Genomic DNA, 57,671 nt, shown 5'->3' on the forward strand with positions numbered 1-57,671 from the left:
ATTACATTTTTGATGTTCTAATTATAATATTTTTATTTTCACTTTTTGCAATCCCGCATTCAATTTTAGCAGCCTTTGATGTAAAGAAAAAAATTACCAAAAAAGTTGGAAACAAAATTGCTTTCTACAGATTTTTCTACAATATAACTTCTGTAATTTTTTTTGTTGCGATTTATTACATTTCACCAAAACCAAATGTTAAAATTTACGACTTACAATTTCCGTATGATCTGATTATTTTTACAATTCAATTTTTGGGAATTTTAGGATTATTTTGGACTTCATCATATTTGAACTTGAAAGAATTTTTAGGTTTTAATCAAATTAAAAGATATTTCCAAAATAATTACAGCGCAGAAAATTTGGATGAAAATCACGAACTAATTATTAAAGGTCCGTTTAAATATTCGCGTCATCCGATTTATTTTTTTACAATAATTGTGTTAGGTTTTAGATCAACAATGGATTTATTTTATCTAATATTTTTTATAAGTATGGTAATTTATTTTTACATCGGTTCTGAGTATGAAGAAAAAAATCTTATAAAACGATACGGAGATTCATACCTAAATTACAAATCAAAAGTTGCAAAAATTTTTCCAAATCCATTTTCAAAGAAATAACAAAATTTAATTATGAGAAAATTTCAATTATTAATACTTCTATTTATTTTTTCATCAAATATTTATCCACAAAAAAAAGAAGAAATTGTAGCTAAAGTTGGTGATAAAATAATTACCGCCGAGGAATTTAAATATCGTTTTGAATTAACACCGCAAATAAAAAGGAAGAATTCCGAAAAGGGAATGCAGAAAGCAAAAGAAGAATTATTATACACATTAATTGCAGAAAAACTTTTAGCAATTGAAGCAGAAAAAAATGGTTATGATTCTTCTGCATCGATGAAGATGAATTATATTCCAATGGAAAAAATGCATGTTAGAGATGCATTGTACAAAAAGGAAATTAAAAATAAAGTTTCGCTTAATAAAGAAAAAATTAAGGAAGGAATTTCTCTCGCAAATAAAAAATATTTTGTTGATTACGTTTATACGCAAAGTAAAGATGCAATTGATATTGCTTACAACGAATTAAAAAATTCTAAAAATTATGATTCGACTGCTGCACTTTTGAAGAATGTGGAATTTGTTAAAGAACCTTACGAAGTTATTTATGGCAAAATGGCAATCGAACCCGAAAGCGCAATATTTTCACTTGAACTAAATCAATTTACAACACCTCAGCAATCGCCAGAAGGATGGTATATTTTTAGATTGATAAATAAATCTTCTGCAAATTTCAAATCGTTTGAAGACAAAGTTGCACTTGTTGAAAAAACTGTAAAAAAAAGAAACGAAGATTCTCTTTATGATTCTTTCCTTTATAATTTTTTAAAAGATAAAAAAGTTACAACCGATGGAAGTTTGTTTTGGTATATTGTTGATTCGTTGCAGCCTTTGGTTGAGAAAGTAAAAGTAAGAGAGAATGTTGCAGCAAATGAAAAAATACAAATTAGCGATGAAGATTTTACAAGGTTTAGAAATTCTCTAAATCCCGATTCACTTAAAAAAGTTTTTATAAAGTTTGAAAATAATCCATTAACACTAAATGATTTTTTAAATGAATTTATGTTTGAAGGATTTTATACATATTCCTCAGATATGAATAATATTGCCGAACATTTGAATCAAAGGGTAAGACGCCAAATAGAAATGGAAATATTGACCCGCTACGGATATGAATTAGGGTTAGAAAATTTAGACGAAGTAAAATCTGATACGGAAATTTGGAAGAACAATTATTTGGCAACACTTTACAGAAAAGATTTAGTACTTGAAACAAAGAATATTTTTGAACAAGAAAATTCGATATCGCAAAATGATTCCGTATTTATTGAAACAAAATTTAAAATTGTAGAAATACTTACTGATAGTTTAGAGATTATTCAGCAAGCTTTATCAATTGCTGATGATACCGAAGAATTAAAAAAATTTGCGAAAATTCACACACAAAGAGATTTGGCAAAAATCAATGGCGGAGAGTTTGAATATTTTTCTCAATCAGAATTTGGTGAAATTGGAAAAATTACATCTACTATGGAAATTGGTGATGTTTATGGTCCACTTCAAACAGAAGGAAAATACTCACTTTTTAAATTGATTGATAAAAAAGAAATGAAGATTGAAAACTCAAATGTTGATATTTCAAAAAATAATAGTAAAAATATTTTATACAAAAAAGCTTTGGAAAATTTAGAAAATAAAACAATTGAGCTTGCTGAAAAATATGGAATTTCGATAAACGAAAAATTGTTAAATTCTATGAAATTAAATAATGTTCAAATGATGGTTGTAAGATATATGGGTTTTGGTGGATCAATATTAGCGTTTCCGTATGTTTCACCTTTTTATAATTGGAAAGAAAAATTGGAACAAAAACAGAAAGAACCATTATAAAGACGTATAAAAAAACTTGTCATTCCGATCCCGATATTTTTTCATCGGGAGAGGAATCTCTAATATTAAGAGATTTCTCAATCGCTTCGCTCTTTCGAAATGACTTTAATGATGTTTCTAAAATAAATGAATTGATTAATAAATTTGGTTTAACGGAGAAAAAATTGGAAAGAAAAATTAGATCAACAACAGTTTTAGGCGTAATTCATAATGGAGTTGCGGCACTTGGCGGAGACGGACAAGTAACGCTCGGCAATACAATTATGAAACATAATTCAATGAAAATAAGAAAATTATTAGATGGAAAAGTTTTAGTAGGATTTGCCGGATCGGCAGCAGATGCATTTACACTTCTTGGAAAATTTGAAGAAAAGTTGGATCAGTACAGGGGTAATGTAGAAAGATCAGTTGTGGAATTAGCAAAAGATTGGAGAACCGATAAATATTTACGAAAACTTGAAGCACTTTTAGCTGTTGTTTCACCAGATAAAACTTTTGTCGTTTCCGGAACCGGAGATGTAATTGAACCGGATGATAAAATAATTGCAATCGGTTCGGGCGGAATGTACGCTTTATCAGCTGCTAAAATGTTGGTTAAGTATAGTAATCTTACTGCAGATGAAATTGTTAAAGAAGCTTTAAAAGTTGCATCAGAAATTTGTATTTACACAAATGATAAAATTAATGTTGAAACAATAGGGAAATAAATAGTGAAAAAAGAAAAGTTAAAAAATTTAACACCATCACAAATAGTAAGTGAACTTAATAAATATATAATTGGTCAAGATGATGCAAAACGTGCGGTTGCAATTGCATTGAGAAATAGATGGAGACGACAGCAAGTTGGCGAAGGACTTAAAGAAGAAATTATGCCGAATAATATTATTCTTATTGGGCCAACCGGAGTTGGTAAAACTGAAATTGCAAGAAGATTAGCAAAATTAACCGGCGCACCATTTTACAAAGTTGAAGCTTCAAAATTTACTGAAGTTGGCTACGTTGGAAGAGATGTTGAATCAATGATTAGAGATTTAACAGAGCTTGCAATTAATATGGTTAAATCAGAACAGACAGAATTGGTTCAAGAAAAAGCTAATAATTTAACGGAAGAAAAAATTCTTGATTTATTAATTCCTCCGGTTAAAACTGTACCAAAGGTCAATACAGAAGGTGAAAACGGCGAGAATGATGAAGTTTTTAGAAATGAAAAAACAAGAGAATGGATGCGTGAGAAATTGAAGAAAGGTGAACTTGACGATAAACTTATTGAGTTTGATACAACAACCGCCGCAGTAGGAATGCAAGTAGTTGGTCCGTTTGGTATGGATGATATGGGAATGAATATTCAAGAAATAATTGGAAATATGCTTCCCAAAAAGAAAAAGAAAAGAAAAACTACAATTAAAGAAGCAAGAAAAGTAATGGCTCAAGAAGAAGCACAAAAATTAATTGATATGGATAATGTGCAAAAAGAAGCCGTTAGAAGAGTTGAAGAAACCGGGATAATTTTTCTAGATGAAATTGATAAAATTGCCGGAAGTAAAGGCGGACATAATGGTCCGGATGTTTCCAGAGAAGGAGTTCAGAGAGATCTTCTTCCAATAGTTGAGGGTTCAACCGTAAATACAAAATATGGTCCGGTAAAAACAGATCACATTTTATTTTTAGCATCGGGTGCTTTTCATGTTTCTAAACCATCAGATTTAATTCCAGAATTACAAGGAAGATTTCCAATTCGTGTTGAACTAAAAAGTTTAACCGAAGCTGATTTTATTAAAATACTTACAATTCCACAAAATGCTTTGTTAAAGCAGTATGCTGCACTTTTAGAAACCGAAAATGTAGAAATTGTTTTTGAAGATAGTGCAATTAAAGAAATTGCTAAAACCGCAACAATAGTTAATGAAGAAGTTGAAAATATTGGTGCGCGCAGACTTCATACAATTTTAACAACTTTGTTGGAGGATATTTTGTTTGATGTTCCCGATAAAATGCCGGAAGGAAAAGTTTCTATTTCTGGACAAATGGTTAATGAAAAACTTGATAAGATTGTTAAGAATAGAGATTTGAGTAAATATATCTTGTAAAAATAAATCAAATTTAAGATTCCGGAAATCACGAATGGATTATCCGGAATCATATTAATAAATTCTGAAACCAACAGTCCTCAAATGATTTGTAATTCAGAATTACAAGTCTTCACAATAAACCAACCTCTTAAATGCTTACCATTGCCAATATTGCCAATAATAAAAACGTAGGTAATAACGCAAAAACATAAATGCCCAGAAGTAAAATAAATTTTATAGAAGTTTTAATAATTGACTGCTGATAGAAATTCAGAAGTGATAAAAACAAATAAATTAATATTAGAAAAATTAATGCAAAGATTATGTAGGTATTTGGTATGAAAATAGAAACAATAAGAATAATAAAAATGAAAGTATGAATGTGCAGTGAAAAAACTATATGTTCAACGTAAAGAATTTTTTTTCTTAAGTAAAGTAGTTTTAAAAAAAGTGCAAACAATGGAAGTAAAATAAACATGACTTTTGGAATTTGATTTATAACTTCCTTCCAAAAAATTGTTGAGCTTTCTTCACCAAAACTTGCTAAATATTTTGATTTATTATTCAAATATTTTACAAATGCACTACTGCTGTCATATGATTTGTCCATTGAAAAGTTAAAACCGGGACCTTTAACTATTACTTCCTTTTTACTTTTAGATGAATCAATATTATATGTAACATCAGATTTTAGGTCATTAGCAATTTTTTCATCAAAAGATGTTGAAGAATCAATATCATTAACAGCAGTTTTGCTTGAATCAGCATTTACACCAGAAAATTTATCGAAATCCATTTTAGTGTTTAGACTTACTACAAAGAAAAAAACAAACGTTGTAAAAATGTAGAGGCGTAAAGGTAGAATATAGCTTACTCTTTTCCCTTTTAAATACTCGTGCGTTAAATGACCCGGTTTTATAAGTAAGGGAATAAGACTTTTAAAAAATTTCGAATCGAATGTAAAATAATCACCAAGAAAATCTTTTAACATTTCTCTCAGAGTTATTTTCTTATCAGTATTTAATTGACCGCAATAAGGGCAGTAGGTTGAATAATCAATATCGTTATGGCAGTTTAAGCAATGTTTAGATTTATTTAATTTCATTCTTAAAAATTATGCAAGAAATTATTCTAAAATTTTATTTATCGCTTCGGCAATATTATCAATACTTACCAATTTAATATTATTTTTACTTTTAAGTGATTTCATATTGTTAGCCGGCAGAACAACTGTATCAAAACCTAATTTTTCTGCTTCCTGAATCCTTTTCTCAACATGACCCACACTTCTTATTTCTCCGCCTAAACCGACTTCACCTAAAACGACATAATTACTTTTTGCGGGTTGGTTTTTTAAACTTGAAGCCACAGCTGTACAAACTGCCAAATCAATAGCGGGTTCATCAATTTTAATACCGCCAGCAATATTTAAAAATACATTATGTGAAGAAATTCTTAATCCGGCACGTTTTTCCAAAACAGCAAGAAGAATAGAAAGTCTTCTGTAATCAAAACCGGTTGTAACTCTTTGAGGATTTCCGAAATTTGTTGGGGTAACTAATGCCTGTACTTCCAATAATACCGGACGTGAACCTTCAATACTTGCTGTTACTACTGCTCCGGTTACATTTTCATTTCTTTCGCTTAAAAAAATCTGACTCGGATTTTTTACTTCGGTTAATCCATCGTCATGCATTTCAAAAATTCCAATTTCGTTTGTGTTGCCAAATCTATTTTTTTGCGCACGTAAAATTCTGTACGAATAATTTTTTTCTCCTTCAAACTGAAGAACGGTATCAACAATATGTTCTAAAACTTTTGGTCCCGCAATAAATCCTTCTTTTGTTACATGTCCGATTAATAGAACTGAAAAATTTAAAGTTTTTGCAAGTTGCATTAAAAAGTTTGTACATTCTCTAATTTGCGTAACAGTTCCGGGAGCGTTATCATATTCCGGTTTGAATGTTGTTTGAATTGAATCAATAATTACAACTTCCGGTTTTAGTTTATCAATTGCAGAAGTAATTACATCAAGATTTGTTTCAGATAGAATAAAAATATTTTCTTCGTTAACTTTTAATCTTTTTGCGCGAAGATTAATTTGCTTAACAGATTCTTCTCCGGTTACATAAAGAACTTTTGCACTTATTGATGAAGCGGCTTGCATTACTAAAGTTGATTTTCCAATTCCCGGATCTCCGCCGATTAAAACCACAGAACCAATAATTAATCCGCCGCCAAGAACTCTATCAAATTCATCTAAGTTTGTTTTTATGCGAATATCTTCTTGAGAATTTACTTCACTTAATTTGAAAATATTTTCTTCGCTAACTTTTTGTTTTGATTTTTTTGTTTTTGATTCAACAAATTCTTCAGAGAATGAATTCCACTCTTCGCAGTTTGGACATTTGCCAAGCCATCTTAATGATTCAAATCCGCAACTTGTGCAAATATATTTTATTGTTTGTTTTGACATTTAGATTTTAAAATCCGGTTCTATTAATAAAGTCCTTAATTATTTTATCATCCGAAGCAATAATTTGATTGGGTGTTCCTTTAAAATAAATTTTGCCTTCGTGAACCATAGCAATTTCATCCGCAACATTTTTTACACTGAACATATCATGAGTAACAACAATTGACGTTACGTTTAATTGGTCGGCTAAATTTTTAATAAGTTCATCAATCGAATCAGACATAATTGGATCAAGTCCGGTTGTTGGTTCATCGTACAAAATATATTCCGGCTCGGTAATTAAAGCTCTTGCAAGACCAACTCTTTTTTTCATTCCGCCGGAAAGTTCAGATGGTTTTAGATTTTGAGTTCCGGGTAAATTTACTAATTCCAACATTTTTTCAATTTTTACATCTAATTCATTTTTCGAAATATTGTAATCATTTTCAACAATCGGTAAAGCAATATTTTCGCCAACTGTCATCGAATCAAACAATGCAGCTCCTTGAAACAAATATCCAAATTTTCTTCTAATTGCGTAAAGCTCCTTTGTATTGTTGGGATCAACAATTTTACCACCAACTTTTATATAACCTTCATCCGGAAAAATTAATCCAACAATATGTTTTAGCAAAACACTTTTTCCGCTTCCGCTTTTGCCAATAATTACATTGGTTTCACCTTCTTCAATGGTTAGGTTAATTCCCTTTAATACTTCTTTGCCGTTAAAAGATTTGTGAAGATTTACAATTTCAATCATTATTGATTTTTAGAAAAGTTTGTGGTTCAAATATAAAAATAACATTACACATTTTTATATTTTGTGTTAAATAAAAAATCGGTCAGCAATTAACCGATTTTTTATTTTAGAAGGAATTTATAAATCTATACTTTTGCAAATGAATGCATTTTTTTATTTCTTATTATTTCTTTTGGTGAATCATCGGAATCATTTACTTTAAAAGTTGATACAAGATTTAATAAAATTTCAGAATTCTTAAGTAATTCGGTAATTGATTGTGAAACTTGATGAATGCCTTGTGAGTTTTCATTTGAGACTGTTGAAATTCCGTGAATGTTTCTTCCAATCTGTTCTGCAGTTGTAGAAAGTTCTTCATTCGCAGTTGCAACTTGATTTATTTGTTCTTTAACGGTTTCAACATTTCCGGTAATTTCATCTAATAATTTTTCAAGTTCAATAATATTTTGCATTCCATCATACACAACATTTTTAGAATTAACCATTTCCGAATTTGCTAATTGTGCATCATTCTGAACTTCTTTAATTGTTATTGCAATTTCTTTTGTTGCCGATGCGGTACGTTCTGCCAATTTTTTAACTTCATCGGCTACAACAGCAAAACCGCGACCTTGTTCACCAGCCCGCGCAGCTTCAATTGCAGCATTTAATGCTAATAAATTTGTTTGATCGGCGATTTCATTTATTACTTTTGCAATATTTCCAATTTGGCTTGTTCTATTTGCCAGTGTTGTAATTGTTGCAGAAGTTGTTTCGTTTGTATCTACTATTTTCTGCATTTTCATTTTTGATTGCTTAACTTTTTCTAATCCCGTTTGTACATGACTACTTGATTTAGTAGATGATTCAAAAGCTGTTGTTGAATTTACGGAAGTTTCCAAAATTGTCTTGGTCATTTCTTCTACGGCTGTTGCAATTTCTTCAGCTTGACTGCTTTGTTCTTGAGCACCAGCCGACATTTGTTCCATTGTTGCAGAAATTTCATTTGTAGAAGCAGTATTAAAATGTGCAGAATTTTTTACTTTGTTAAGAACCGAACTAATATTACTTATAACAGAATTGAATCCTTCAAAAAGTTTTCCGATATCATCATTTTTATTTTGAACAGTTAATTCAGTTGTCAAATCACCTTTTGCAGCCTTTTCCATTGCGGATAACATTTTTGCAGTACTATTTGATAAATATTCAGATTTTTCTTCCGATTCTTTTTGAGATAATTTTGCAGATTGTGCAGCTTCTTCTGCCTCTTTTGTTTTTTGATTAATTTGTTGAATTGAAGCTGCAATATTTTTGCTCATCTTATTAAAGTTTATTGCAAGTTTTCCAACTTCATCATTGGAAGAAATTTTAACTTCAACATTGGATTGACCATTTGCTAACATTTCTGCAGCATTGGCTAAAGCCTTTATTGGCTTTGTAATTTTAACACTGCTTATAATTACAATTACTGAAGATACAAAAGCAAGAATTCCAAAAATTAAAAATACTCTGCTTGTTATATCTGCAATTTTTTCATCGACGTCATCAATGTAAAGTCCGGCACCAATAATCCAATTCCAATCCTTAAAATATTTCACATAGGAAATTTTAGGAACGGGATTTTCATATCCCGGTTTTGGCCAATAATAATCGACGTATCCATCACCATTAAGTTTACAGATTTTTGCCATTTCATTAAATAGAAAAACTCCATTTGGATCTTTTAAATCTCTTAAAGATTTTCCGTTTAACACCGGCTTGAAAGGATGCATAATCATATTTGGATAATCATCATTTATCCAGAAATAATTATCTTCGCCGAATCTTATTTCTTGTATTTGATGGATTGCTTCTTTCTGAGCATCTTGAAATGTTATTTTATTATCTCTATAATCTTTTTCTAGATTGGAGATAATTCCATATGCAACTTCAACAGCTTGCTTTATATTTTCACGCTTATCATCCAGCATTGTTTGTTTGAAATTTGGTAAAATTTCCAGAAATAAAAAAAATGTAAAAGGAATGATGGCAATTAAAGAAAGTGTTAAGATTTTTGTTAAAATATTCCAATTTTTTATATTGAGTTTATTCATTTCCCCCTCGTAATATCTAATTAATAATCGGTTTTTTTTAAGTTTTATTTAGTGAACTGTATCAATTTGAGGGTGAATATTTAATAAACTGCTGAAAATTATAATTTTTCAGCAGTTATTAGGAGAATTTATTTTTGGATAATTTTTTTCTTAAATACTTTTTTATCACTGTTTTCTTTTTCCATTTTTTCTAAATATTTATCAGCTTCTTCACCAACAAAAGTTTCAACTTTTTCTTCGCCATTTTCAGTGGATTTTACAGTTACTTTTTTAACACCATTTTCAATTTCAACATTTACATTTTTCTCAATTCTATTTTTAATTTTATCACCTTTTTCTACCCAGATTGTCATCGAATCAGAATCTTCATTAATATCAATTTTCATATTTTTTTCATCTTCCATTTTTTCTAAGTATTCATCGGCTTCTTTTCCTTTATAAGTTTCAACTTTTTCTTCGCCGTTTTCTTTAGTTGTTACCGTAACATTTTTTTCACCATTTTCATCATCAACTTTAATCTTTATTGTTTTTTTGTTTTCAATAATATCCGTACCTCCGTTATCGTTTTTAAACATCATAATTTTGTGACCCTTACCTTTATGTTTAATTACTTTTTCTTCGCCGTCTTCAGATTTCCAAATTAAAATATCTTCATCATCGTTTTCCAATCCTTCAATTTCTTCAGTTAAAATTTCGTCATCTTCAGAAATTACTTGAATTCTTTTTTTCATTTCGCTTGATTTCATTCTTTTCAATAATTGGTTTGCTTCGTCACCTTCAAAAACAACATCACCCTTTTCTGTTGTTACTACAATTTTTTTTGCATCTTTAATTTCCTTCAATTTTCCTTTTAAGTCTTTTTCTTGTGCGGAAAGAAAAGTTGTAAATAAAAAAATTGTAATTATTGTTAATAATGATTTAGTTTTCATTTTTTCTCCTTTTGGTTTAGTAATTTATAATTCTTCTACAGTGAAAATAAAATATTGCTTCAATATAAATTGTTAAAACATTCTTAAAAAATGTTAAAAAATGTTAAAAATATGCATTTGTAATTTCTTAACAATAAATTTACCGCATGAAAGAAAAATCTCTTAAAATAATTATTGCATTAATAACCTTTGCTGTTGTTGGATTAATTGCAATTCAGTTTTACTGGGTTAATTTGGCGTTAAAGTTGGAAGAAGAAAAATTTAATAAAAATGTTGGTAATGCTTTGAACGACTTGGTTAGAACAATTGAAGATAGAGAAACTTCAAAAATATTAATTAAAGAATTATCACCAAAAGATTCTAACAAAGTTATATTTCTAAATAAAGGAAAGAAAAAGAATTTTGAGTATAACTCCAAGTTTAATTCTAATAAAAACCAGGTTATGATTATTGGAAATGATTCTAACAATATTAATATAGAAGTTAATACAACTTCGGATTCAGCTCTTGCATCAATGAAAGTGTTACAAAAATTTAGAACACAAAATGACAGCACAATTGAAGAAACAATAATTTGGCAAAGTGATATAGATACTTTAATTCATAGAAAAACAAAAATTATTGAAAATGTTTTTGATGAGTTAGTGTTTACAGAAAAAAATCAAAATATACTAAAAAGAATTAGTGAAGTTAAATTAGATTCTTTACTTAATGATGAATTAAACAAATATGGTATAAACAGCAATTATGGTTTTGCAATTGTAAATAATGACAGCTTAATTTTAGATAAAAATTTTGAAGATATGAAAGATATTTTACAATCAAATTATAAAGTCAAACTTTTCCCAAATGATTTTATTAAGAACCAGAATTTTCTAGTGGTTGATTTCAAAAACCGTAATGTATTTTTATTCAAATCAATTTGGTGGATTTTAGTAATCTCTATAATTCTAACTGCATTAATAATTTTGTTGTTTTATTTAACAATAAAAATGTTGATAAGACAAAAGAAAATAACGGAAGTAAAAAATGATTTATTAAATAATATCACTCACGAATTTAAAACTCCAATATCCACAATTAGCTTGGCTGCTGATGTAATAAATGAAGAACCGGATATTGATACAAAAAAATATTCTGCAATAATTAAAAATGAATCGCAGCGACTAACAAATATGGTGGAAACAATTTTATCAGCCGCAGAATTAGAAAACAGCAAATTTGAACTAAACAAAACAAATGAAGATATTCACAAAATAATTTTTGAAGTTAGTGAAAAATATGAATTACCAATTGATAAAAAATTTGGAAAAATTATTTATGATTTAAAGGCAACCGATACAAATTTATCAGTTGATATACTTCAAATCACTAACGCAATAAGCAACTTAATTGATAACGCAATAAAATATAATGTTGGAAATCCCGAAATTAAAATTTCTACAATGAATAGCAATTCAACTTTTGAAATTGTAATTGAAGATAATGGAATTGGAATTGATAAAAAATATCATAATAAAATTTTCGATACTTTTTATAGAATTCCTACTGGAAATATTCACGACGTAAAAGGTAATGGAATTGGACTAAGCACTGTAAAAAAAATAATTGAAGCTCATTTGGGAAAAATAATTCTTGAAAGTGAAAAAAATAAGGGATCAAAATTTATAATTAATTTGCCAAAAATAAATTGATGAAAAAGTATAAAATATTATTAGTTGAAGATGATATCAATTTGGGAAATATTTTGAGTGAATATTTATCACTAAAAAAATATGAAGTTGAACTTTGCAAAAATGGCGAAGAAGGTTTAGTTTCTTTTAAAAATTCTAAATTTGATTTATGCATTCTTGATGTGATGATGCCGAGGAAAGACGGATTTACATTGGCAAAAGAAATTAGAGCAATAAATAAAAATATTCCGGTAATATTTTTAACTGCAAAATCAATGCTTAAAGATAAAATTGAAGGCTTCAATATTGGCGCTGATGATTATATTACAAAGCCGTTCAATACGGAAGAATTAATTTTAAGAATTAATGCTGTAATTAGAAGATCAGCTAACTCAATAAATCAAAGTGAGGAATTAATTTTTAACATTGGCAAATTTATTTTTAATTATCAAAAAAGATTGCTGACAATTAAAAATACATCTTCGGCATTAACATCCAAAGAAAATGAATTACTAAAATTACTTTGCGAAAATATTAATCAAACTTTAGAACGCGAAAAAGCATTATCAATAATTTGGAAAAATGATAATTATTTTACTTCTCGCAGTATGGATGTTTATATTACAAAACTAAGAAATTATTTAAAGGAAGATGAATCAATAGAAATCGTAAATGTTCACAGTATTGGTTTTAAATTGGTAATTAATTCATAACTTTAAAAAGATGCGATCTTTTGAAAAGATCGTATCTTTATATTAAAATACTTACGGATTTTGATTTTTATGAATTAAACATCCATTGAAAATTTGTTAACAATATTTTTATAAAAATAATGAAGAAAAATTACCGCGCAAATTCGACCAACAATAAAAGCTATCATTGATGCTGTAATTCCGGTTAAATCAAATATTTTAATCGAAACAAAAAGTGTGACAATTATTATTGTAACTTCAATAATTGTTGCAAATGTAATAGGCGTTGTATTTTTTGATGCAACTAGAAGTGCACGCTGCAAAGTAATTAAAACAGTAAAAGCCGGCATTATTGAAATAATTATTGTGGGAATTTTTGAAAACATTGTGAGATCATTTGATAAACCAGAAATTGTGTTAAACCAAAAATATGAAATTGGAGTTAGTGCAATTATTATTAATCCTATTGCTAAAATGAATCCCAACTTTTTTGCAAAAATAATTATTGATGAATAGTGTTCACCTTTATCGCCAATTAATGCAATTACAACTTCTTGATAAGATAATCCCAAACTTCTAAAAATAAAAACTAAAGAATTTATTACGGGCAATACGGCAAGTGATTCTAACGACATTCGGCTTTGACCAATAAAAAATGTAACCATCGGATGAACGCCCAAACCAATAAAAGATGTTAACGCAAGTGGATAATAAAAATTAAATATTCCTTTGTATGATAATTTTTCTTCGGAAAGAAAATTATCATTTTTAATTTTTACTAAAATTTTATTCGACATAAATCTGCTTGCAATTGCTTCCGAGACAACTGCAACAGATAAAGAAAATGTTCCAACAATTGCACCTTCCAAATTTGTAAAATTATATAACAATATTGCCGATAAAGACATCATCATCAATCTTATAACGGTGCCGTAAGCAACTCGTTTTGTGAGATTATTTCTAATCATTATTCCTTGGTAAAATCGGCGATAACCAATTGCTCCGGGCCAAGGCAATAAAATAAAAAATGCTTTGTATGTTAATTTGGCAACTTCAGAATCAAGAGAAATTAAATCAATTGCGATAAAATTAAAAAATGAAGGAATTAAAATTATAAACATGAAAATTGTAATTATTCCGCTAACAAAGAAATTAAAATTTCTTAATTTCTTAAACGATGCAAAATTTTTAACCAATGCCGTAGAAGCGCTCATCATCATAATTACCGGAGCTTCAACAATTAATGCGAATGAAAATGCAACTCCATAAGCTGCTAAATTATATTTGGGATCAACTAATCTTGCAATTATTGCGGCTAGAAATGGTCCTTCCAACGACATCATAAGCCAAGTTGCTGCTAGAGGTAACCAAAACTTGAATATTTTTATTTGAGTGAGAATTTGCAAAGTTTTTCCAAACTAAATTATGACTCTAAAGATATTGGTAATCTTATTTAATCACAGAATATATTTTAATAAATAAGAGGATATTTAAAGGTTAGTTGAAATTTGTGGATTTGTTATAGTATTTAAAATGATTATTTGGCAAATTTTGATTTTTAACTTTTCAGTTACTTTTAATCCAATCTTTTTCTGAATCGTAGAGAACTAAAGAGCAAAATTAAAATTCCCATTAAAAATAAAATTGCAGTTTCTTGCCAAAGGTCGGCTATTCCAATTCCTTTTAAAACAACGCCGCGAAGAATTGTAATAAAATATCTTAGAGGAATTAAATAACTAATGTATTGTAAAATAATTGGCATGTTTTCAATTGGAAAAGCAAATCCGGATAAGTAAACCATCGGCATCATTATTCCGAATATTGCTATCATCATAGCTTGCTGTTGAGTTTTTGAAATTGTAGATACAAAAAGTCCCAAACCCAAAGTGGAAAGAATATAAAAGAATGATGAGAGGAGCAAAAAAGTTACACTTCCTCTAACCGGAATCCCGAACAAAATATTCATCATAGTAATAACAAGGATTACTGAAATAAATCCCATTATTGTAAACGGTACAAGTTTCCCGATAATTAATTGATAAGGTTTTATTGGAGTAACAATTATTTGTTCAAGAGTTCCAATTTCTTTTTCCTTAACAACCGCAAGCGAAGTTAAAATTAAGGTAATTATACTTAATAGTAATCCAACAATCGCCGGAACCATAAAATATCTTGTTTTCAAATATGGATTGTACCAAGTTCTAACTTCTGCGGAAATTTGTCCAACCGGCAGAATTTTCATTCCTTTTTTTCCTCTGTAATCCATTATAATATTTTGAGAATATTCGGAAATTATTTTTGTTATATATCCCGCGGCTATTGAAGCTGTGTTTCCATCAGAGCCATCAAATATTACTTGAAGTTTTACGGTTTCATTTCTATTAATGTTTTTAGAAAAATTATTTGGAATTACAAATCCCACAAGAACTTTTGCTTTGTTGATTTGTTCAGTTAGTTCCTCATAATTTTCAGCGTAATAATCGATTGAAAAAAATCTGGAACTTTCAAATCGCTCAATAAAATTACGGCTTTCTTCAGTTTTATCTTTATCTAAAAATAAAATATGAACATTATTAACATCCATAGTTGCGGCGTATCCTAAAAATATAAGCTGGATAATTGGTGCAACTAAAACAATTCCAAACATTTTTGGATCACGCTTAAATTGAGAGAATTCTTTTTTGATAATATGAATTATAGTTTTCATTTTTAGTAGAAAGTAGTTAGAAGTTAGGAGTTAGAATTCCATTTATATAACCATTCAACAATTTTCCAATTTCATCTGATAATAAAATAAGTTCATTTATTTCGCAATACCTTAAATCCTTACTTAGTATTAAATAATATTTTAATTCTTCCAAAGATCCTTGTGATATATTAAAAAATCTAATTTTATCTTTAATTCCTTTTTTAACAAAACCCTCGGCAATATTTGCCGGTATTGAAATTGCTGCTCTTCTCATTTGTGATGTTAATCCATAAATTTCTTCTTTAGGAAAATTTCTTGTTTCTTTGTAAACCTCTAATACTAATTGATGAGCTTTTTGCCAAACAATTAAATCAGTAAATTTTTGTGATTTCATTTATTCTCCCACAATTAAATTACTAACTACTAATTTCTAACTCCTTATTCCTAACTTCTTGCTTATTTTTTTAGATAAATTTTACTTGAAAGAAAAAGTAGAATTCCCGCAAAAATTAATAAATACAAAATCTGATCCCAAATTGCTTCAATGCCAACACCACGCAAAATAATTGCTCTGAGAATTTTGATGAAGAATTTTGCCGGAGTAATGTTTGTAATAATTTGAATAAAAGGCGGCATGCTTTCAATTGGAAAAATAAATCCCGATAAAATTACAGAAGGCAATAGCGAAACCATTGTAGCAATTGTAAATGCAATCTGTTGAGAATCGGAAATTGTTGAAATAAAAATTCCAATACTGGTTGATGTGAATAAAAATATAATTGTTGTAAATGCCAATAGAAAATAATCGCCTTTAATTTCTACATTAAACAACAAGTAACCAAATATTAATATAAATATTGCGTTGAACAATGCAACAATAATGTAAGGAAAAGTCTTACCTAATAGCAGCTCAATAATATTTATCGGCGAAACATTAATTTGCTCAATAGTTCCGCGTTCTTTTTCACGAACTAAAGAGAGTGAAACACTAACTACTGCAACAATTACAAGTATCATTGCAATCAATCCGGGAATTAAAAATCTAGTGGTTTGCAAATCTTTATTGAACCAAAAGATTGGATGAAAATCAAAAGGTATATAAGATTTTAATCCTTTTTGAGATAGAATATAATTTGTTTTTTGCGAATTAAAATTTGCCGTTGCGCCGTTGACATAATTTTGAATTATTTTTGCTGTGTTTCCGTCAACTCCATCAGTAAGAAATTGAACTTTTACATTTTCTTTTGAATAAAATTTTTGCGAAAAATTTTTGGGAATGATTAAAACACATTGTGCAATTTTTTTATCAAGTACATCTTTAACATCGTTATCGCTTTTTATGAAATGTGATATTTTGAAATAATTAGATGAAATTAATGAGTTATAAAATTCTCTGCTTAGTTCAGTATTATTCTGATCATAAATTGCAAGCTTAATGTTTTTCACATCAAAATTTACTGCGTAACCAAAAACCACTAATAAAAATACGGGGAAGAGGAGAAGAATTGATAACATTCGTATATCTCTGAATAGATGTTTAAATTCTTTTTTAGTGATTGCAAAAATTCTTCTTATGCTCACTTCTTATCCTTTTCCAGCAAGTGTATAAACACATCTTCTAAAGTTGGAACTATTTTCTCAACTTTCTCAATATTTATTTGAGGCAACTTTTTTAATTCGTTATAAATTTGATTTTCATTTGCAAAAATCTCATTCATTATTAAATGAATTGAATTTCCGAAAATCGAAGTTTCATCAACAAAATTAGATTTATCAAAAATCTCCATAGCATCAACAACATTATTACATTTAATTTCATAAATTGGATTTTGTAGATATTTAGTTTTCAAAACTTTGGAATTGCCTTCTGCTATTAGGTTTCCGGCGTTTATCAAAATTATGTTTCCGCAGTATTCCGCTTCTTCCAAATAATGAGTTGTTACTAAAATCGTAATTCCCTCTCCGGAAAGTTCGTTTATTAATTCCCAAAAAGATCTTCGCGAAATTGGATCAACGCCGCTTGTCGGCTCATCAAGAAAAACTATTTTTGGTTTATGAATTACTGCCGTTCCCAATGCCAATCTTTGTTTTATTCCGCCCGGAAGTGAGCCAGTTAAAATATTTTCTTTACCAATTAAGTTTGCTGTTTTTAAAATCCATTGCATTCTGTTTGTTAATTCTTTTCCTTCTAAACCATAAACTCCACCAAAGAATTTTATATTTTCTTCAATTGTTAAATCGTTGTAAAGAGAAAATCTTTGCGACATATACCCAATATTTTTCTTTACCAAATCTGCTTGAGTTTTAATACTATATCCACCGACAAGCGCATCACCGCTTGTTGGCTCTAATAATCCGCAAAGCATTTTAATTGTTGTAGATTTTCCCGCACCGTTTGCACCGAGAAATCCAAATATTTCACCTTCTTTTACTTTGAATGAAATATTATTTACAGCAACAAATTTGCCGAAAGTTTTATTTAAGTTATTTACTTCTATTGAAAACATTTTTTCTCAAGAATTCAGAATGCAGTATTCAGAATTCAGTTATTTGAATTTCGAATTACATCTGAGTATTTAGTTAATAATTTGCTTACTTCAATAAGTTGAGAATTAATTTGATCTGTATTTGCGAAATTTAAATCATTAGTTAGAATTAAATAATATCTACATTCCTCTAGCGAACCTTGCGCAATATTTAAGTAATTTAATTTATCTTTATGTCCACGTTTCTTATAACCTTCTGCAATATTAGCTGGAATTGAAATAGCAGCTCTTCTGAATTGAGAAGTTAAACCAAAAATTTCCGATTTAGGAAATTCCGAAGTTATCTTATAAACTTGAAGTACAAACTCATGTGCCTTTTGCCAAACAATTAAGTCAGTGAAAATTTTTGTTTTCTCAATCATATTTTCCTCTTACCAGCTGGTTTCTGTATTCTGAATTCTGCATACTTTTTTTTAATAGATTTTCTTCCCAACAACTTTATCTAATTTAATTTTTGCTAATTCGTAGTCGATTAAAGAATTTAACAGTTCAGTTTTTGCCGAATAAAGAGAAGTTTCTGCATCAATCAAATCCGTTGAACTAACTAACTGCACTAAATATTTATCATTTGTAATTCTATAATTTTCTTCAGTTTGTTCTAATGTTAATTTATTTAGCTCAACTTTTTTTATTGCCGATTGAAACTGCAAGAATGTGTTGTAAACTTCAATTTCAATTGCGTCTTCAATTTGTGCTTTAGTTGTTTCCAACTGAATTAAATTACTTTCCGCTTGCTGAGATTGTGATGAATTGTAACCCCAATTCCAAATGTCCCAGCTTAGTGAAATTCCCACATCCCAAGTATCATCAAACTGATCTTTCTGCGGAAAAATTCTTTGGTTTGGTCTACTGTAATAAAAATCAGAAATTAAAAATATTGAAGGATACCATCCGGATTTGCTTGCCGTTAATTGTTCTTTACCAGCGGATAACTTTTTTGATAATGATTGAATTTCAAGTCGATTTGATTTTGCTTCATTTAATAAATTATTAAAATCCAAATTTATTTCTTTAAAAATAATTTCTTCAGTTTTAATTTCTATTTTATCTGATAAATCATTTCCAATTGTTTTCTTTAATACTGCTTTTGCAATTTCAAGAGAATTCTCAGCTTCAATTTTCTTTAATTCAACGGTAGATTTTTGAACTTCTAATTTTAATAAATCATTTTTTGTGATTAAATCATTTTCTAAAAAATTACGCGAATCATTTATATGAGATTCTAAGCTCTTTAAATTTTCTTCAAGAATTTTGTTTGCATTATCAATTTTATAAACATTCCAAAATGCTGAAATCATTTTAAATGTTTCTTCGTTTATTTCTTTCGAATATTCCAATTCAGAAGCTTCTAAGTTATAATTTGCGGCAGAATTTAACGATGACAACTTAAAGCCCGTGAATATTGGCTGCTGTAATGATAGTTTGAAATTATATGAATTTAAAATTGCATCTTGAATTCTAATTGGATTTGGTAAAAACGACATAGAAATTTCAAAAGGAGGGACATCACTCAATCGCATATAGGATGCATTAAATTTTAACTGCGGAAATCTTTGCGAATTAATTTCATTAACTTTTGCTGAAGCTGAAAGTAATTTCGCATCAGAAATTTTTAATGTTTTACTGTTTTGAATTCCTAACTGAATAATTTCTTGCAGAGAATATGAATCAGTTTGAGCAAATAAATTAAATGATGAAATTAGGAATATTATAAAAATTTTATTTTTCATTTTGAACTCGATAAATTTTCATTGTTTACTAAGTGAATAAAAACATTCTCCAAAGATGGAATGTTTGTTCTGTGATCAGTTATTTTAATATTATTTTCAGTCAGCAATTTTTCTAACTTTTTAAAATCCTCATCGGCATTATTTACAATTGTGTTTATTCTATCACCAAAAAGTTGGACATCCATTCCAAAATATTCTTTGATTAATTTTGCTGCAATTCGTACATCATCGCAAACAATTTCTATCACTTTTTTATTTATTGATTCTTTAACATTTTGTGGAGAATCCAGCGCAATTATTTTGCCGTTGTTCATTAATGCAACTCTATTACAGCGTTCGGCTTCGTCTAAATATGGCGTTGACATAAAAATTGTAATTTCTTCTTTAAGTAAATTGGAAAGTATTTTCCAAAAATCTCTCCGTGAAACCGGGTCAACTCCAGTTGTTGGTTCATCTAAAAATAATATTTTAGGTTTGTGAATTAAGCTGCAAGCCAATGCCAGTTTTTGCTTCATCCCTCCGGAAAGTCTTCCAGCTTGACGATTTCGAAAATCTATCAATCGAGTAAATTCCAAAAGTTCGTTTCTTCTGTTTTTATAATTTTTAACGTTATGAATTTCTGCGAAAAATTCTATGTTTTCATCAATTGTTAAATCTTCGTACAAACTAAATTTTTGCGATAGGTAACCAATATTATTTTGAATTTCTTTTTTGTTTTTCTGAATATCTAAATTCAACAATGAAATATTTCCATTATCCGGTTTTAATAATCCGCATAATGTTCTTATTGTTGTTGTTTTTCCGGCACCATCCGGACCAACCAAACCAAACATTTCTCCTTTGTTAACAGAAAATGAAATATTGTTCACAGCGGAAATATTACCGTACATTTTTGAATAGTTTTCGATTTTGATTATTTGATCCATTTTGATTTAGATCTTTTCGCACATATCTTTTAGAGCTCTGTTCATTAGTTCAAATCCAAGTTTTGTTTCCCTTTCCAAAGACTTTGCAAACAATGGTACTAAAATTCCTTTGAATTTTTCTTTCTGAATAAATTTTGTTGTATTATCATGATTATCAATTAATTCAAATTGATGTTCACCGTCAAATAAACCAGCAACAAACAATTTTCCTAACCATCTTAATTTTCTATTATTTTCATAGTCTAAAATAGTTGGGTTAAATTTCATTGAATTTCCATTCGGTTGTTGCAAAACAATTTTTATTTTATTGTTTAATTTTACTTCATTTTCAACTTTGATGATAAATGGGTTCCAATTGGGATAATTTGCAAAATCAGAAAATACTTTCCATACTTTTTCGGGTGAAGTATTTATTATTATTTCAGTATATAATTCTTTCATTTTTATACTTTCGTTTTATTATAAAATAATTTCCGCATCTGCCGGCATTCCGCTTTTTAATTCAAAATTTGGATTATTAATTTCTACTTTAACTTTAAAAACTAACTTTGTTCGTTCATCCGGAGTTTGAATATTTTTTGGTGTAAACTCAGATTCCGGTGAAATATAAACTACTTTTCCAGAAAAAGTTTTATCGTCATAAGCATCAATAAAAACATCTACTTTTTGGTTTAGCTTAACTTTTGGTAATTCCAATTCATTTACATAAATATCCAAATTCACTTTTTCTAAATCTGCTATTTTCAAAATTGATGACATTGGTGCAACAGTTTCACCTTTCTCATAAAATTGTTCTACAACAAATCCATTTATTGGAGAAACTACATAACAATCATTTATATTCTTCTGAATTATTTTTTCATTCGCAATTGCTTGATTTAATGAAGCTTCAGTACGCTTTAATTCTTCGGGTCGAGCAATATTTTTAATTTTACTTAAATTTTCTTTTGCTGCAGAATATTGTGATTTTACAATTTCAAATTTCGTTTCAATATCTTCAAATTGTTTTTTAGTTATTGAATTTGATTCAAGTAAACTTTGCATTCTTGCTTTATCTTTTTCTGCTTGGTTCAAACTAATTTCTGCTTGATGGAACATTGACTGCGCTTGAAGAATATCTTCTTTGCGCGAACCATTTTTTAATAACTGAAATTGAGCTTCAGCACTTTGTCGTAAAGCCGAAGCTTGCAAAAGCTGAAGTTGGAGAGTTTCGTTATCTATTTTTAAAATAGTATCACCTATATTTACTTTTGTTCCCTCATCAAAATAAATTTCCAAAATTTCACCGGAAACTTTTGCACTAAGCGTTACAAATGTTGCTTCAATTGTTCCGGTAGCTTTAATTAAATTTTCATCACTGTTATCACCACAGCTTATAATTAGAATTGAAAATAGAAGAGGAATGAGTAATTCTACTTTTTTCATTATTTATTTTCCTTCTCAATTTTTTTATAAATTTTTTTCCACTTTCTGTTAAAATTCCGTTAATAAGCATTCCAAAAGTAATTTCAAATGCTTGACTAATTGATAGATTATGATTTATTAAAAAAGCCGGATTAATTATTTTTTGCATTGAGGCAAGAATTACGTGAACCATTATTTCACTTGGATAATCAACAATGTAGCCTTCTTTTTTCCCTTGTTCAAAAATATTTTTCCAGATTTTTTCAATATTACGAGTTCTAAATTCATCAATATTTTGCCACAAATCCGGACGAAAACTTTTTAAATCATCCATCATTTTATTATTAATTTTCAAAGAAAGTTCAGCAAATAAATTTGTTAATTTTTTAATTTTCAATATTGAGTTGCAATCACTTTTTATTATATCTTCTATTTTCTTTTGTACAAGTGATTGGAAAAACTTTACGGCTGCATCCACAAGAATTTCTTTTGAAGCGAAATATTTGTAAATAGTTTTTTTACTCATCCTCAATCCGCTTGCAATTTCATCCATTGTGATTTTGTAAAATCCATCAGATAGAAATTTATCTTTTGAGAATGAAACTATTTTTTCTTTTTCTTCCATAACCTATAGAAACTATTATTGTATTTTTAGTTTCCAATATAATACATGAAAACTATTTTGTCAATAGTAGTTTCCAAAGTTTTTGATTTAAATCAATTTTTTTTTCATACAGATGCTTTCTGGAATATTTTCATAAGGAGGGAAATTTGGAATTTGCTCGTATCCCATATTTTGATAGAGTTTAATTGCTTCCGGTTGATTATTTCCGGTTTCCAAAATTGCAAATTCATAATTTAATTCTTTAGCCCAATTTTCCAATTCGTTTAAAACTTTTCTTCCGTAACCTTTTGATCTATAGAATTTGTCAACAAACATTCTTTTAATTTCTACACTTCTATTTTCCGCAATCTCACGAAATGCACCGCATGCAATAGGAATATTGTCTTCATAAATCATTACAGTTTTCACATTTTTATCTAATAAATTATGTGGAGCAAATTTTGTTTCTTGGTCAAAATATCTTTCTTGAAGTTCTGTATTAAGTTGTTCAATTAATTTATTAAAATCAGAATTATCTGCTGTCGTACGAATTATATTTATCATAAAGATAGTATTTAAAAATTAATTAATAATTACGCCACTTAAATGATTTGTTATCAATTGCGCGCATTGTTGCTAAAATTCCATCAAGATGATCATATTCATGTTGTAACAATTCGGATAAATCATTTTGTAGACTAAGTTCAACAATATTCCAATTATCATCAAGAAATCTAATTTTACATTCTTTATGTCTTTTTACTTTCACTAATAAATTTGGAAAACTCATACAATCATCCCAAAGTTCAAACATTTCTTCACTTAGGTAAGTAAATTCGGGATTTATAATTACAGTCGGTTTATCAACATTCATAAATATTAATCTTTTCATTATGCCAATCTGTGGAGCGGCAATTGCTCTTCCGAAATTATATTTTGCTCGAATTTCTTCCATAACATTATGCAAATTTTCAACCCAAAATTTTACTAAATGCAATTCTGATTTTTCTATCGGCGAAGAAATTTCATATAACTTAGGATTTCCTAAAAATAATAAATCATTTAAGTGTTTCATGATTTATAAAATTATTCTAATTCCAGAATTTCAATTTTTCTGAATTCCGTTGGATGACTTTCTGCTTGAAGTGCAATATATCCTTCTTTCAATAATAGATTTTTATCTTGTGGAATAATTTTTTGCGCATCTGGATCATTCGGATCTAATTGAGGATTTTCATATTCCAGGACCAATTTACCATTTACAAAATGTTTAATATTTCCGTTTCCATGAACTTCAACTTCCATCGTTATCCATTGATCACCATGATAAGTTGCGGAATTTGAACCGGTGCAATGATTTGTGATTAAATTTTTCTTCATTACAATATTAGTTCCTGGAGTACAAACATTTCCAGTTGATCTTTCGTCAACTCCGTTTCCACCAAGCATTTGTGCTTCAATAGAAACCGGAAAATTTTGATTTTTACTCATGCTTTCCGGAGATTGGCAATGAAGCATTATTCCGTTATTTCTAATTGCCCATTCCGGTCCACCTGCAACTTGATTACCGACGAATCTATATTCAACGCGAATAATATAATTCGAGAATTTTTTGTTATAAAAAATATGACCAAATTTATTATCAAAATTTTGGTATTCATCATAAGATACTTTTAAAATTCCGTCTTTAACTTGAAAGGTATTTTTATAATTATCGTTTAACACATGTCCGGAAAATTTAATTTTCCATCCGGATAAATCTTTTCCGTTAAAAAGACTTATCCAATTATCAGAATCATTCTTACTTGAAGAGCATGAGTTTACTGTTACAAATAAAATAAGAATAAAAATTTTAAAACTATTTGTTAAAATATTTTTTGATATTGAAATCATTTTATTTCTCCAAATTTTAATGATAATTCTTTTAATTTTTGCCACTCATCTTTAAGAACGCTAAAGTAAATTGAATCGCGTCTTCTATTATTTGTCATTAACATATGACTTCTTAAAATTCCTTCTTCAACTGCGCCAATTCTTTTTAATGCAATTCTTGCATGAACATTTAAAACATCAGTTTTAAATTCAACCCGACTAAGATTTAAATCTTCAAAACAATATTTCAGCATAAGAAATTTTACTTGATCATTTATTCTTTTTCCTTGAAACTCTTTTGAAATCCACGTCCAGCCAATTTCAATTCTTAAATCTCTTTGAGAAAAGTTTCCAAAACTTGTTGAGCCAATTATTCTATTTTCTGGTTTGTAAATTATTGTAAATGGTATGCGAGTTTTGTTTTGTAAATCATTTACGGCAGTTTCGACCCAATTTTTTAATTCTTCTAAATTTGATAAATCGCTTGCAAAGTAATACCAAAGTTTTTGTTCATTCGTAATTTCTTTAAAACTGTAAAAATCAACCGATTTTATTGGTCGAAGTAAAACATTAGAATTTTCTAAAACTATATTATAATTAAGCATAATATTTTCTTATAATTTTTATCACTAAAAAATAGTTATAATTTTTGCAGATAAATAAATTATTTTTCAATTACATTTTTTGATAAAAATAAAATTTACGTCTTTAGAATATCAATGTTTGAGAATTCTCCCACAATAAAAAATATATTGCGCGCATTTAAATCAAGAAATTATAGATTATTTTTTGGCGGACAAGGAATTTCTCTAATTGGCACATGGATGCAGCAAATTGCTCTAGGTTGGCTTGTTTACAGATTAACAGATTCTCCATTTTTATTAGGATTGGTAAGTTTCTCGGCACAAGTTCCAACATTTATTTTTGCTTCGTTTGCCGGAGTTTTTGCCGATCGATATAATAAACATTCCATAATTTTATCAACACAAATTTTAGCTTTAATTCAAGCATCAATTTTGGCTTTTCTGACACTTACAAATGTTATTCAAATTTGGCACATAATTTTTCTTGCAATTTTTAACGGATTGATAAACGCATTCGATATGCCAACGCGACAATCTTTTGTAATTGATTTAGTTGAACACAGAGATGATTTACCCAACGCAATTGCACTTAATTCATCAATGTTTAATGCCTCCAGATTGATTGGACCAACTGTTGCTGGATTTATTATCTCATCTTTTGGGGAAGGGATTTGTTTTTTAATAAATGCGATAAGCTATTTTGCGGTTATAATAGCATTAATGTTGATGAAATTTGAAAATATAGAAAAACAAATTTCAGATAAGAAATTATTAAAAGGAATTAAGGAAGGATTTGTTTACGCATTCAATTTTATTCCAATTAGAACTTTGTTATTGCTGATTGCAGTTTTAAGTTTAATTGGAATGCCTTACACAGTTTTAATGCCCATTTTTGCCAAAGATATTTTACAAGGAAACGCTAGTACTTTAGGATTTTTATTTGGAGCAATCGGCATTGGAGCTTTTATTGGTGCAATTTATTTAGCTTCTCGTAAAACTGTTTTGGGTTTGGGAAAAATTATTGTAATTGCTACAACAGTTTTTTCATTAGGATTAATATTTTTTTCGCAATCGAGAGCATTATATTTTTCAATTCCATTAATGATTTTTATCGGCTGGGGAATGATGACGCAGATGGCTTCCTCAAATACATTATTGCAAACAATTGTTGATGAAGATAAACGCGGAAGAATTATGAGTTTATATGTAATGTCATTTATGGGTACTGCACCGCTTGGAAGCTTGCTTGCCGGAACTTTAGCCGGAAAAATTGGCGCATCTAATGCTGTTTTGTTAATGGGAGTTATAAGTTTAATTACGGCATTTTGGTTTTCTAAAAAATTGCCGGAAATTAGAAAACATACAAAACCAATTTATATTAAATTGGGAATTATTCCGGAAGTCTCAAAAGGTTTACAATCGGCAACGCAATTAAATATTCCGCCGAATAAATAATTGATAATCATCATTTTTTTCACTTTAAAATATTATTCTTCTTTTTGCGGAGTTTTCAAAATCTTAAGAAAAAATTTTACTGTAAAAAAAATAATTACTGCCCAAGCCGATAACATCATAATTAAAGAGGAAGTACTCATTTTTTATTCACTCCATTTTTAAGTAATTTTTTATTCTTCCAAGATTTGTGAACCATAAATGCAATTGCCGCAAATGTTAACATCAACAAAACTCTTGTAAAATCTTGTACAAAAATTCTTGTCGGTAAACCATCAATAAACCATTTTGTATTTTCTGCACCAACATGAAAAATTACACCAATCACACTATCCGGAGCAAATTGCCAGCCGTTTCCGGAAAATAAATTTGAAATTGCAATTGACCAATCCACATTTGGTTTTATTGCAGCACCAATAAAAATAATTGAAATAAAAACGGGAGTTACGAATTTAATTAGAAATTTAAAAACATTAGGAATTTCGATATCTGCGCCGCGTGTAATTTCTGCCCAACCTTTGTCAATTCCAAAAACGTAAGCAAAAACTATTGATTCTAAAAGTGCGAAAACAACAAGCGAAAATGTACCGGTCCAAAAATCGAATTCATCAAAAGAGCCACCGGGATATAGCCAAACACAAATAAATCCTAATGTGAAAATTGCCAAACCGGTTAAGATTGCTCCTTTCTCACGTGGAATTTTAAATTCATCATTGAAGAAAGCCAAAATTGGCTGACCCATTGCAAGAGAAGAAGTTATTCCGGCAAAAAATAATAATCCAAACCACATAGCTCCGGCTATTGGCGCAAACCATCCCCAATTATTAAATAAAGTTGGCAAAGTTAAAAATCCTAATGCGAAACCGCTACCTCCGGCTGTAGATGCTTGCACAACTTGAAGTCCAAGATATGCTGTTGCAATTGGAATTAATAATGATCCGCCCAAAACTACTTCTACAAATTCATTCATCCATCCGGCAGATGAAGCATTAAGTGCAATATCTTGCTTTTCTTTAACGTAAGCCGAATAGCAATGAATAGAACCCATTCCAACAGAAAGTGTAAAGAATATCTGTCCCGCTGCAGCAAGCCAAGTTGTGGGATTAAACAATCCGCTGAAATTTGGTTCCCAAACAAAATTTAATCCAACCAACGGACTTTGAACAACTCCGGGGTCGCTTGTATCTAATGTTAATCCTTTAATAACTAAAATAACTCCAAATAAAATTAATAATGGCATTCCAATTTTTGCGGCTACTTCAATTCCTTTTGCCAAACCGCGAGAAAGAATCCAAACATTTAAAAGAAGGGTAACAACAAAAAAGAAGAAAGCCTCATATGGTAATGCAAAAATACTTGATTCGTGAACACCTAAATATTGAGGAAAAAAAACTGTGGGTTTTATATCAAAAAAAGTTCCGGTAATTGAATGAAATACGTAAGCTAAAGTCCAAGATTCAATATAAGTGTAGTAAGCAGCTATTGTTAAATTTGAAAATAAACCGAACACGCCGATATATTTTAAGAATTTAGATTTTCCCATAACGTCGAACATTCCGGGAGTTGAATGATGTCCGTACTTTCCACCGTGTCTTCCTATTGACCATTCAATATAGAGTAATGGCAATCCCATAACAACAAATGAAATTAAATACGGAATAATGAATGCGCCGCCGCCGTTTTGTGAAGCTTGTGCTGGAAATCTTAAAAAATTTCCCAATCCAACTGCATTACCGGCCATTGCAAGAACTAAACCGACTCGCGATCCCCATCTTTCTTTAGTATGTGACATAATTCTCTAAATTTATTTTCGGAAAATTAAATTAAAAAGTATATTCTACTTTTTTTATAAAGTTAACCAAATATTTTTTTAAAATCGAAATTTAATTTCCCATTAGATAATTATTCAATAATTAACTCTATTTTATCAGTCTTCAATCTTGAATTAAGCCAATTTGTAATTCTTCTTTTCGAATCATTAGAAAGCTTTGATTTATTCTTTACTTTAAGGATAACAAAGTGACTATTTACAGAATCCGTTTTCTCTATTCTATGTATAGGTGTTTCAAAATATGAGCATGATATAATTTCCGGAAAAATTGAATTAATTTCTGAAAGTAAAACTTTTCCTAATTTTGATTTATTGTTTAGCGTATCTAAGAATTTTTGATTCTGAGTAATTGTATTATTTAATCTATTAATTTCTGTTTTTAATTGCTCAACTTCAGAAACGTTTTTATCAAATTGATTTATTGAAAATCCTTGTTGAAAATTAATTTCTGCATCATTTAATTTAAAGTCCTTAGCTTTTTCGGCAATTATTTTCTTAGTGTTTTCATTTAAAAGATTACCGCCATAAATTAATTTTATTGATTTTCTTTCCGGAATAATTTCATTTTTTAATAAATAACTTCCTTCAAAAACTCCAATATTTTGAATATATCTATTTGCATTATCAGTAAATCTTTCATTCTGAACTAATTTATATCCAAAATAAATACTTGGAATTATAATTAATGTAATGATTATAGAAATCCATCTGTTAACTTTCTTTTTATGAATTTCTTCAACAATTGTTCTTATAGGAAATTTTAAAATTTGTGAAATTATAACTGAAGAAAGCGCAATAAAAACTGTATTTATGGTAAATAAATAAAACGCTCCGAAAAAATAATTAAATTGACCCGACGCAAGTCCGAAACCAGCAGTACATAACGGAGGCATTAAAGCTGTAGCAATTGCAACACCGGGAATTACATTTCCTTTTTGTTTGCTGCTGATGGCAACAATTCCAGCCAAACCGCCAAATAATGCAATTAGTACATCATAAATTGTTGGACTTGTTCGCGCAAGTAATTCTGAATGAGCACTATATATTGGACTTATTGCAAAATACAATGTTGATGCAAGTAAACTTACAATTACTGCAAATGTAAAATTTTTAATTGCTTGACGAAGTAATGGGAAATTATAAGTTGCAATGCTGTAACCCATTCCGTTTATTGGTCCCATTAAAGGAGAAATTAACATTGCTCCAATTATTACAGCCGTTGAATTTACATTTAAACCCACGGAAGCAATAACTATTGCGAAAACCAAAATCCATAAATTTGTTCCCTTAAAGACAATATCTTTCTCAATTGTTTTGTGAATTATTTCAAAATCATCAATCTCTTTTTCAAGATTAATATGAGTTAAAAATTTTCTAAGTAATTTGAATTTATTCATTTTTTATTCTTCAATTAATTTCTACCAATTATTAGATTTCTTTAATTCAGTAATATGTGCAAGATGATGTTTACAGTGCCATGCATAGATAGATAAGTTTTCATCTAACTTTATTTCTTTTTTACTTTCCGGATGATAAAAACTTTTACTCCAATCATTTTCTGAAAAAGAGTTTAATAATGCAACCCATCTTTCGTGAATTCCTTCAATCATTTTTAAAGCTGAACTAATAGGAAAATTTTTACTATCCTCCAAATCCGCCCATCGATCTTCAAAATATGGTTTTATTGTTGGATTATTTTCTGTTAATGCTAATTTAAATCTAATCAAACTATTCATATTACTATCAGCGCAATGATTTACAACTTGTCTAACTGTCCAGCCATCCGGTCTGTATTGAGTGTTAAGTTGTTCATCATTTAAATTTTCAACTTCAATTTTTAGTTTACGAGGAAAATCCTTAATTATTTCAATAAATTCGTTTCTCATTTCGGAAGTAATAATTTCAGGTTTTACAAATCTACCAATCGGATATTTTAGTTTTCCTAAATCCATTTATTTTTCCAAAGTTAATTTTTCTAAAATTTGTACTTTTTCTTTTTTCTGATACCAATCATTTGCGACGAAAATTATTTCTTCAACATCAAATTTTCCAAATTCATGATTTCTATATTTTTCTAAAATTTGTAAAAACTTTTCTTTATGTTGAATTTCATTTCTAAATCTTACAACTGTTGAATGTGCCGTTTGAATTGCGTATCGTTTATCTAAAGACTGCTCAAGATTTGTTGAAGCAAACTCCTTTCTCAAATTATCTCTTAAAATATTTAGATAATTATTCGATGGAAATCCTTGAACCATAATTGCGGATTGAGTTCCCGTAATTCCGTTAAAATCTATTGAGAAATTTTTAATATTTATTAAACTTTTTTTTATAACTTCTAAATAATCTTCAATTTTTATTTTATCCAAACTAAAATTTTGATAACAAGAAATTACCGACATTACAGTTATGTGAATATCAGAATTTCTATAATAATATTGTTCGGGTTCAATAATTTTTAATTCGCTCACAAATTGCTGAATATTTTGTTTTACAATTTCCGGCGGAACAATAACAAGCGTAATTCCATATCTATTATCTGCTTTGGAAAAAAGTTGATTATCAACTTCTACATTTGAAAATTTTAGTTTGTTTACAAAATCAGAAAAGAGATTGTTATAATGTTCGGTTAATTTCAAATTTCACCTAATGTATTTCTATTTAAAGATGTGATCTTTTTGAAAGATCGTATCTCTAAAGTTTTAAAAAAATATAAAATTCAAAATATTTTGTTAATAATAACTACCGCAATAATTCTAAGTTACTGATTTCAAGATTTCGGTAAAATCTTAAAGTAAAATTTTAATAACATTTATTATAAAAAAGTTTTAAGTTATCAAACAAATTAAGCATAGTTTTTGTCACAAAATTTAAACTTTATGGAAACTATAAGCAAAAGTAAATTATCCCAAGTTATGAATACAACTGTTCTTGTTTCTGCACTTGGGTATTTTGTAGATATTTATGATTTAATACTTTTCGGAATTGTACGCGTTCCAAGCTTAACAGAATTGGGTTATGCTGGAGAAGGTTTAATTAAAAACGGCGTATTTCTTTTAAATATGCAAATGACGGGAATGCTAATCGGCGGAATTTTTTGGGGAATTTACGGCGATAAAAAGGGAAGACTTTCAGTATTATTCGGATCTATTTTTCTTTACTCAATTGCAAATATTGCAAATGCTTTTGTTACGAATATAGAAATGTATGCTTTCTTAAGATTACTTGCGGGAATTGGATTAGCCGGAGAACTTGGCGCGGCGGTAACATTAATTAGCGAAATTTTACCAAAAGAATTACGAGGTTACGGAACTGCAATTGTTGCAACAATCGGCGTTAGCGGAGCAATTGGCGCAGCAATTGTTGCCGAACTTTTTACTTGGCAGACTTCATACATAATCGGCGGAATTCTTGGATTGATTTTATTAGTTATGCGAATTAAAATGTTTGAATCCGGAATGTACAAAACAATTAAAGATTCTCATGTTTCAAAAGGAAATTTTATAAAACTTTTTACTTCTCGCGAAAGATTTTTACGTTATCTGAATTGCATTCTAATTGGATTGCCGATTTGGTACGTGGTTGGCGTGCTTATTACTTTTTCGCCGGAGTTTGGAAAAGTGCTTGGAGCAAAAGGAGATATTTCTGCGGGCAAAGCAATTATGTTTACTTACATCGGATTAATTTTTGGTGATTTTGCAAGCGGATTTTTGAGTCAATATTTAAAGAGCAGAAAAAAAATTATTATGATGTTTATTTTTCTAACATTAGTGTTTATAATAGTTTATCTTTTCTCTTCAAATTTTACCGTAAATTATTTTTACGGATTATGTGTTGCTTTAGGAATTGCAATTGGATATTGGGCTGTTTTTGTAACAATTGCTTCAGAACAATTTGGGACAAATATCAGATCAACAGTTACTACAACGGTGCCTAATTTTATTAGGGGTTCTGTAGTTCCAATTACATTTTTGTTTGAATATTTACGCGGCAATTTCGGAATGATAAACTCCGCATTAATTGTGGGAATTCTAAGTGTAATAATTGCATTCTTTTCGGCATATCATTTAAAAGAAACTTTTGGCAACGATCTTAATTATGTGGAAGATATTTAATTTATGGAAACAATAAAATATTTAATTGATCTTTTTCTTCACTTAGATGTACATCTTAACGAATTAATTTTACAGTATGGAACAGTAACATACCTTATTTTATTTTTAGTAATTTTTGCTGAAACCGGATTAGTTGTTACGCCTTTTCTACCGGGGGATTCGCTACTTTTCGCTGCGGGAACTTTTGCAGCTTTAGGTTCTTTTGATGTTACAATTTTATTTTTAATTCTTACAGTTGCGGCAATTCTTGGAGATACAGTAAATTATTGGATTGGAAAATATATTGGTCCAAAAGTATTTGAAAAAGATTCTCGTTTTATTAAAAAAGAATATTTAGATAGAACGCATAAGTTTTATGAAAAACACGGCGGCAAAACAATTATAATTGCAAGGTTTGTTCCAATAGTTAGAACTTTTGCTCCTTTTGTTGCGGGCGTTGGAGCTATGACATACTCAAAATTTATTTTGTATAATATTGTCGGCGGAATTTTGTGGTGTGCACTTTTTATTTTTGGCGGATATTTTTTCGGAAATCTTCCGGTTGTTAAAAATAATTTTTCTATTGTAATAGTTACAATAATTCTAATTTCTGTTCTTCCGGGAGTTATTGAATATGTAAAGCATAAAAAAAATAATAATAAAAATATTATTTAAGAGAATTAATAATATTGTAGCGAATTTGAAAATCAATTCGCTACTAAGATAAATTCTATTATTATTTTTTTACAATATGGAAATTAAATTCAGGTGTTCCTAAAGCTCCCCACAATCTAATCCAAATTGGAAGAAGCATTTCTGTTCCCCTTGCTGTTGAAATATCTCCCAAATCAATTATATTAACTTTCTTCCAACCGAATGATATTAATAATTGCTCAACTTCTTCCTTAGCAGAATTATCATTTCCACTTATAAATAAATTGTGATCACCAGAAATTATTGATGGATTAATCATTAAATGAGCGGTAAGTGTATTTAAAGTTTTCACAACTTTAGTTTTTGGAAATTCTTTTTGAATTTGCTCACCCAAAGAATCCGAGTTGCAGATTGTTAAAGTTGGCGGCATTCCTTTTGAAAAATCTAAGGGATTGGAAATATCTACTAAAATTTTATTTGCTAAATTTTCTTTACCGCAAAGTATTAATGCATCTAAAGTTCCAGTGCCGCTTGTAGCATTTACAATTAATTCTCCGGATTTAGCTGCATTAGAATAAGTCTCTAATTTAGCAGAATTATTATTTTTGTGCCACTCACTAAAAGGTGGTCTGCCGAAATTATCTTTATTTGTTTTTGATAAAGTGTTATTAACTTCCCTTGTTCCAATAAAAATTTCATGACCAAGTTCTATTAATTTTTCCGAAATTGTTTGTCCGACAACTCCAGTTCCTAAAACTGTTATTTTCATTTTATTTTCCTTTCGTTTACTATAAAAATGATAGTAGCTAATCTAAGTATAGTTTATTATTTTTGCAATAACTGTCAATTTTAACAGTAGGGAAAAAATGATAATTAAAGGGAAAGAATTTGTTATTAATCTTGAAGGACAAATATTTCATTGTGCAATGGATTTAACAATGAAATATATTGGCGGAAAATGGAAAACAATTGTTTTATGGTATTTAAAAAATAAGACTTATCGATTTGGTGAATTGAAAAAACAAATTCCAGATATAACTGAAAAAATGTTGAGCTTGCAGTTAAAATCTCTAGAAGAAGATGGTTTAATTAAAAGAGAAGTTTTTGTGGAAGTACCTTTACGAGTTGAATATTCGTTGACGGAATTTGGGAAAACACTAACTCCGATTTTAAATGAAATTTCAAAATGGGGTAGAAATTTAGGCGAAACGAAAGGTAAAATTGAAGAAGTTAAAACAAAGGAAAAATAATTTATAAAGTTTACTTTATTATAAAATCAACAATACTATCAATTAAACCTTCTTTTAATGGTAATTCCGGATTGGAATAAGTCTGCATATTTTTCTGCAAATCAATTTCACTTTCCTTTAAAACGTGATTCATTCCATCTATAATTTTTAATTCGGAATTTGGATTTGCATTATGCAAAAAATTTGCATCTTCTTCTTTTACTTGTATATCAGTTGTCCCTTGTAAAATTAAAATTGGGATTTTTAGTTTTGCAATTTCTTCTTGCGGATTATACTTAAACCACGAAATTAAATAGGGCTGAAGACTCGGTCGGAAAAGCGAAAAATAATCTTGATCAACGCTATCAATCGTTTTTCCACGTTTTAATATTTCTAAATATTTAATTGATGTTTCATAAAATTCTTTTGGACTATTTGCAAATTGTTTTTTCAAAATAATATTTGCAGTTTCTCCGGCTCCGGCAAGTGAAATAAATTTATCAACATTTTTATTTTGCGATGCAATCATTCCAAGCAAAGAACCTTCGCTGTGACCAATTACAATTATTTTATTGAACGAACTATCATTGTCTAAAAAATCGATCCAGCTTTTTACATCATCAATATAATTATCAAAACGTAAATTACTTTCATCAAAATTTGGAACAATACTTTTTCCAATTCCGCGCTTATCATAACGTAAAGAAGCAATACCGTTTTCCTCTAAAGCGTAAGCCAACATTTTTAATGAATAATTTTTCTTCATAGAATTGTTTCCATCACGATCTGTTGGACCCGAGCCGGCAATAATTAACGCAACCGGAATATCTTTCGTGTTGTATGGTAAAAGCAAGCTTCCTTCAATTTTACAATTGGGAGTTTCAATGGTTACAATTTTTTCATTTTGTGCAAAAAGAATTGAGAATTGTATAAGAATAAACAAAAATAAATTTTTCATATTTCGTAATCCTAAATTAACTTTTAAATTTGTTGTAACCTTTATCACCAAAACATTGAAGTTTTTCAATCCACATTTCTTCTAAAATTTGTAATTCATCGGTATAATTTTTTGCATCATTTTCTTTTGGTTCAAGAAAGTCAATAATTTCAAAGGTGAAATTATTTGCGCCAAAATTTTTATAATCTTCTTGCAATATTTTATTTGGATGTGAATTGTTATCAAGCTGAAATTTACAACCAGTAATTTTTCCTTTTACATTCAATCCAAAATCAATAAAAATTTTTTTGTTGATTAAATTCTCAACTTTAAAAATTCCCATTGCCGGAGGATTTTGCAAATATTGTTTTTTTAGTTCCTTTTTATCCATATTGATTCCCACAAAAATTAATCCCAAACATATTTCCAGCTATTATCTAATTGACGTTTCCAGATTGTTGTGTAAATCCCCCGAAATTCAGAAGTTGTGTTGTCGTTTGAAATTTTCCAAACATAATTACCGTATGAATATGCTAGATTACCACAATCTGAAACATCAATAAAATCAGGCTTCCAACTAACCTTTGCATTTTTATAAATAATATTTGTGTAATAATTTTTAATCTTAACTTTACCGTAGATTAATGAATCATTTCCACGTTTAATTACTGCAGTTTCATCTGCAAAAAATGTAAAAGCTTCTGCAATATTTTTTTCTTTGCACATTTGTTCAAACTGTTTTTCTGTTTCAACTATTTCTCTCTTAACTTTTTCTTTATCAATACTTTGTCTGCAAGAAGAAGTTAGTAGAAAAATAAAAATTATTATTAAATATTTTTTCATAAATAATTTCCAATTAATAAAATTATTCTATTTTTTCAAATTGTTTGATTTTTGTATTGTAATTAAAAATTTCACCGGTTTCAATAATGTAATACCAGCCTAAAATATTCAATTCTTTTTTCTCAAACTTTTCTTTTATATAAGGATAAGTTAGAAGATGTTTAAGTTGTTCAACAATATTAAGCTGTTCTGTCATCCATTCTCTTTTTGCATGATCAGAATGTATATGCGGAATTTCATTAATTTTTTGTTTTACAGAATTAGAAAGTTCCAGCCATTTTTTTGTATTTGGAATTTCTTTAAATTGATTTTCATCGAAAAACATTGCGTTGCATCCGCCGCAATTTGAGTGTCCGCAAATTAAAATATTTTCCACATTTAAAATTTTTATTGCATATTCAATTGCCGAGGTTGTAGCTGCAAATTCTTGCGATACTCTAAAATAAGGAACAATATTCGCAATATTTCGAATAACAAATAATTCACCGGGTAAAGTTTTCGTAATTAAATTTGGAACCAAACGCGAATCCGAACAGCCAATAAAAAGTGTGTGCGGATTTTGTTTTTTCCCAAGTTCTTCAAATAAATTTTTATGTTCTAAAAAATCATTTGAATTAAATTCTTTAACACCGTCAAAAAGGTTTTCCATAAATTTTACAATTTTTAGAAAAATATTTATTTATAACTATTATTACAATTCACTATTCATCAAATAATTTTGAAGCAGCTCAAAATATTTTGCAGCATGTAAAGCATCGGCTAATCCATGATGTGCATGAACTGAAACCGGAAGCATAAGTTTGTTGTTTAGTTCATACTTTTTTCCAAAACACAATTTTGGAACACTATCATTTATAATAAAATTTCTTGCATGCGATAAAGCAGAAAACTTAATCCATGGAAGAGGTGAATAATGTATAACGTCTGATCTTTTTGAATTTTCAGTTAAACGTAAACCGCTGGAGTTTTGAACCTTTTTAATTTCTTGCTGAAGAATATTATTGAAAATATTAAAATCGGAATTGAATGGTATGAATGAAAATCCAAATGTTTCATCTGCTCTCGCTATTGTTGATGTTGCGTGAATTTCATCATACAAAACAATTTCATCATTTAAAACTCTGGTTTTTAATTCTTCAATTTGATTAACTGCGAGAATGGATTTGTGCAAATAATAAGCAAAAAATGGAATTTTATTTTCTTTGCAAAATTTATAAGTATTAGTGCATTCAATTTCCGATACAATTCCAAAAAATGGTTCTTCAAATTGTGAAAAAAAATTATAATGTTCTTTTCTTTTCCAATTGTCTTTATTAATTATTTCCATAAAATTAAAGTTTTGTTATTAACTCAATTTGAGATAATGCCGCTGTAACAGCACTCTCAACGCGTAAAATACTCTTGCTTAAAATGAAATTTTCAAAATCTAAATTTTGCATAAAATTAATTTCAAAATTATTCCAGCCGCCTTCCGGACCAATTGCAACAACAAGATTTTTAACTTCACTAAATTTAAACTTTAGTAAACTATTTTCTGAATTTGGATGAGCGAGTAATTTTCTATCATAATTTTTAGAATTAAACTCATCTTCAAAAAATATTTTAAACTTATTATGAAAGGAAACATTCGGAAGAAAAATCTGTTTACCTTGACTTAATCCTTCTACTAAATATTTTGTATAATTATCTTCAAATAAAAGTGGTGAATGAAAATAACTTTTTTCAACTTTTTCCGATTTGATAAAAAATAAATTTCTCACTCTCATCGTTGCAGAAATTGATAACACTTTTTTTAAAGTCTGCGGTCGCGGTAAAGCACAAATTAAATCAATACTAATTTTTGATTTATCACATTCATATAATTCAACAATTTCTAAAATTAATTTTTTCTCATCAATTAAAATTATTTTTGCTATACCAATTTTGTTGTTCAGCAAACCAATTTCAACAAAATCGTTTAACTCAGAATTTAAAATATTTATAATATGTGAATATCTTTCATCATCAATTCTATATTGATTTTCATTTAAGCGGTCTTTTTCCGAAAGAATAATAATGTTCATTGAATTACAGTTTTGTATTTTTATTTCATAACAAGTGAAATTGAAAATTTGTTATTTATTAATTTCCGTAAGCTCAACAAGTTTATTTACAGTTTGCCAATTTCTTGTTGTGGCAATTACTTTTAATTTCTTCTCAATAAAATTATTATTCATTTTTGCATTGCCGTAGCCATTTGGAGAATAAAAATAAAATATATTTTTATTGATGAAAAATTCTTCCGGTGCGTAATCTGTCTTACTAAAATTTAAAATATTTTCTTCTGTCGGTTCGTTAAAAAGAAAAGTTACATAATTCTTTTTTGGATTATTATTTTGTTTGATGAAAGGATTATTATCTAAAATATATTTTAAATCTTCCGGAGTTTTAATTATTAGCTCAACTTCAAAATTATATTGAGCATTAATTTTATTAGAAATTAATTTACTTAGTTTTTTGTAATCACTAATTTTAGAAGTGAAGATTACGTTCCCGCTTTGAATATAAGTTATAACATTTGTAAAATTTAATTCTTCAAAAAGTAATTTCAAATCAGCCATTTTTATTAGCTTCTGACCGCTTACATTTATTCCACGAAAAAGAGCAATATAGGTTTGCATTAAGTTCCGTAATGATTGATGAAAAAATAACAAATAACAAAAAGCAGATTACAAACAAATCACAAATATGAAAAAAATCAGAAAAGAAATATTTTTAATGTAGCATTAAACATTTATTGGAATTTTAGATTTTGCTTTTTAAAATTTATTTGATTTTTGAATTTTGTTATTTGACATTTAATTTTTTTTATTTCCATTCATTTGTTTTTGCAATATTTTCATCGGAGCCAAACAGAACAAGTATATCATCGGCTTTTATAACATAATTTGGATCCGGAATTATTAGTTTCGGTTCGGAAGATTTTTCATCGAACAGAGATTTTTTTTGTTTGATCATTAAAACTTCTAATCCATATTTATTTCTTAAACGAAGTTCAACCAAAGTGCTTCCGATAAAAGTCGAATTTACATTACACTCAACAATTGAATATCCTTCTGCAACTTTTGAAACGTGAGTTTTATCAATAGATTTAATTTCATTTGCTAAACCATCAGCCAAATTATGTTTTAAACTTTCTTGATTGTATGCTGTAATTACATCTTGTCTCCAAACTGTGCCGATTGCTTTTAGCGGATCTTTATTTGAAACAACTGGAAATTGATCAACATTACTGCTTCCAAATAATTTTAAAATATGATCGAGGTCATCATTTTTAAAAACTGTAAGAACTTCTTGTTTTGCAATATCGCTCGCAATTAATGTATCGCGAATTTGTTCATACTCGGTAATTATTGGTCGAAGTTCATTCTCGGTTATTGTTCCAACTAATTTTCCATTTATATTTATTGTATAAAAAGCAGCGTGCGGACTTTCTAATAACAAACTTATCAATTTAGAAATTGATGTATTTTCCGGAATCAGCAAAATTTCATCACGCATAACATCTTCTACAAAAATTGATTTTAAAACGTTTGTTTCTTTTCCGCTGGAAATTCTAAAACCCTCTCTCTCCAAATGTTTAATGTGAATTGAACCTTTTAAAATTATTTGTACAATTGTTGTACTTATAATTACCGCCAGCATAAGTGGAAGAATAAATGTGTGATTTTTTGTCATTTCAAAAATTATAAGAATTGCTGAAATTGGTATTGTATTAATTCCTCCAAGAACAGCTCCCATTCCAACAAGAACATATGCAACCGTGTCAAGTTGAATTCCGAAGAAATGATTTAATCCGAAAGAATATAAATATCCAACGCACGCACCAATAAATAATGATGGTGCAAAGATTCCGCCAAAGCCGCCGGAATAAAGAACTATTGGAACCAAGAAAAATTTTAGAATTAGCAGAATTAAAACAACATGCCAAATTTGAGATGATGCAAGTATGTTGTTTATTGTGTCATAACCAATTCCGAATATTCCGTTAAAATAAAAACCAAAAATTCCCATCAGCAAGCCGGCAAAGGTCATAACAATCCATCTGGGAAATTTGATTAATATTTTTTCATGAAAAAGATTATCAATAATTTCTGAATATCTTATAAACATGAGTGAAATAAATCCGGAAAGAACTCCAAGAATTGCGTAAAAATAAAAGTGAGAATAAGTTCCGATGGATAAATCACCGAAAATAAAAGTTGCTTGATTACCCAGAAAAATTCTTGAAATTGCGCTCGCCGTAACGGAAGCTAAAACTAACGCAGAAAATGTTTGAGTTTGAAAATCGTTAAGTAAAATTATTTCTAACGCAAAAAATATTCCGCCTAAAGGGGAATTGAAAACTGCAGCAATTGCGGCACCGGCACCGGCTGCCGTAAAAATTCTTCTTCTTGAATCGGATAAGCCTAATAAATTTCCAATTTTACTTGAAACCCCTCCGCCCAATTGTGCAGTTGGTCCTTCGGGACCAAGAGTATTTCCCGTACCAATGCAAATTACCGGAGCAAAAAAATGAAACAGTGTAATTCTAAATGGTGTAAATCCGCCGCGCAGCGAAACTGCTTTAATTACTTCTGAAACACCTTTTCTTTTTGCAATACTTGGCGCAAGGTAAGTTAATAAACTTAGAATCAACATTCCTAAAGCGGGCAATAAATATGAAAAATTTTCCGTACTTGAATTGAAAAAAAGATTTGTCGTAAAACTAATTGATTTATGAAATAAAACCGCCGCAGCTCCGGCAACAGCGCCAATAAAAATTGCATATATACTAAATAAAGCATATTCCGGAACGGGTAATTTTGCTAAAAATTTTTGTATTACAAATTTATAATTTGTTTTAAAAAATGTTAAATATTGAAAAAAAGTTGTTCTCATAATAATTTAAATATATTGAATGGAAAGATAATACTTTTCTTATCCCCATAAACAAAAAGTATTTTCGCAATAGAAATTATAAGGGATTATCAAAAGATAATTTGTATAGAAAAATGAAATATTTTATATAATTAAAATATGTAATTTGAAAATATGATTTATAATTTTCTTTAACACAATTAAGACAATATATGATTTTCCCGATTTCAAATGATGCAATAACTTTTGCAATTCTGTTAACAATTCTTGCTATCATATTTAAAACTTCGAGCAGTACAAAATCATTCTGGATAAAATTTTACAAAGTTGTACCGACACTAATGCTGTGCTATTTTATTCCGGGAATACTAAATTCTCTCGGTATTATTTCCTCGGAAAATTCAAAACTTTATTTTGTCGGCTCAAGATTTTTACTTCCCGTTAGTTTAGTATTGCTAACAATTGGAGTTGACTTTAAAAGTATTTTAAAACTTGGTCCCAAAGCTTTAATTATGATGTTAACCGGAACAGCCGGAATTGTAATCGGCGGACCAATTGCGTTATTTATTGTATCAACAATTTTTCCGGATTTTATTATTCATGAAGGTGAATTTGCAACTTGGAGAGGCTTATCGGCAATATCCGGAAGCTGGATTGGAGGAAGTGCAAATCAAACTGCAATGAAGGAAATTTTTAATATTAATGATTCCGTTTTTTCTGCAATAATTGCAATTGATGTTATGACTTACAGTATTTGGTTTGCAGTACTTTTATACGGTGTTGGCATAAAAGATAAATTGAATAAATTTCTTAAAGCAGATGAAAAATCACTTAAAGCAATTGAACTTGGAATTGAAAAAGAGCATTCCGATAAATTAGAATTTTCCGATAACACAAAAATGATGACAATTTTAGCTGTTGGATTTGGTGTAACCGGAGTTTCACATTTCTTTGCAGATATTATTGCACCATATTTTCAAAATAATTTTCCGCAATTTGCAAAATTCAGTTTAACATCAGAGTTTTTCTGGATGATTATTTTTGCAACATCCGGCGGATTATTATTAAGTTTTACAAAATTTCGCAAATTAGAAACTTACGGAGCTTCAAAAGTTGGAAATTTATTTCTTTATATTCTTATTGCAATAATTGGAATGGAAATGAACGTGATCGGCTTTTTCCAAAATTATCATCTTTTTTTAATAACCTCAATTTGGATTATAATTCACGGAACTCTTTTAATTATTGTTGGAAGAATAATCAAAGCTCCCTTTTTCTTTTTGGCAGTTGGAAGTCAAGCAAATATCGGCGGATCAGCATCAGCACCGATTATTGCTGCTGCGTTTCATCCTTCGTTAGCAAGCATCGGAGTTTTGCTTGCTGTTTTGGGATATGCACTCGGAACATACGGCGCTTGGCTTTGTGCAATTTTAATGTCATTAATTTAATGGAAATTTATGAATGTAAATAGAACTTTAATCTTTTTACTATTTTCAACAATAATATTATTTGCCCAAGAAGTTAAATTCAATGGAGAATTTAAACAAGGAAATTTAGTTTTTGGTTATGCTGAAAATCTTAAAGAAATTCTACTTGATGACAAAATTATTCCATTTGATAAAAGTGGAAATTTTGTAATGGGATTTGATAGAAATGATTCAATCGAACATTTGCTAACAATTAAATTGGAAAGCAAAACAATATTGAAAAAATTTATTCCGGAAAAAACAAAATATAATATTCAAAGAATAAATGGAATGAAGCAAAAATATGTTGAAGCTCCAAAAGAAGAATTACCAAGAATTGAAAAGGAAAGGGAAATATCGAAAGCAGCAAGAGAAAAAGTTGGAAGTGTAAAAGATGCATTATATTTAAGCGGATTTATAAAACCAATTAGCAACGCAAGAATATCAAGTGTATTTGGAAGTCAAAGAATTTTAAATGGTACACCAAAAAACATGCATAACGGAATTGATTTTGCCTCGCCCACTGGAACTCCGGTAAAAGCAATGGTAGACGGAGTAGTTCATCTTTCTGCTGATAATTTTTATTATTCGGGAAATTATATTTTGTTAGATCACGGTTTGGGATTAAATTCTTTTTATCTTCATTTAAGTAAAAGTTTTGTTAGTGAAGGACAACTAGTAAAGAAAGGTGAAGTTATAGGAGAAGTTGGAACTACGGGAAGATCAACCGGTGCGCATTTGCATTGGGGAGTTCAATGGTTTGATGAAAGAGTTGATCCAAATTCAATTTTTAGTTTTAAAGAGGAAAATTAAAATGAGGCTTCTGATATTTTATGTAAATTCTTTTTCGTTTGAAACTCATCACAAAGGTTTAGATTCTGCCGATGATATTGAGATTAAGGATAAAATAGAAAATGCAATATTAGGATTTATTCATGTTGAAGAAAAAGATGAAACCAATAGTTCAGATGTTGAAACGAAATTAATCAAAAATTTAAAGTGGGCAGCAAGAAAAAATGAAACAAATAAAATTATTTTGCACTCATTCAATCATTTATCGGAAAGCAGCGCTAATCCGGATTTTACAAAACTAATTTTAAATAATGCAGAATTGAGATTGAAAAATTCGGATTATGAAACTTACCAAACTCCATTTGGATATTTCCTTAATATTCAATTAGATGCACCGGGGAAGCCGCTTGCAAGAATATTTAAAGAATTTTAGAAAATTAATAGAACGCTGATGACACAGATCTATTAAGATTTTCGCAGATAAAAAAATGTTATTTCATATTGTTATTTTTTAATCAAATAAATCTCAGTCTGCGGTTTAGATAAATATTCAACACCGTCTTCTTTAATCCAAACAATTTCTTCCATTGTTGCAATTCCAAAATTTTTAATTGGAAGTCTTGGCTCAATTGTAAAAACATTTCCTTTCTCTAAAGGAAGAAAAGGTAAATTTCCATATCTTTCCCACTTTGGTCCCATCATTGCGCCGCCATCATGCGCAACTCTTCCAACTTGATGGCCCAATCCGTGCGGGTATTCTTCATATCCATTTTCTACAATATAGCTTCTTGCAATATTATCAATTTCCCATGCAAGTTTTCCGGGTTTCATTGCTTCACCGGATTTTATTATAGCATTTTTAATTACATTAAATCCGTGTAAAACTTCTTCAGGTGCTTCAGTTTCTCCATCTTTTAAAACGTACCAAGTTCTTTGAAGATCAGAACAATATCCATTTTTCTTTATTCCAAAATCCATATTAATTACGTGACCTTTTTCAATTTTTTTATCGGTTGGTCCAGAATGAGCACCGGCCGTATCTGGTCCAGTAAATACTGCGGGACAATGTTCTTCATCCCAAGCAAATTCAAATCCGCGTTCTTTAACTTTTTGTCGTACAAAATTTGCAACATCTTTTTCCGTCTTTCCCGGTTCAAGAAAATTTGAAACTTCATCAAAAATTATTAATGTTTCCTTAATTGCATCTTTAATAAAATCAACTTCTACTTGTGATTTTCTTCCTCGTAAAGCTGCTACAATTTCTTCGGAAGAAACAAATCTTTCAACGTAAGAAGTATCTTTTAATAAATCCAGTAATTCTAAGTACACACCATAAGTTAATCCATCCGCCATTGAAGAATTTCTAGAAAAGTTTAATGCAATTTTGTTAGGATTATATTTATCTAAAACTTTTATCAAATCTGATTTTACAGATTTTAAATACGGTACAATATTTTTAAATGTTCCGACAGTTTTCATATTTGCTTCTTCAAGCGAACCAATAATTGCGGTAGTATCGCCATCTTTGGTAATAATAAATGCCGAGTGCCAAGTTGCGCCGGTTCCAACAATCATTTCCATCATCGGATCTTTTATATTTCCGGTTTCCCTCACAAATGTCATCCACATATCAATATTTTTTTCTCTTAAAATTTCAGCGGCTTGTTTTTGTTTTTCGATTATTAATTGATCAGCCATTTTAATTCTCCGTTAATTTTTAAATCAAACAAATATGATAATTAATTTCATCTGCAAATTTTAAAATAGAAATAAACATATTTATCTTCCGACAAATTTCTTTAATATTTCCGGTTCAGAAGAAGTTAGAATAATTTCGTTACATTTTGTACAAACAAATTTTACTGATTTTGGTTTTGCACTTAATCCCAAAATTGTAAAAAGAAACCATCCCCATTTTGAATATTCGCTTTCGTGAATAACCAAAGGATGATTTATATCATGTCCGCATTTACAAACTTCATTCATAAAAATAAAAATTTCTGTTTTATATTTGAAAATAATGAATTGACATTAGATTTAGTAGAATATTTCAATAATTCATATATTTACACTTCTTAAAAAGAGAGTGAGATTTTAGTGAAAATTAAAACTGCAATTATTGATTTGTATAACGGCGAAGAAAATCAAGGGATGAGATGTATTCAAGATATTTTGAAGGAAACTGATAAAAATAATGTGAATGTTGATTTAGAATATAAAATTTATGAGTCAAGAAATAAAGAAGAAGTTCCCAATTTAGAGTATGATATTTACATTTCATCCGGAGGACCCGGCGATCCATTCGATGGGGAAGGCACAAAATGGGAAAAGAAATATTTTAATTTGATGGATAAAATTTGGGCGAATAATCAAAATAATTCCAATAAAAAAAAATATGTTTTCTTTATTTGTCATTCATTTCAAATAATGGCTCGTTACTTTAAATTTGGCGATGTGATTCCGAGAAACTCAAAATCATTTGGAATTTTACCAATTCATAAAACTGAAATTGGTAGAATGGATTATATTTTAAAAGGTTTGCCGGAAATTTTTTATGGTGCAGATTTTAGAAGTTATCAAGTTGTTAATCCCGATAAAAATATATTTCGAGAACTCGGGGCAAAATTAATTGCATTAGAAAAAATTCGTCCGCATATAGAACTTGAGCGAGCGATGATGGCAGTAAGAATTTCTAATGAAATTGTTGGAACACAGTTTCATCCCGAAGCTGATATTGTAAGTATGCAGCATCATTTTGGCAAACGGGAAAGGCAACAGCAAGTTATTGATGAATATGGCGAAAAAAAATTGCAAGATATGCTGGAACATTTAGAAAATCCGGATAATATTATTTTAACAAGAAATACTGTTCTTCCTAATTTTTTAAATGATGCAATAAAAAATCTAAGCTAAAATTCATTTAGATTTTCTTAGAAAACAACTTCGGATTATTCTGATCTTTTTCAAATCCAATTTTAATAAGATATTTTTTGTGAGCTTCAACTTCAGTTTCTGCGGTTAAAATTTTATATCCTTTCTTTATAAAATGATTTGATTGTGCGAAGTAAACAAATCTTGCGTTTTTTAAATCTCTGTAATCCGGAATTGCATAATCCAATTCAATAAAAATTTTTTGTTCATTAATTTCTTTGTAAGCAAATAATCCAACCGGAATTAAATTTCGCAAAATAAAAAAACTTTTATCTTCATCAATTTTAGTTATTTCAAAATTCGGGAAAAACTTTTTAATATCGTTCGAATAAAATTCACAAAATTTATTTAACAGTGAATCATGGGAATTGTTGATCGGCAAAAGTGTAAAATATTCCTTCTTTCTTTTCATTTCAAAAATGTAATAAATATCTACAATTGAAATAAAACTGTTGAGAATAAAAACGGGAATTGCTCCAACTAATAATCCGTAAGTTGCAAAAATTGCTGCGCCAATTAAATTAATTCTTCGCAGATAAAAAATATTTTTCATCATTAATGAAATTGCAACTAATGCCGAACCGGCGTAACCAATAATTTCAATGTAATTCATAATTTTTTTTTTGTGATTTTCTATTTGGCGAATAAAATTTTCTTAATGATTGTAATTTTAATATTACTATTTTTCTTTACATTATAAAATAATAATTCCAAAACGGAGTTAAAAGTTACAAACCAAACTTAAGTTTAATTTCCATGAATATTTATTTTGAAATATTATTACTTTTTTCTGCCGGTGTTTTAACAAGTTTTATAAATGTTATGGCTGGCGGTGGGTCAACTTTAACTTTACCGATCTTAATATTTTTAGGACTCGATGCGCCGGTTGCAAATGGTACAAACCGTTTGGGAATTCTATCGCAAAGTATTTTTGGTGCACTTTCATTTCACAATCAAAAAGTAAGTCAAATTAAATTAAGCGTAAAATTAAGTTTACTTACTTTACCCGGCGCAATTGTTGGAGCTTTCTATTCTACAAAAATTGAAAATGAATTGTTTGAAAAAATCCTCGGAATTGTAATGATCGGAATTGTTGTAACAATGCTAATCCCAAACTCAAAAGTGGTTTTGAAAGATAAAATTTTAGAAAAACTTCCTTGGGCAATTTATCCTTCAATGTTTGCGTTAGGATTTTACGGCGGTTTTATTCAAGTGGGAATTGGATTTTTGCTAATGTTAACACTACACAACATATTAAAATTAAATTTAGTTTACGTCAATTATCATAAAGTAGTTATTGTATTGATTTATACAATTCCTGCATTGTTAATATTTATTTTTACAGATAACATAAATTGGTTATATGGAATTAGTCTTTCGGCTGGAAGCGGATTTGGTGCTTGGTGGGCTGCAAAAGCTGCTGTAAAAAAAGGTGAAAAAATTATTAAAGTAATTTTAATTGTTGCAATTATTATTATGTCTTACGAATTATTGATTGGATTTTAGAATTTATGAATGACAAAAAACATTGGTATGATGGAATTTTTTACGATAAAATTATTGCGCCAAACCAAGATAAAATGTTTGAGCAAATTAAAAGAATTGTTGGTAAAGACAATTCAGTATTAGATATTGGATGCGGAACGGGAAGATTAGCTTTTCAACTTTCTGATCATTGCAGAAAAATTGTTGGTATTGATTTATCTTCAAAAAATATTTCCGTTGCAAAGTCTAATCACAATGGTAATTTTAAAAATGTGGAATTTGTACATGGGGATATAAAAAAAATTAGCAGCGGCGATTCTGAAAAATTTGACTTTGCAATTCTTACTTACGTTATTCATGAAGTCCCGGAAAAGGAAAGATTGGAATTATTATCTGCAATTAAAAAAGTTTCAAATAAAATAATTATTGGTGATTATATAACTCCCACGCCAAATTCATTTGGGGGAAAATTAATTGTTGTTGTTGAATATTTAGCCGGGAAAGATCATTATAATAATTTTAAAAACTATGTAAAAAATGGCGGATTGGATTATTTAATAAAAGAAGCAAATTTGAAAAAGATTTCTGAAATTAAAAATCAACCTCAGACATCCCATCTTGTTGTTTTGGAATAATTTGATATGGCGGTGGCTTCGGTACAATCAACTTCGTTGATTTACTCAGCCACCGATTTTAGATGTGGTCATCGAGTTTTCCAAACATTGTTTGGAAATTATCGAGATGACAAAACCTAATTATTTTTGATATAGTTGGAAATATATATGAACTGCGGTTATATGTATATTCTTAAATGTGCAGATGGAACTTTTTATACTGGCAGTACATTAAATTTAGAAAAAAGATTCTCCGACCATCAATCGGGTAAAGGTGCAAATTATACCAAAAGAAGACTTCCGGTACAACTAATTTATTTTGAAGAATACAATAGAATAGACGAAGCATTTTATCGTGAAAAACAAATTCAAAGTTGGAACAGAAAGAAAAAAGAAGCATTAATAAATGGTGAATTTGAAAAATTACCAGCCTTAGCTAAGAAAAATTTTAGAAATAAATTATAAAAAATGTGGCTTCGGTACAATCAACTTCGTTGATTTACTCAGCCACCGATCCAAAAGGTTGTTGGGTGTTTTGAACAAAGTTTAAAATTAATCGAAACAACCGTCAAGAATATTTATTTACAGCTTTTGTCAACCTATCCATGATTGCAGCACCAAGTCCGATATTTTTAATTGGTTCCACAACAATTAAATCCAGATTTAAATTTTCCAATTCATGCAAAAAAGAAAATAAGTTAGCAGTCGCTTCATGTAAATCTGAATTTATAGAAAGCACTTTTGAAACTTTAAACTTTTCACCATTCTTGATTTTATGAAAGAATATTGCACCAATATTTTTGTTTGAGAAATTTTTTATTAATTCATCATCATAAAAGTAGATTGGAATATTTGGTGCATAATGAATTTTTAATTGTCCTGGCGAATTTGGAAAGTAAACTAATGAATTAGGTTCATCCAATTTGCCGATTATTTCTTCAATACTTTCTTTTGCAATTCCACCATGACGTAATAAAAATTGCGAATCATTATTTACTTCCACAATTGTTGATTCAACTCCGATTTCACAATTTCCGCCATCTAAAATTATATCAACTTTGTTTCCTAATTGTTTTACAACATGTTCGGCTTTTGTTGGACTCAATTTACTAAAACTGTTTGCGCTTGGCGCTGCTATAGGTCTTCCGAGTTTCTCAATTAATTCCAAAGCAATTTTGTTATTTGGCATTCTTACTGCAACGGTTTCCAATCCGGATGTTACAATGTACGGAACAATATTTTTTTTCTTCAAAATTAATGTTAATGGTCCGGGCCAAAATTTATCAATTATTTTGGAAATCTTTTCATTTGAAAATTCAGCAATTTCATGTAACATTTTTATTGAAGAAACATGAAGTATTAATGGATTAAAAGTTGGGCGCTGTTTTACTTCAAAAATTTTTGATACTCCAATTTCATTTAAACCATCTGCGCCTAATCCGTAAACCGTTTCTGTAGGAAATGCTACAAGTCCGCCAGTCTTTAAAACGTTAACGGAATAAATAATATTTTCTGAAGTTGCTTCTAAAAGTTTCATAAATAATTTATTTTAATACCCAATAATAAGAAAAGAAAAGTACAAATTAATTATGAGGTTTTTGTGGTGTTATCACAAAGTGAGATTTTAGAACTTACAAATTTTTGCAAAATGTTAACGGATGTGAGTGGTAAAAATATTCGTAAATATTTTAGAAGCAATATAAATATTGAAACTAAATCGGATGATTCTCCGGTTACAATTGCTGATAAATCAACAGAAGAAAAATTGCGGGAATTAATCATGAAAGAATTTCCATCACATGGAATTTTAGGTGAGGAATTTGGTCAATACAATAAAGAAGCGGAATACCAATGGCTATTGGATCCAATTGATGGAACAAAAAGTTTTATATGCGGAACTGTAACTTTTGGAACTCTTATTTCTTTAACTAAAAACGGAAAGCCGGTAATTGGTGTTTTTCATCAGCCTATTTTAAATGAATTTTTAATTGGCGATAACTCGCAAACTTTTTTAAATGATAAATTAGTAAAAGCAAAAGATGTAAATAAAATTGAAGATGCAGTGCTTCTTACAACCGATCATTTGGCAGTTGAGGAATTTCAAAACTTGGCAAAGTTTGAGCAACTTATGAGAAAGGTGAAATTATATCGCCAATGGGGAGATTGCTACGGATACTATTTGGTTGCTTCCGGTTTTGCTCAAATTATGATTGATCCAATAATGAATGTGTGGGATACAATGGCTTTAATTCCAATTATAAAGGGTGCCGGTGGAATTATAACTGATTATCATGGTAAAAGTGCAGAAGAGGGCAATAGTACAATTGCCGCAACACCTAATATTCATAGAGAAATTATTTCTATTTTGAATTAAATATTTATGTGAAATATGAAAATGAAAAAATCAATTTTAATTTTATTGGGATTTTGTATGCTAACAAATTTTAGTTTAGGACAAAATGAAAATATTTTGGAAAAATTAATTAATGATAATTTTGAAAAATTATTACCGGCTATTGAAAATTTAGAAAAGTATGAAATCCAAATGATATATACGCAGATTGATAAAAACGATAATGATGAAATTTCTCTTAACACTTTTTCATTTAATGAAAATCCGCAAAAATATTTTTATCCCGCAAGCACCGTAAAATTTCCCGCAGCAATTTTGGCATTAGAAAAATTGAATGATTTAGATATTCCCGGTGTAAATAAATTCACACATTTATCAATAGATAGCGTTTATGAAAATCAAGTTTCGTTCGATAAAAATTTTACTGATGAATGCGGTTATCCGAATATTGCAAATTATATTAAGAAAATATTTTTGGTTAGTGATAATGAAGCATTCAACAGATTGTATGATTTTCTCGGACAAAAAGAAATTAATGAACGTTTGCAAAAAAGGGGATTTAGTAATACAAAAATTGTTCACAGATTAGAAGTTGCTAGAACTGAAGAACGAAATAAACAAACCAATCCAATAATTTTTTATGATGAAAATAATAATGTAATTTATCAACAACCGGCAAAGTTTGAAGGAACAAATATTCAATTAAATTTAGCCGAAATGAAAAAGGGAATTGGTTATTATTCAAATGATATTTTAATCAATGAACCCAAAGATTTTTCTCACAATAATTTTTTTGGATTGAGAGATCAGCATAATTTGATGATTAGAATTACCTATCCGGAATTTTTTAATGGTGAAGAAAGATTTAATTTAACAAAAGATGATTATGAATTTTTGAATAAATATATGTGTATGCTTCCTAGAAAAAGTGATTGTCCGAAGTATGATTCCACCGAATATTATGATGGTTACGTAAAGTTTTTTATGTTCGGCGATTCAAAAAATCAAATTCCGGCAAATATTAAAATTTACAGTAAAAGCGGATTAGCTTACGGATATTTGATTGATAACGCCTTTATTCAAGATAAAGAAAACAAAATTGAGTTTTTCTTATCAGCCGTAATTCATGTTAATGAAGATCAAATTTACAATGACGATAAATATGAATACGATGAAATTGGTCTGCCGTTTCTTGCAAATCTTGGAAAAATAATTTATGAATATGAAAAGGGGAGAAAATAAATTATTTAAGAAATAAAATTGCAACACCAACTACTGCAACAACAGCTCCAAGAATTGAGATAAAAGACAATTTTTCCTTAAAATAATATCGTACAATTGGCAGCATCAATATTGGTACGGTTGACATTAGTGTTGCGGCAATGCCGACTTTTGTATGCGAAATTGCAATCAAGCTAAAAGTTATTCCTAAAAATGGACCAATTAATGAGCCAATAATTATAAATTTAACAGCTTCTTTTTTCTCTTTCAAAATTGAAAAACTTGCTCTTCTACTTTTAAAAATTAAGCCAATAAAATACATCAAGAAAATTGAAGGAAGCATTCTATAGAAAGTTGCTACAAAACTATTTATTTCACCTAACTGAAATGCTTGTTTGGCAAAAATTAAATTTATCGCTTGTCCAATTGCTCCTAAAAATGCAAACAAATATCCGATATTATTTTTTTTGTAATCTGCAGAAGGCTGTTCTGATCTTTTCAAAATAACTAATGAAATTCCAAAAATAGTAATTAGAATTCCAATAATTCCCCAGAAGGATAATGATTCATCCAAATAAAAATATGCGGCAAACGAAGCCACAGCGGGGGAAAGCGTCATAACAAGCATGCTTAATCTTGCGCCGATGTATTGGTAAGATTTAAATAAAAATCCATCGCCGAAAACTAATCCAATAATTCCACTTAAACCCAATAAATAAATTTGCTCAAACGAAATATGAAAATTTAAATTAAAAATAAGAATTGTGATGATGAGAAAAAATGTTGCCATCAATAATCTTGTAATATTTACAACAAATGATCCAACAATTTTTGTTGCTTCGGAAAATGCAATTGCTGTTCCCGACCAAAGAAATGCTGTTATTAATGCTGAAATTTCACCGATGAATTGCATAATTGACTTAAATAATTATGTTCATTTTATTTGTAACTGATAACTCGCTTAATTATAAAAAAATTATTTTCGATAATAAATTGTTTGGAATCACATTTTACTTTTGTAATTCCTTTTTATTTGATGAAATTATTTACAGAGAAAATTAAATGGAAACTATTTTATACTTTTCCTTAATTATTGTATTTCTTGCCGGAACATTTATTATTGTTTTAAGAAGTATGTCAAATTATATTAAAAATAATTAAGATAAATCGAAAAACATTCCTACGAATTAACATCAACATTTCAGTTAAAACAATTTTAATATTTGAACATAAAAAAAGCGCCTAAAACTTAGACGCTTTCTGAAATTATTTTTGAAAATTTTATTTGCAATTAATTGCGGCTAAACCTGGATAAATTGCGGTTGTATCTAATTCTTCTTCAATTCTTAACAACTGATTATATTTTGCAATTCTATCACTTCTGCTTGCGGAACCGGTTTTAATTTGTCCGGCATTAGTTGCAACAGCAATATCAGCAATGGTTGTATCTTCAGTTTCGCCGGAACGATGGCTGATTACATTTGTGTAACCGGCACGTTTTGCCATTTCAATTGCATCTAAAGTTTCTGTCAAAGTTCCAATTTGGTTTACTTTGATCAAAATTGAGTTTGCAACTCCTTCTCCAATTCCTTTAGATAATTTTTGAGTATTTGTCACAAATAAATCATCACCAACTAATTGAATTTTTTTGCCTAAAGCATCGGTTAGATTTTTCCAGCCTTTCCAATCATTTTCATCTAAGCCATCTTCTATTGAAACGATAGGATAATTCTTAACTAACTTTTCATAAATTTTAATCATTTCATCGGAAGTTTTTTCTGATTTATCTGATTTGAAGAATACGTATTTGTTTTTCTTTTTATCAAACATTTCACTTGATGCAACATCCAAAGCAAGACTAATTTCTTTTCCGGGTTTGTAACCGGCTTTGGTAATTGATTCAAGAATTAAATCTAAAGTTTGCTCATTTGATTTTAAGTTTGGAGCAAATCCGCCTTCATCGCCAACAGAAGTTGAATAACCGTTTTTCTTTAATACAGATTTTAATGAATGAAAAGTTTCGGTTCCCATTCTTAAAGCTTCTGCAAAACTTGTTGCGCCGTGAGGCATAATCATAAATTCTTGAAAATCAACAGTGTTATCTGCATGTGAACCGCCATTCAAAATATTCATCATTGGTACGGGAAGGACTCTTGCGCTAGTTCCGCCGATATAACGATATAAAGGTAATTCCAAAGCTTCTGCAGCAGCTTTTGCACAAGCAAGTGAAACGCCCAAAATTGCATTTGCGCCTAATTTGGATTTGTTTGGTGTTCCATCCAATTCAATTAAAAAATTATCAATCGCAACTTGATCTACTGCATCAAAATCAATTAATAAATCTGCAATAATATCATTTACATTACTTACAGCTTTTTGAACTCCTTTTCCTAAATATCTTTTTTTCTTAACATCGCGCAATTCAACTGCTTCGTGTTCTCCGGTTGAAGCGCCGCTTGGAACTGCAGCACGACCAATAATTCCGGAATCCAATAAAACCTCAACTTCAACGGTTGGATTGCCTCTGGAATCTAAAATTTCTCTACCAAGAATATCAATAATTGTTGTCATAATTTATGCTCCTAATGTGAAAGTAATAGTTAATTTTATATTTGTAAAACTATCTAAAAAGAAAGGTAATTACAATTTTGATACATTAAGAAATTGTAAATTTGATAACAAAAGGAATATTATTATTTTTTGAATGAAGAAAGTTAAATCTAATGCCCCGGTAGCTCAGTAGGATAGAGCGACAGTTTCCTAAACTGCAGGTCGGAGGTTCAAATCCTCTCCGGGGTACAATAAAAAAAGCCTCAATTTTGAGGCTTTAATTTTTATTTGCTATTTATAACTTTTTTAAGAATTTACCCATTCTTTTTGTTTTGTTTCATCAACTCTTGAATAATATTTAGAATGGTTATATTTATTGTAAGATCTATAACCGCTGTTATAATCAAAATTATTTAGAACAGTTCCAATAAATGATTTTTGTCCGTGAGTAGTTAATTGATTTGTTGCTTCTACCAACCAATCAACTTCTGTTTTTTCAGCGAATACAACTAAAATGCTCATATCAACAATATGCGAAAGGATTTCTGCATCTGTAATTGTCATAACCGGTGGAGAATCAATAACTACAATATCAAATTTAGATTTTAAAAATTCTATAAAATCTTTCATTTGATCTGAACCTAAAATTTCAGAAGGATTTGTTGGAATTGTACCGGCTGCGATATAAAATAAATTATCAAAATCTGTTTTTCTAAGAATATCATCAAAAGAAGCTTGTTTGAATAAATAATTAGTAAAACCAGGTGATTTTAATCCTCCAAAAACTTCATTTACCCTTGGAATTCTTAAATCACAATCTAAAATAATTGTTTTTTTATTTGATTGTGCAAAACTTGCAGCAAGATTGCTAGCTACTGTGGTTTTCCCCTCTTGCGGAGCAGATGAAGTAATAAGAATGCTTTTGGCACCTTCGGTAATTTTACTAAACTGAATTCTTGTTCTTAACGAACGATAAGATTCGCCGGCGGCTGCTTCTGTACTTCCACCCACTAAAATTTCCGCATTCTTTTGAGTTTTATCAATTTTTCTTTCAAATTTAGGAATCCAAGCTAAAACATTTGTTGATTCTTTTTCAATATCTTCGGGAGTTTTAACAGTTTTGTCAAAATAATCCTTTAAGAAAACGTATGTAAACGCAATTCCGAACCCTAGAATTAGCCCCATAATTGCTAATAATGGTCTGTTTGGTTTTGAAGGACCTCCAGGAACTCGTGCATCGCTCATTATTAAAACATTACCTGGGGTTGATTGTTCGTTAATTAACGCCTCTTGGTATTTGGCTTCAAGAACTGTATATAATTTTTCTAATGATTGTCTTTTTCTTTCAAGTCTTGCAAATTCTAAAGTTTTACTTGGTAATTCATCAAATTTTCTATCGTATGAAGCAACAACTTGATTTAATTCACCATGGCGAGCTCGTAAGCCTTCATATTTTAATTCAGCCTGAAATAGTTCTTGAGTGATTTGTTTTAGCTCTGCTGGAGTAGAGGATAAAACTTTATTTTGGTATTCACTTTGAATTTTACTTAATCTGGCATTCAAATTTGATAATTTTTGATCATAACTTCCTAAAAGAGAAGAGTTATTGGTGCCAGAACTTGTTCCCGATAATGCTTTGGTTTTTTGAATTTCCACAGCAGCAATTTCAGTTCTCAATCCTTCAATTTCAGGTTCAACTGATTTAGACTCAACCCAACTAGATAGTGTTTTATTTCTAGTTTGATATTCTTCTTTTAACCTTGATAAATTATCTTTCGCCATACTCATTTCAATTTGGAGTCGACTTTGATCAGCCTCAAATTCGGAAGCAGTTTGAATTAAATTAAGGGCTTGTTCTCCTAATTGAACGCCGCCACCTTGAAGTTGATAAACTCTAAGATTATCTTCGGCAACTGCTAATTCTTCAAATTTTTCATCTCTTTGACTGGCTAAAAATTCTTTAACCTTAGTCAATTGTTTACGGCTATCGGCAAGATTAAAATCGCGATAAACATTAGCATATGCATTAGCAATTATAGCAGTTTCTTTTGGTGAACCAGATTCAACAATAATTTGAATAAAGTCAAGACCAGTAACTTGTTCAACAGTAACGTTTTCAGATAATAAAGCAGCTAAAGATCTTTCAGATCGAACTTGAGGTTTGGAATTATCAAAAATTCCAGAACTTTGATTCACTGCTAAATCAAAAACTTCAGAATTCCCAATTTGCTTAAATGAATCAATTACAACTCTTGCTACTTCTTCTCTAATAGATCTGTTTTTCATCACCTCAATTTCATTTGCAATATATCTGTCTGTGCTTGATGATCCAAGCGCCGCTTGAAGCGGATCCGATAAAATATTTTTATTTTGAGGTTCTGAAATTTTAAGTACAGTAGTACTTGTATAAATATCTGAAGAAGTAATTGCATAAATTAAAATAACAGAAAAAATTACAAGACTTATTGTTAAAACCAACACAAGGTTTGATTTTAGCAAATTTAAATAATTGACTGAAGTTTTATTACCTTTAGAACTTGAATTAAAATTTTTAGCTTTTTCCACTAAATTATTTCCTTTATTTTAATCTTAAAATCAAAAGCCATAACGAAATTACGGCAGAAAAAATACTTAGTCCTACCTGAAACCAATTTTTAAAATATAATCTTGGAGAACCTGGAACTACTAGTAAATCACTTCCTTGTAGTTTTGGAATTTTTCGATTCTGAACTTCAAGATTATCTGCCCAAAGTAAATCATTAAAATTAAATGAGAATAGATGTTGGGTTGAATCTTCCATAACTCTGTAAAGTCTTAAATCTTCCAAATCCGAATCGTCGGTTGGTCCGCCGGCATAGG

Annotated in this window: 60 protein-coding genes and 1 tRNA gene (2 of these 61 cut by a window edge); 20 read left to right on the plus strand and 41 right to left on the minus strand. The window is 29.1% G+C overall.

Features of this window, described 5'->3' with window-relative positions; translation table 11 throughout:
• The 4 genes from IPH62_07845 to hslU form a co-directional block, all read left to right on the plus strand.
• Positions 1-623: the 3' portion of an isoprenylcysteine carboxylmethyltransferase family protein gene (locus IPH62_07845; protein ID MBK7105180.1), read on the plus strand. The gene continues 4 nt to the left of window position 1, outside the view; only the last 623 of its 627 coding nucleotides appear in the window; the start codon falls outside the window, past its left edge; it ends in the stop codon at positions 621-623.
• A 12-nt stretch (positions 624-635) separates the two neighbouring features.
• Positions 636-2,456 (plus strand): peptidyl-prolyl cis-trans isomerase, encoded by a 1,821-nt coding sequence (locus IPH62_07850; GenBank protein ID MBK7105181.1) that lies wholly within the window; start codon positions 636-638, stop codon positions 2,454-2,456.
• Between the two features lie 164 nt (positions 2,457-2,620).
• Positions 2,621-3,163, plus strand: coding sequence for an ATP-dependent protease subunit HslV (gene hslV / locus IPH62_07855; protein MBK7105182.1), 543 nt, complete (start codon positions 2,621-2,623; stop codon positions 3,161-3,163).
• A 3-nt stretch (positions 3,164-3,166) separates the two neighbouring features.
• Complete coding sequence (hslU, locus tag IPH62_07860; protein MBK7105183.1) at positions 3,167-4,543, plus strand: ATP-dependent protease ATPase subunit HslU; 1,377 nt, start codon at positions 3,167-3,169, stop codon at positions 4,541-4,543.
• A 130-nt stretch (positions 4,544-4,673) separates the two neighbouring features.
• Here hslU and IPH62_07865 read toward each other — a convergent pair whose 3' ends face one another.
• The 5 genes from IPH62_07865 to IPH62_07885 form a co-directional block, all read right to left on the minus strand.
• Positions 4,674-5,630, minus strand: coding sequence for a DUF3667 domain-containing protein (locus IPH62_07865; protein MBK7105184.1), 957 nt, complete (start codon positions 5,628-5,630; stop codon positions 4,674-4,676).
• A gap of 21 nt (positions 5,631-5,651) precedes the next feature.
• Entirely contained in the window at positions 5,652-7,001 is a 1,350-nt protein-coding gene (gene radA, locus IPH62_07870; GenBank protein ID MBK7105185.1) for a DNA repair protein RadA, read from the minus strand.
• Positions 7,002-7,008: 7 nt separating this feature from the next.
• Positions 7,009-7,740 carry an ABC transporter ATP-binding protein gene (locus IPH62_07875; protein MBK7105186.1) on the minus strand — a complete coding sequence of 244 codons (732 nt, stop codon included), beginning with the start codon at positions 7,738-7,740 and terminating at the stop codon, positions 7,009-7,011.
• Positions 7,741-7,865: 125 nt separating this feature from the next.
• Positions 7,866-9,812 (minus strand): methyl-accepting chemotaxis protein, encoded by a 1,947-nt coding sequence (locus IPH62_07880; GenBank protein ID MBK7105187.1) that lies wholly within the window; start codon positions 9,810-9,812, stop codon positions 7,866-7,868.
• A 128-nt stretch (positions 9,813-9,940) separates the two neighbouring features.
• Positions 9,941-10,741, minus strand: coding sequence for a hypothetical protein (locus IPH62_07885; protein ID MBK7105188.1), 801 nt, complete (start codon positions 10,739-10,741; stop codon positions 9,941-9,943).
• 146 nt (positions 10,742-10,887) lie between these two features.
• Between IPH62_07885 and IPH62_07890 the strand changes: the two genes are divergently transcribed.
• Positions 10,888-12,435, plus strand: a complete 1,548-nt coding sequence (locus IPH62_07890) for a HAMP domain-containing histidine kinase (GenBank protein ID MBK7105189.1) — start codon at positions 10,888-10,890, stop codon at positions 12,433-12,435.
• The gene (locus tag IPH62_07895) at positions 12,432-13,127 is read left to right on the plus strand and encodes a response regulator transcription factor (GenBank protein ID MBK7105190.1); all 696 of its coding nucleotides are present in this window, start codon (positions 12,432-12,434) and stop codon (positions 13,125-13,127) included. The genes IPH62_07890 and IPH62_07895 overlap by 4 nt, the downstream gene beginning before the upstream one ends.
• A 74-nt stretch (positions 13,128-13,201) precedes the next feature.
• Here the strand turns inward: IPH62_07895 and IPH62_07900 are convergent, their stop codons facing one another.
• The 15 genes from IPH62_07900 to IPH62_07970 form a co-directional block, all read right to left on the minus strand.
• Positions 13,202-14,512: a hypothetical protein gene (locus IPH62_07900; GenBank protein ID MBK7105191.1), complete on the minus strand. Its 1,311-nt coding sequence runs from the start codon at positions 14,510-14,512 to the stop codon at positions 13,202-13,204.
• 170 nt (positions 14,513-14,682) lie between these two features.
• The gene (locus IPH62_07905; GenBank protein MBK7105192.1) at positions 14,683-15,813 is read right to left on the minus strand and encodes an ABC transporter permease; all 1,131 of its coding nucleotides are present in this window, start codon (positions 15,811-15,813) and stop codon (positions 14,683-14,685) included.
• 16 nt (positions 15,814-15,829) lie between these two features.
• Complete coding sequence (locus IPH62_07910; GenBank protein MBK7105193.1) at positions 15,830-16,189, minus strand: four helix bundle protein; 360 nt, start codon at positions 16,187-16,189, stop codon at positions 15,830-15,832.
• Positions 16,190-16,251: 62 nt separating this feature from the next.
• Complete coding sequence (locus tag IPH62_07915) at positions 16,252-17,310, minus strand: ABC transporter permease (GenBank protein ID MBK7105194.1); 1,059 nt, start codon at positions 17,308-17,310, stop codon at positions 16,252-16,254.
• Positions 17,311-17,372: 62 nt separating this feature from the next.
• Entirely contained in the window at positions 17,373-18,302 is a 930-nt protein-coding gene (locus tag IPH62_07920; GenBank protein MBK7105195.1) for an ABC transporter ATP-binding protein, read from the minus strand.
• Between the two features lie 35 nt (positions 18,303-18,337).
• Complete coding sequence (locus tag IPH62_07925; protein ID MBK7105196.1) at positions 18,338-18,703, minus strand: four helix bundle protein; 366 nt, start codon at positions 18,701-18,703, stop codon at positions 18,338-18,340.
• 51 nt (positions 18,704-18,754) lie between these two features.
• Positions 18,755-20,071: a TolC family protein gene (locus IPH62_07930; protein MBK7105197.1), complete on the minus strand. Its 1,317-nt coding sequence runs from the start codon at positions 20,069-20,071 to the stop codon at positions 18,755-18,757.
• Positions 20,068-20,997, minus strand: coding sequence for an ABC transporter ATP-binding protein (locus IPH62_07935; GenBank protein ID MBK7105198.1), 930 nt, complete (start codon positions 20,995-20,997; stop codon positions 20,068-20,070). Before IPH62_07935 ends, IPH62_07930 begins: the two co-directional genes overlap by 4 nt.
• A gap of 6 nt (positions 20,998-21,003) precedes the next feature.
• Positions 21,004-21,438 (minus strand): SRPBCC domain-containing protein, encoded by a 435-nt coding sequence (locus IPH62_07940; GenBank protein MBK7105199.1) that lies wholly within the window; start codon positions 21,436-21,438, stop codon positions 21,004-21,006.
• Between the two features lie 18 nt (positions 21,439-21,456).
• On the minus strand, positions 21,457-22,422 hold the full coding sequence (locus IPH62_07945; GenBank protein MBK7105200.1) for an efflux RND transporter periplasmic adaptor subunit: 966 nt from the start codon (positions 22,420-22,422) through the stop codon (positions 21,457-21,459).
• Complete coding sequence (locus IPH62_07950) at positions 22,361-23,026, minus strand: TetR/AcrR family transcriptional regulator (protein MBK7105201.1); 666 nt, start codon at positions 23,024-23,026, stop codon at positions 22,361-22,363. The genes IPH62_07945 and IPH62_07950 overlap by 62 nt, the downstream gene beginning before the upstream one ends.
• 87 nt (positions 23,027-23,113) lie before the next feature.
• Positions 23,114-23,569: a GNAT family N-acetyltransferase gene (locus IPH62_07955; protein ID MBK7105202.1), complete on the minus strand. Its 456-nt coding sequence runs from the start codon at positions 23,567-23,569 to the stop codon at positions 23,114-23,116.
• A 22-nt stretch (positions 23,570-23,591) separates the two neighbouring features.
• Positions 23,592-24,080, minus strand: coding sequence for a peptide deformylase (locus IPH62_07960; GenBank protein ID MBK7105203.1), 489 nt, complete (start codon positions 24,078-24,080; stop codon positions 23,592-23,594).
• Positions 24,081-24,091: 11 nt separating this feature from the next.
• Complete coding sequence (locus tag IPH62_07965; GenBank protein ID MBK7105204.1) at positions 24,092-24,898, minus strand: DUF1080 domain-containing protein; 807 nt, start codon at positions 24,896-24,898, stop codon at positions 24,092-24,094.
• Positions 24,895-25,482: a GNAT family N-acetyltransferase gene (locus IPH62_07970; GenBank protein ID MBK7105205.1), complete on the minus strand. Its 588-nt coding sequence runs from the start codon at positions 25,480-25,482 to the stop codon at positions 24,895-24,897. The genes IPH62_07965 and IPH62_07970 overlap by 4 nt, the downstream gene beginning before the upstream one ends.
• A 114-nt stretch (positions 25,483-25,596) precedes the next feature.
• On the opposite strand from IPH62_07970, the gene IPH62_07975 reads away from it, so the two are divergent.
• Positions 25,597-26,916 (plus strand): MFS transporter, encoded by a 1,320-nt coding sequence (locus tag IPH62_07975; GenBank protein ID MBK7105206.1) that lies wholly within the window; start codon positions 25,597-25,599, stop codon positions 26,914-26,916.
• 136 nt (positions 26,917-27,052) lie between these two features.
• On the opposite strand, the gene IPH62_07980 is transcribed toward IPH62_07975, so the two are convergent.
• The 4 genes from IPH62_07980 to IPH62_07995 all read right to left on the minus strand — a co-directional run bounded on the left by IPH62_07980 (position 27,053) and on the right by IPH62_07995 (position 31,383).
• On the minus strand, positions 27,053-28,705 hold the full coding sequence (locus IPH62_07980) for a sodium-dependent transporter (protein MBK7105207.1): 1,653 nt from the start codon (positions 28,703-28,705) through the stop codon (positions 27,053-27,055).
• Between the two features lie 110 nt (positions 28,706-28,815).
• Positions 28,816-30,141, minus strand: coding sequence for a DUF389 domain-containing protein (locus tag IPH62_07985; GenBank protein MBK7105208.1), 1,326 nt, complete (start codon positions 30,139-30,141; stop codon positions 28,816-28,818).
• 21 nt (positions 30,142-30,162) lie between these two features.
• Positions 30,163-30,696, minus strand: coding sequence for a putative metal-dependent hydrolase (locus IPH62_07990; GenBank protein MBK7105209.1), 534 nt, complete (start codon positions 30,694-30,696; stop codon positions 30,163-30,165).
• Positions 30,697-31,383 (minus strand): mutarotase, encoded by a 687-nt coding sequence (locus tag IPH62_07995; GenBank protein MBK7105210.1) that lies wholly within the window; start codon positions 31,381-31,383, stop codon positions 30,697-30,699.
• A gap of 240 nt (positions 31,384-31,623) precedes the next feature.
• On the opposite strand from IPH62_07995, the gene IPH62_08000 reads away from it, so the two are divergent.
• Together IPH62_08000 and IPH62_08005 are read left to right on the plus strand one after the other, a co-directional pair.
• Entirely contained in the window at positions 31,624-32,859 is a 1,236-nt protein-coding gene (locus IPH62_08000; GenBank protein MBK7105211.1) for an MFS transporter, read from the plus strand.
• Between the two features lie 3 nt (positions 32,860-32,862).
• Positions 32,863-33,513 (plus strand): DedA family protein, encoded by a 651-nt coding sequence (locus IPH62_08005; GenBank protein ID MBK7105212.1) that lies wholly within the window; start codon positions 32,863-32,865, stop codon positions 33,511-33,513.
• 61 nt (positions 33,514-33,574) lie between these two features.
• On the opposite strand, the gene IPH62_08010 is transcribed toward IPH62_08005, so the two are convergent.
• The gene (locus IPH62_08010) at positions 33,575-34,261 is read right to left on the minus strand and encodes an NAD(P)-binding domain-containing protein (GenBank protein MBK7105213.1); all 687 of its coding nucleotides are present in this window, start codon (positions 34,259-34,261) and stop codon (positions 33,575-33,577) included.
• A gap of 97 nt (positions 34,262-34,358) precedes the next feature.
• On the opposite strand from IPH62_08010, the gene IPH62_08015 reads away from it, so the two are divergent.
• Complete coding sequence (locus IPH62_08015; protein MBK7105214.1) at positions 34,359-34,742, plus strand: winged helix-turn-helix transcriptional regulator; 384 nt, start codon at positions 34,359-34,361, stop codon at positions 34,740-34,742.
• A gap of 10 nt (positions 34,743-34,752) precedes the next feature.
• Here IPH62_08015 and IPH62_08020 read toward each other — a convergent pair whose 3' ends face one another.
• From IPH62_08020 to IPH62_08055, 8 genes are all read right to left on the minus strand, one after another.
• The gene (locus tag IPH62_08020) at positions 34,753-35,679 is read right to left on the minus strand and encodes an alpha/beta hydrolase (GenBank protein MBK7105215.1); all 927 of its coding nucleotides are present in this window, start codon (positions 35,677-35,679) and stop codon (positions 34,753-34,755) included.
• Positions 35,680-35,695: 16 nt separating this feature from the next.
• Positions 35,696-36,049: a GIY-YIG nuclease family protein gene (locus IPH62_08025; GenBank protein MBK7105216.1), complete on the minus strand. Its 354-nt coding sequence runs from the start codon at positions 36,047-36,049 to the stop codon at positions 35,696-35,698.
• A 17-nt stretch (positions 36,050-36,066) separates the two neighbouring features.
• Positions 36,067-36,501 carry a nuclear transport factor 2 family protein gene (locus IPH62_08030; GenBank protein MBK7105217.1) on the minus strand — a complete coding sequence of 145 codons (435 nt, stop codon included), beginning with the start codon at positions 36,499-36,501 and terminating at the stop codon, positions 36,067-36,069.
• 22 nt (positions 36,502-36,523) lie between these two features.
• Entirely contained in the window at positions 36,524-37,150 is a 627-nt protein-coding gene (locus IPH62_08035) for a carbonic anhydrase (GenBank protein MBK7105218.1), read from the minus strand.
• A 42-nt stretch (positions 37,151-37,192) separates the two neighbouring features.
• A complete protein-coding gene (locus IPH62_08040; protein MBK7105219.1) occupies positions 37,193-37,828 on the minus strand; it encodes a chloramphenicol acetyltransferase in 636 nt (211 codons plus the stop codon).
• 4 nt (positions 37,829-37,832) lie between these two features.
• Entirely contained in the window at positions 37,833-38,564 is a 732-nt protein-coding gene (locus IPH62_08045) for a 16S rRNA (uracil(1498)-N(3))-methyltransferase (protein ID MBK7105220.1), read from the minus strand.
• 51 nt (positions 38,565-38,615) lie between these two features.
• Entirely contained in the window at positions 38,616-39,161 is a 546-nt protein-coding gene (locus IPH62_08050) for a DUF1697 domain-containing protein (GenBank protein ID MBK7105221.1), read from the minus strand.
• A 187-nt stretch (positions 39,162-39,348) separates the two neighbouring features.
• On the minus strand, positions 39,349-41,421 hold the full coding sequence (locus tag IPH62_08055) for a chloride channel protein (protein ID MBK7105222.1): 2,073 nt from the start codon (positions 41,419-41,421) through the stop codon (positions 39,349-39,351).
• Between the two features lie 191 nt (positions 41,422-41,612).
• Here IPH62_08055 and IPH62_08060 point away from each other — a divergent pair, with 191 nt between their 5' ends.
• From IPH62_08060 to IPH62_08070, 3 genes are read left to right on the plus strand one after another with little or no spacing between them, the layout of a single operon-like run.
• Positions 41,613-42,848, plus strand: a complete 1,236-nt coding sequence (locus tag IPH62_08060) for a DUF819 family protein (protein ID MBK7105223.1) — start codon at positions 41,613-41,615, stop codon at positions 42,846-42,848.
• Positions 42,849-42,857: 9 nt separating this feature from the next.
• Positions 42,858-43,679 (plus strand): M23 family metallopeptidase, encoded by an 822-nt coding sequence (locus tag IPH62_08065; GenBank protein ID MBK7105224.1) that lies wholly within the window; start codon positions 42,858-42,860, stop codon positions 43,677-43,679.
• 1 nt (position 43,680) lies between these two features.
• The gene (locus IPH62_08070; protein MBK7105225.1) at positions 43,681-44,091 is read left to right on the plus strand and encodes a threonyl-tRNA synthetase editing domain-containing protein; all 411 of its coding nucleotides are present in this window, start codon (positions 43,681-43,683) and stop codon (positions 44,089-44,091) included.
• Between the two features lie 71 nt (positions 44,092-44,162).
• On the opposite strand, the gene IPH62_08075 is transcribed toward IPH62_08070, so the two are convergent.
• A complete protein-coding gene (locus IPH62_08075) occupies positions 44,163-45,356 on the minus strand; it encodes an aminopeptidase P family protein (protein ID MBK7105226.1) in 1,194 nt (397 codons plus the stop codon).
• Between the two features lie 81 nt (positions 45,357-45,437).
• Complete coding sequence (locus tag IPH62_08080; protein ID MBK7105227.1) at positions 45,438-45,644, minus strand: hypothetical protein; 207 nt, start codon at positions 45,642-45,644, stop codon at positions 45,438-45,440.
• A 165-nt stretch (positions 45,645-45,809) separates the two neighbouring features.
• Here IPH62_08080 and IPH62_08085 point away from each other — a divergent pair, with 165 nt between their 5' ends.
• Positions 45,810-46,571, plus strand: coding sequence for a GMP synthase (locus IPH62_08085; protein MBK7105228.1), 762 nt, complete (start codon positions 45,810-45,812; stop codon positions 46,569-46,571).
• A 7-nt stretch (positions 46,572-46,578) separates the two neighbouring features.
• Here the strand turns inward: IPH62_08085 and IPH62_08090 are convergent, their stop codons facing one another.
• Positions 46,579-47,202, minus strand: coding sequence for a hypothetical protein (locus IPH62_08090; protein ID MBK7105229.1), 624 nt, complete (start codon positions 47,200-47,202; stop codon positions 46,579-46,581).
• Positions 47,203-47,345: 143 nt separating this feature from the next.
• On the opposite strand from IPH62_08090, the gene IPH62_08095 reads away from it, so the two are divergent.
• From IPH62_08095 to IPH62_08105, 3 genes are all read left to right on the plus strand, one after another.
• On the plus strand, positions 47,346-48,095 hold the full coding sequence (locus IPH62_08095; protein ID MBK7105230.1) for a sulfite exporter TauE/SafE family protein: 750 nt from the start codon (positions 47,346-47,348) through the stop codon (positions 48,093-48,095).
• 5 nt (positions 48,096-48,100) lie between these two features.
• The gene (locus IPH62_08100) at positions 48,101-48,709 is read left to right on the plus strand and encodes a class I SAM-dependent methyltransferase (GenBank protein MBK7105231.1); all 609 of its coding nucleotides are present in this window, start codon (positions 48,101-48,103) and stop codon (positions 48,707-48,709) included.
• 147 nt (positions 48,710-48,856) lie between these two features.
• Complete coding sequence (locus IPH62_08105) at positions 48,857-49,153, plus strand: GIY-YIG nuclease family protein (GenBank protein ID MBK7105232.1); 297 nt, start codon at positions 48,857-48,859, stop codon at positions 49,151-49,153.
• A 103-nt stretch (positions 49,154-49,256) separates the two neighbouring features.
• Here IPH62_08105 and IPH62_08110 read toward each other — a convergent pair whose 3' ends face one another.
• On the minus strand, positions 49,257-50,225 hold the full coding sequence (locus IPH62_08110; protein ID MBK7105233.1) for a threonylcarbamoyl-AMP synthase: 969 nt from the start codon (positions 50,223-50,225) through the stop codon (positions 49,257-49,259).
• Positions 50,226-50,336: 111 nt separating this feature from the next.
• Between IPH62_08110 and hisN the strand changes: the two genes are divergently transcribed.
• Both hisN and IPH62_08120 read left to right on the plus strand, forming a co-directional pair.
• Positions 50,337-51,062, plus strand: coding sequence for a histidinol-phosphatase (hisN, locus tag IPH62_08115; protein ID MBK7105234.1), 726 nt, complete (start codon positions 50,337-50,339; stop codon positions 51,060-51,062).
• A gap of 57 nt (positions 51,063-51,119) precedes the next feature.
• A complete protein-coding gene (locus IPH62_08120; protein MBK7105235.1) occupies positions 51,120-52,283 on the plus strand; it encodes a serine hydrolase in 1,164 nt (387 codons plus the stop codon).
• Position 52,284: 1 nt separating this feature from the next.
• Here IPH62_08120 and IPH62_08125 read toward each other — a convergent pair whose 3' ends face one another.
• The gene (locus tag IPH62_08125; GenBank protein MBK7105236.1) at positions 52,285-53,175 is read right to left on the minus strand and encodes a DMT family transporter; all 891 of its coding nucleotides are present in this window, start codon (positions 53,173-53,175) and stop codon (positions 52,285-52,287) included.
• A gap of 368 nt (positions 53,176-53,543) precedes the next feature.
• Complete coding sequence (gene eno / locus IPH62_08130; protein ID MBK7105237.1) at positions 53,544-54,833, minus strand: phosphopyruvate hydratase; 1,290 nt, start codon at positions 54,831-54,833, stop codon at positions 53,544-53,546.
• 154 nt (positions 54,834-54,987) lie between these two features.
• On the opposite strand from eno, the gene IPH62_08135 reads away from it, so the two are divergent.
• Positions 54,988-55,061: transfer RNA gene (locus IPH62_08135), tRNA-Arg, on the plus strand.
• Between the two features lie 57 nt (positions 55,062-55,118).
• Here IPH62_08135 and IPH62_08140 read toward each other — a convergent pair.
• Both IPH62_08140 and IPH62_08145 read right to left on the minus strand, forming a co-directional pair.
• Positions 55,119-57,377, minus strand: coding sequence for a polysaccharide biosynthesis tyrosine autokinase (locus tag IPH62_08140; GenBank protein ID MBK7105238.1), 2,259 nt, complete (start codon positions 57,375-57,377; stop codon positions 55,119-55,121).
• 13 nt (positions 57,378-57,390) lie between these two features.
• Positions 57,391-57,671, minus strand: the 3' portion of a protein-coding gene (locus IPH62_08145; GenBank protein MBK7105239.1) for an SLBB domain-containing protein. The gene runs 232 nt beyond the window's last position; the window shows 281 of its 513 coding nt (coding positions 233-513); the start codon falls outside the window, past its right edge; it ends in the stop codon at positions 57,391-57,393.

The sequence above is a fragment of the Ignavibacteriota bacterium genome, assembly GCA_016708125.1.
Lineage (GTDB): Bacteria > Bacteroidota > Ignavibacteria > Ignavibacteriales > Melioribacteraceae.

Coding starts and splice junctions, on each gene's coding strand:
- IPH62_07850 (MBK7105181.1), top strand. CDS start 636: ATGAGAAAATTTCAATTATTAATACTTCTATTTATTTTTTCATCAAAT.
- IPH62_07865 (MBK7105184.1), bottom strand. CDS start 5,630: ATGAAATTAAATAAATCTAAACATTGCTTAAACTGCCATAACGATATT.
- radA (MBK7105185.1), bottom strand. CDS start 7,001: ATGTCAAAACAAACAATAAAATATATTTGCACAAGTTGCGGATTTGAA.
- IPH62_07875 (MBK7105186.1), bottom strand. CDS start 7,740: ATGATTGAAATTGTAAATCTTCACAAATCTTTTAACGGCAAAGAAGTA.
- IPH62_07880 (MBK7105187.1), bottom strand. CDS start 9,812: ATGAATAAACTCAATATAAAAAATTGGAATATTTTAACAAAAATCTTA.
- IPH62_07885 (MBK7105188.1), bottom strand. CDS start 10,741: ATGAAAACTAAATCATTATTAACAATAATTACAATTTTTTTATTTACA.
- IPH62_07890 (MBK7105189.1), top strand. CDS start 10,888: ATGAAAGAAAAATCTCTTAAAATAATTATTGCATTAATAACCTTTGCT.
- IPH62_07905 (MBK7105192.1), bottom strand. CDS start 15,813: ATGAAAACTATAATTCATATTATCAAAAAAGAATTCTCTCAATTTAAG.
- IPH62_07910 (MBK7105193.1), bottom strand. CDS start 16,189: ATGAAATCACAAAAATTTACTGATTTAATTGTTTGGCAAAAAGCTCAT.
- IPH62_07915 (MBK7105194.1), bottom strand. CDS start 17,310: ATGTTATCAATTCTTCTCCTCTTCCCCGTATTTTTATTAGTGGTTTTT.
- IPH62_07920 (MBK7105195.1), bottom strand. CDS start 18,302: ATGTTTTCAATAGAAGTAAATAACTTAAATAAAACTTTCGGCAAATTT.
- IPH62_07925 (MBK7105196.1), bottom strand. CDS start 18,703: ATGATTGAGAAAACAAAAATTTTCACTGACTTAATTGTTTGGCAAAAG.
- IPH62_07930 (MBK7105197.1), bottom strand. CDS start 20,071: ATGAAAAATAAAATTTTTATAATATTCCTAATTTCATCATTTAATTTA.
- IPH62_07935 (MBK7105198.1), bottom strand. CDS start 20,997: ATGGATCAAATAATCAAAATCGAAAACTATTCAAAAATGTACGGTAAT.
- IPH62_07940 (MBK7105199.1), bottom strand. CDS start 21,438: ATGAAAGAATTATATACTGAAATAATAATAAATACTTCACCCGAAAAA.
- IPH62_07945 (MBK7105200.1), bottom strand. CDS start 22,422: ATGAAAAAAGTAGAATTACTCATTCCTCTTCTATTTTCAATTCTAATT.
- IPH62_07950 (MBK7105201.1), bottom strand. CDS start 23,026: ATGGAAGAAAAAGAAAAAATAGTTTCATTCTCAAAAGATAAATTTCTA.
- IPH62_07955 (MBK7105202.1), bottom strand. CDS start 23,569: ATGATAAATATAATTCGTACGACAGCAGATAATTCTGATTTTAATAAA.
- IPH62_07960 (MBK7105203.1), bottom strand. CDS start 24,080: ATGAAACACTTAAATGATTTATTATTTTTAGGAAATCCTAAGTTATAT.
- IPH62_07965 (MBK7105204.1), bottom strand. CDS start 24,898: ATGATTTCAATATCAAAAAATATTTTAACAAATAGTTTTAAAATTTTT.
- IPH62_07970 (MBK7105205.1), bottom strand. CDS start 25,482: ATGCTTAATTATAATATAGTTTTAGAAAATTCTAATGTTTTACTTCGA.
- IPH62_07975 (MBK7105206.1), top strand. CDS start 25,597: ATGTTTGAGAATTCTCCCACAATAAAAAATATATTGCGCGCATTTAAA.
- IPH62_07980 (MBK7105207.1), bottom strand. CDS start 28,705: ATGTCACATACTAAAGAAAGATGGGGATCGCGAGTCGGTTTAGTTCTT.
- IPH62_07985 (MBK7105208.1), bottom strand. CDS start 30,141: ATGAATAAATTCAAATTACTTAGAAAATTTTTAACTCATATTAATCTT.
- IPH62_07990 (MBK7105209.1), bottom strand. CDS start 30,696: ATGGATTTAGGAAAACTAAAATATCCGATTGGTAGATTTGTAAAACCT.
- IPH62_08000 (MBK7105211.1), top strand. CDS start 31,624: ATGGAAACTATAAGCAAAAGTAAATTATCCCAAGTTATGAATACAACT.
- IPH62_08005 (MBK7105212.1), top strand. CDS start 32,863: ATGGAAACAATAAAATATTTAATTGATCTTTTTCTTCACTTAGATGTA.
- IPH62_08010 (MBK7105213.1), bottom strand. CDS start 34,261: ATGAAAATAACAGTTTTAGGAACTGGAGTTGTCGGACAAACAATTTCG.
- IPH62_08015 (MBK7105214.1), top strand. CDS start 34,359: ATGATAATTAAAGGGAAAGAATTTGTTATTAATCTTGAAGGACAAATA.
- IPH62_08020 (MBK7105215.1), bottom strand. CDS start 35,679: ATGAAAAATTTATTTTTGTTTATTCTTATACAATTCTCAATTCTTTTT.
- IPH62_08025 (MBK7105216.1), bottom strand. CDS start 36,049: ATGGATAAAAAGGAACTAAAAAAACAATATTTGCAAAATCCTCCGGCA.
- IPH62_08030 (MBK7105217.1), bottom strand. CDS start 36,501: ATGAAAAAATATTTAATAATAATTTTTATTTTTCTACTAACTTCTTCT.
- IPH62_08035 (MBK7105218.1), bottom strand. CDS start 37,150: ATGGAAAACCTTTTTGACGGTGTTAAAGAATTTAATTCAAATGATTTT.
- IPH62_08040 (MBK7105219.1), bottom strand. CDS start 37,828: ATGGAAATAATTAATAAAGACAATTGGAAAAGAAAAGAACATTATAAT.
- IPH62_08045 (MBK7105220.1), bottom strand. CDS start 38,564: ATGAACATTATTATTCTTTCGGAAAAAGACCGCTTAAATGAAAATCAA.
- IPH62_08050 (MBK7105221.1), bottom strand. CDS start 39,161: ATGCAAACCTATATTGCTCTTTTTCGTGGAATAAATGTAAGCGGTCAG.
- IPH62_08055 (MBK7105222.1), bottom strand. CDS start 41,421: ATGAGAACAACTTTTTTTCAATATTTAACATTTTTTAAAACAAATTAT.
- IPH62_08060 (MBK7105223.1), top strand. CDS start 41,613: ATGATTTTCCCGATTTCAAATGATGCAATAACTTTTGCAATTCTGTTA.
- IPH62_08065 (MBK7105224.1), top strand. CDS start 42,858: ATGAATGTAAATAGAACTTTAATCTTTTTACTATTTTCAACAATAATA.
- IPH62_08070 (MBK7105225.1), top strand. CDS start 43,681: ATGAGGCTTCTGATATTTTATGTAAATTCTTTTTCGTTTGAAACTCAT.
- IPH62_08075 (MBK7105226.1), bottom strand. CDS start 45,356: ATGGCTGATCAATTAATAATCGAAAAACAAAAACAAGCCGCTGAAATT.
- IPH62_08080 (MBK7105227.1), bottom strand. CDS start 45,644: ATGAATGAAGTTTGTAAATGCGGACATGATATAAATCATCCTTTGGTT.
- IPH62_08085 (MBK7105228.1), top strand. CDS start 45,810: ATGAGATGTATTCAAGATATTTTGAAGGAAACTGATAAAAATAATGTG.
- IPH62_08090 (MBK7105229.1), bottom strand. CDS start 47,202: ATGAATTACATTGAAATTATTGGTTACGCCGGTTCGGCATTAGTTGCA.
- IPH62_08095 (MBK7105230.1), top strand. CDS start 47,346: ATGAATATTTATTTTGAAATATTATTACTTTTTTCTGCCGGTGTTTTA.
- IPH62_08100 (MBK7105231.1), top strand. CDS start 48,101: ATGAATGACAAAAAACATTGGTATGATGGAATTTTTTACGATAAAATT.
- IPH62_08105 (MBK7105232.1), top strand. CDS start 48,857: ATGAACTGCGGTTATATGTATATTCTTAAATGTGCAGATGGAACTTTT.
- IPH62_08110 (MBK7105233.1), bottom strand. CDS start 50,225: ATGAAACTTTTAGAAGCAACTTCAGAAAATATTATTTATTCCGTTAAC.
- hisN (MBK7105234.1), top strand. CDS start 50,337: ATGTTAACGGATGTGAGTGGTAAAAATATTCGTAAATATTTTAGAAGC.
- IPH62_08120 (MBK7105235.1), top strand. CDS start 51,120: ATGCTAACAAATTTTAGTTTAGGACAAAATGAAAATATTTTGGAAAAA.
- IPH62_08125 (MBK7105236.1), bottom strand. CDS start 53,175: ATGCAATTCATCGGTGAAATTTCAGCATTAATAACAGCATTTCTTTGG.
- eno (MBK7105237.1), bottom strand. CDS start 54,833: ATGACAACAATTATTGATATTCTTGGTAGAGAAATTTTAGATTCCAGA.